The organism is Vallitaleaceae bacterium 9-2 (genome assembly GCA_038396585.1).
Taxonomy (GTDB): Bacteria; Bacillota; Clostridia; order Lachnospirales; family Vallitaleaceae; genus UBA1351.
On the sequence record CP121691.1, the window covers coordinates 519,044 to 576,714 of the forward strand.

51 protein-coding genes (2 of these 51 running past the window's edge) are annotated in these 57,671 nt (G+C 38.1%); 36 read left to right on the plus strand and 15 right to left on the minus strand.

Annotated features, from left to right (window positions below):
• Nucleotides 1-689 carry the 3' portion of an NYN domain-containing protein gene (locus tag QBE53_02485; protein WZL81992.1) on the plus strand. The gene continues 58 nt to the left of window position 1, outside the view, so the window shows 689 of its 747 coding nt (coding positions 59-747); its start codon lies off the left edge, out of view; the stop codon is at nucleotides 687-689.
• Between the two features lie 69 nt (nucleotides 690-758).
• Here QBE53_02485 and QBE53_02490 read toward each other — a convergent pair whose 3' ends face one another.
• Genes QBE53_02490 through QBE53_02500 form a run of 3 tightly spaced genes read right to left on the minus strand, consistent with a single transcriptional unit; the run spans nucleotide 759 to nucleotide 3,261 of the window.
• Nucleotides 759-1,571, minus strand: coding sequence for a MetQ/NlpA family ABC transporter substrate-binding protein (locus QBE53_02490; protein WZL81993.1), 813 nt, complete (start codon nucleotides 1,569-1,571; stop codon nucleotides 759-761).
• An 18-nt stretch (nucleotides 1,572-1,589) separates the two neighbouring features.
• Nucleotides 1,590-2,252 (minus strand): ABC transporter permease, encoded by a 663-nt coding sequence (locus QBE53_02495; protein ID WZL81994.1) that lies wholly within the window; start codon nucleotides 2,250-2,252, stop codon nucleotides 1,590-1,592.
• Nucleotides 2,242-3,261 (minus strand): ATP-binding cassette domain-containing protein, encoded by a 1,020-nt coding sequence (locus tag QBE53_02500; GenBank protein ID WZL81995.1) that lies wholly within the window; start codon nucleotides 3,259-3,261, stop codon nucleotides 2,242-2,244. The genes QBE53_02495 and QBE53_02500 overlap by 11 nt, the downstream gene beginning before the upstream one ends.
• A 252-nt stretch (nucleotides 3,262-3,513) precedes the next feature.
• Here QBE53_02500 and QBE53_02505 point away from each other — a divergent pair, with 252 nt between their 5' ends.
• The 11 genes from QBE53_02505 (at nucleotide 3,514) to QBE53_02555 (ending at nucleotide 19,865) form a co-directional block, all read left to right on the plus strand.
• Nucleotides 3,514-4,386: a hypothetical protein gene (locus QBE53_02505; protein WZL81996.1), complete on the plus strand. Its 873-nt coding sequence runs from the start codon at nucleotides 3,514-3,516 to the stop codon at nucleotides 4,384-4,386.
• A 96-nt stretch (nucleotides 4,387-4,482) separates the two neighbouring features.
• Complete coding sequence (locus QBE53_02510; protein ID WZL81997.1) at nucleotides 4,483-6,078, plus strand: S-layer homology domain-containing protein; 1,596 nt, start codon at nucleotides 4,483-4,485, stop codon at nucleotides 6,076-6,078.
• 34 nt (nucleotides 6,079-6,112) lie between these two features.
• The gene (locus QBE53_02515) at nucleotides 6,113-7,279 is read left to right on the plus strand and encodes an exonuclease SbcCD subunit D (GenBank protein WZL81998.1); all 1,167 of its coding nucleotides are present in this window, start codon (nucleotides 6,113-6,115) and stop codon (nucleotides 7,277-7,279) included.
• Nucleotides 7,279-10,401 carry an SMC family ATPase gene (locus QBE53_02520; GenBank protein ID WZL81999.1) on the plus strand — a complete coding sequence of 1,041 codons (3,123 nt, stop codon included), beginning with the start codon at nucleotides 7,279-7,281 and terminating at the stop codon, nucleotides 10,399-10,401. Before QBE53_02515 ends, QBE53_02520 begins: the two co-directional genes overlap by 1 nt.
• A 144-nt stretch (nucleotides 10,402-10,545) precedes the next feature.
• A complete protein-coding gene (locus QBE53_02525; protein ID WZL82000.1) occupies nucleotides 10,546-11,988 on the plus strand; it encodes a carbohydrate ABC transporter substrate-binding protein in 1,443 nt (480 codons plus the stop codon).
• An 86-nt stretch (nucleotides 11,989-12,074) separates the two neighbouring features.
• The gene (locus QBE53_02530; GenBank protein ID WZL83254.1) at nucleotides 12,075-13,004 is read left to right on the plus strand and encodes a sugar ABC transporter permease; all 930 of its coding nucleotides are present in this window, start codon (nucleotides 12,075-12,077) and stop codon (nucleotides 13,002-13,004) included.
• A complete protein-coding gene (locus tag QBE53_02535; protein WZL82001.1) occupies nucleotides 13,004-13,873 on the plus strand; it encodes a carbohydrate ABC transporter permease in 870 nt (289 codons plus the stop codon). The genes QBE53_02530 and QBE53_02535 overlap by 1 nt, the downstream gene beginning before the upstream one ends.
• A gap of 77 nt (nucleotides 13,874-13,950) precedes the next feature.
• Nucleotides 13,951-15,270 (plus strand): extracellular solute-binding protein, encoded by a 1,320-nt coding sequence (locus QBE53_02540; GenBank protein WZL82002.1) that lies wholly within the window; start codon nucleotides 13,951-13,953, stop codon nucleotides 15,268-15,270.
• Nucleotides 15,270-17,099 (plus strand): sensor histidine kinase, encoded by a 1,830-nt coding sequence (locus tag QBE53_02545; GenBank protein ID WZL82003.1) that lies wholly within the window; start codon nucleotides 15,270-15,272, stop codon nucleotides 17,097-17,099. The genes QBE53_02540 and QBE53_02545 overlap by 1 nt, the downstream gene beginning before the upstream one ends.
• Complete coding sequence (locus tag QBE53_02550; protein WZL82004.1) at nucleotides 17,092-18,714, plus strand: response regulator; 1,623 nt, start codon at nucleotides 17,092-17,094, stop codon at nucleotides 18,712-18,714. The genes QBE53_02545 and QBE53_02550 overlap by 8 nt, the downstream gene beginning before the upstream one ends.
• Before the next feature lie 62 nt (nucleotides 18,715-18,776).
• Nucleotides 18,777-19,865, plus strand: a complete 1,089-nt coding sequence (locus tag QBE53_02555) for a diguanylate cyclase (GenBank protein WZL82005.1) — start codon at nucleotides 18,777-18,779, stop codon at nucleotides 19,863-19,865.
• Here the strand turns inward: QBE53_02555 and QBE53_02560 are convergent.
• Nucleotides 19,831-20,862: an aminotransferase class I/II-fold pyridoxal phosphate-dependent enzyme gene (locus tag QBE53_02560; GenBank protein ID WZL82006.1), complete on the minus strand. Its 1,032-nt coding sequence runs from the start codon at nucleotides 20,860-20,862 to the stop codon at nucleotides 19,831-19,833. The two genes, QBE53_02555 and QBE53_02560, sit on opposite strands and share 35 nt — an antisense overlap.
• Nucleotides 20,863-21,017: 155 nt before the next feature.
• On the opposite strand from QBE53_02560, the gene sulP reads away from it, so the two are divergent.
• From sulP to QBE53_02600, 8 genes are all read left to right on the plus strand, one after another.
• Nucleotides 21,018-22,640, plus strand: coding sequence for a sulfate permease (gene sulP / locus QBE53_02565; GenBank protein WZL82007.1), 1,623 nt, complete (start codon nucleotides 21,018-21,020; stop codon nucleotides 22,638-22,640).
• Nucleotides 22,640-23,920 (plus strand): DUF1576 domain-containing protein, encoded by a 1,281-nt coding sequence (locus QBE53_02570; protein ID WZL82008.1) that lies wholly within the window; start codon nucleotides 22,640-22,642, stop codon nucleotides 23,918-23,920. Before sulP ends, QBE53_02570 begins: the two co-directional genes overlap by 1 nt.
• Nucleotides 23,921-23,925: 5 nt before the next feature.
• Nucleotides 23,926-24,270, plus strand: a complete 345-nt coding sequence (locus tag QBE53_02575) for a hypothetical protein (protein WZL82009.1) — start codon at nucleotides 23,926-23,928, stop codon at nucleotides 24,268-24,270.
• Nucleotides 24,271-24,405: 135 nt separating this feature from the next.
• Nucleotides 24,406-25,860, plus strand: coding sequence for an NAD(P)/FAD-dependent oxidoreductase (locus tag QBE53_02580; GenBank protein ID WZL82010.1), 1,455 nt, complete (start codon nucleotides 24,406-24,408; stop codon nucleotides 25,858-25,860).
• Between the two features lie 9 nt (nucleotides 25,861-25,869).
• Nucleotides 25,870-27,135 carry an FAD-dependent oxidoreductase gene (locus QBE53_02585; protein WZL82011.1) on the plus strand — a complete coding sequence of 422 codons (1,266 nt, stop codon included), beginning with the start codon at nucleotides 25,870-25,872 and terminating at the stop codon, nucleotides 27,133-27,135.
• Nucleotides 27,135-27,494, plus strand: a complete 360-nt coding sequence (locus QBE53_02590; protein ID WZL82012.1) for a DUF1667 domain-containing protein — start codon at nucleotides 27,135-27,137, stop codon at nucleotides 27,492-27,494. Before QBE53_02585 ends, QBE53_02590 begins: the two co-directional genes overlap by 1 nt.
• Before the next feature lie 70 nt (nucleotides 27,495-27,564).
• On the plus strand, nucleotides 27,565-28,191 hold the full coding sequence (locus QBE53_02595) for a GerMN domain-containing protein (GenBank protein WZL82013.1): 627 nt from the start codon (nucleotides 27,565-27,567) through the stop codon (nucleotides 28,189-28,191).
• 68 nt (nucleotides 28,192-28,259) lie between these two features.
• On the plus strand, nucleotides 28,260-30,374 hold the full coding sequence (locus tag QBE53_02600) for an EAL domain-containing protein (protein ID WZL82014.1): 2,115 nt from the start codon (nucleotides 28,260-28,262) through the stop codon (nucleotides 30,372-30,374).
• Nucleotides 30,375-30,382: 8 nt separating this feature from the next.
• On the opposite strand, the gene QBE53_02605 is transcribed toward QBE53_02600, so the two are convergent.
• Nucleotides 30,383-30,916 carry a permease gene (locus tag QBE53_02605; protein WZL82015.1) on the minus strand — a complete coding sequence of 178 codons (534 nt, stop codon included), beginning with the start codon at nucleotides 30,914-30,916 and terminating at the stop codon, nucleotides 30,383-30,385.
• Complete coding sequence (locus QBE53_02610; protein ID WZL82016.1) at nucleotides 30,916-31,392, minus strand: permease; 477 nt, start codon at nucleotides 31,390-31,392, stop codon at nucleotides 30,916-30,918. The genes QBE53_02605 and QBE53_02610 overlap by 1 nt, the downstream gene beginning before the upstream one ends.
• A gap of 71 nt (nucleotides 31,393-31,463) precedes the next feature.
• Between QBE53_02610 and QBE53_02615 the strand changes: the two genes are divergently transcribed.
• Nucleotides 31,464-32,102 carry a hypothetical protein gene (locus QBE53_02615; GenBank protein WZL82017.1) on the plus strand — a complete coding sequence of 213 codons (639 nt, stop codon included), beginning with the start codon at nucleotides 31,464-31,466 and terminating at the stop codon, nucleotides 32,100-32,102.
• A gap of 223 nt (nucleotides 32,103-32,325) precedes the next feature.
• On the opposite strand, the gene putP is transcribed toward QBE53_02615, so the two are convergent.
• Nucleotides 32,326-33,792 carry a sodium/proline symporter PutP gene (putP, locus tag QBE53_02620; protein ID WZL82018.1) on the minus strand — a complete coding sequence of 489 codons (1,467 nt, stop codon included), beginning with the start codon at nucleotides 33,790-33,792 and terminating at the stop codon, nucleotides 32,326-32,328.
• Between the two features lie 152 nt (nucleotides 33,793-33,944).
• Between putP and QBE53_02625 the strand changes: the two genes are divergently transcribed.
• The 6 genes from QBE53_02625 (at nucleotide 33,945) to QBE53_02650 (ending at nucleotide 40,707) form a co-directional block, all read left to right on the plus strand.
• Nucleotides 33,945-34,667: an ABC transporter ATP-binding protein gene (locus tag QBE53_02625; protein ID WZL82019.1), complete on the plus strand. Its 723-nt coding sequence runs from the start codon at nucleotides 33,945-33,947 to the stop codon at nucleotides 34,665-34,667.
• Nucleotides 34,664-37,021: an FtsX-like permease family protein gene (locus QBE53_02630; protein WZL82020.1), complete on the plus strand. Its 2,358-nt coding sequence runs from the start codon at nucleotides 34,664-34,666 to the stop codon at nucleotides 37,019-37,021. Before QBE53_02625 ends, QBE53_02630 begins: the two co-directional genes overlap by 4 nt.
• A complete protein-coding gene (locus QBE53_02635) occupies nucleotides 37,021-38,400 on the plus strand; it encodes an HlyD family efflux transporter periplasmic adaptor subunit (GenBank protein WZL82021.1) in 1,380 nt (459 codons plus the stop codon). Before QBE53_02630 ends, QBE53_02635 begins: the two co-directional genes overlap by 1 nt.
• A gap of 138 nt (nucleotides 38,401-38,538) precedes the next feature.
• A complete protein-coding gene (locus tag QBE53_02640; protein WZL83255.1) occupies nucleotides 38,539-39,267 on the plus strand; it encodes an amino acid ABC transporter substrate-binding protein in 729 nt (242 codons plus the stop codon).
• Nucleotides 39,268-39,309: 42 nt separating this feature from the next.
• Complete coding sequence (locus QBE53_02645) at nucleotides 39,310-39,960, plus strand: amino acid ABC transporter permease (protein ID WZL82022.1); 651 nt, start codon at nucleotides 39,310-39,312, stop codon at nucleotides 39,958-39,960.
• 12 nt (nucleotides 39,961-39,972) lie between these two features.
• Entirely contained in the window at nucleotides 39,973-40,707 is a 735-nt protein-coding gene (locus tag QBE53_02650) for an amino acid ABC transporter ATP-binding protein (GenBank protein ID WZL82023.1), read from the plus strand.
• Here the strand turns inward: QBE53_02650 and QBE53_02655 are convergent.
• Genes QBE53_02655 through selD form a run of 3 tightly spaced genes read right to left on the minus strand, consistent with a single transcriptional unit; the run spans nucleotide 40,685 to nucleotide 44,032 of the window.
• Nucleotides 40,685-41,851, minus strand: coding sequence for an MFS transporter (locus QBE53_02655; protein WZL82024.1), 1,167 nt, complete (start codon nucleotides 41,849-41,851; stop codon nucleotides 40,685-40,687). The genes QBE53_02650 and QBE53_02655 overlap by 23 nt on opposite strands.
• A gap of 16 nt (nucleotides 41,852-41,867) precedes the next feature.
• Nucleotides 41,868-42,989 carry a tRNA 2-selenouridine(34) synthase MnmH gene (gene mnmH, locus QBE53_02660; protein ID WZL82025.1) on the minus strand — a complete coding sequence of 374 codons (1,122 nt, stop codon included), beginning with the start codon at nucleotides 42,987-42,989 and terminating at the stop codon, nucleotides 41,868-41,870.
• An 11-nt stretch (nucleotides 42,990-43,000) separates the two neighbouring features.
• Nucleotides 43,001-44,032, minus strand: coding sequence for a selenide, water dikinase SelD (gene selD / locus QBE53_02665; GenBank protein WZL82026.1), 1,032 nt, complete (start codon nucleotides 44,030-44,032; stop codon nucleotides 43,001-43,003).
• A gap of 108 nt (nucleotides 44,033-44,140) precedes the next feature.
• Between selD and QBE53_02670 the strand changes: the two genes are divergently transcribed.
• From QBE53_02670 to QBE53_02680, 3 genes are all read left to right on the plus strand, one after another.
• Entirely contained in the window at nucleotides 44,141-44,788 is a 648-nt protein-coding gene (locus QBE53_02670; protein ID WZL82027.1) for a beta-phosphoglucomutase family hydrolase, read from the plus strand.
• 103 nt (nucleotides 44,789-44,891) lie between these two features.
• Nucleotides 44,892-46,079: a D-alanine--D-alanine ligase gene (locus tag QBE53_02675; protein WZL82028.1), complete on the plus strand. Its 1,188-nt coding sequence runs from the start codon at nucleotides 44,892-44,894 to the stop codon at nucleotides 46,077-46,079.
• The gene (locus QBE53_02680) at nucleotides 46,072-47,481 is read left to right on the plus strand and encodes a DEAD/DEAH box helicase (protein ID WZL82029.1); all 1,410 of its coding nucleotides are present in this window, start codon (nucleotides 46,072-46,074) and stop codon (nucleotides 47,479-47,481) included. Before QBE53_02675 ends, QBE53_02680 begins: the two co-directional genes overlap by 8 nt.
• A gap of 33 nt (nucleotides 47,482-47,514) precedes the next feature.
• On the opposite strand, the gene QBE53_02685 is transcribed toward QBE53_02680, so the two are convergent.
• Both QBE53_02685 and QBE53_02690 read right to left on the minus strand, forming a co-directional pair.
• On the minus strand, nucleotides 47,515-47,730 hold the full coding sequence (locus tag QBE53_02685) for a BhlA/UviB family holin-like peptide (protein WZL82030.1): 216 nt from the start codon (nucleotides 47,728-47,730) through the stop codon (nucleotides 47,515-47,517).
• Nucleotides 47,731-47,912: 182 nt separating this feature from the next.
• Nucleotides 47,913-48,446, minus strand: coding sequence for a sigma-70 family RNA polymerase sigma factor (locus tag QBE53_02690; GenBank protein WZL82031.1), 534 nt, complete (start codon nucleotides 48,444-48,446; stop codon nucleotides 47,913-47,915).
• A gap of 170 nt (nucleotides 48,447-48,616) precedes the next feature.
• On the opposite strand from QBE53_02690, the gene QBE53_02695 reads away from it, so the two are divergent.
• Nucleotides 48,617-49,702, plus strand: a complete 1,086-nt coding sequence (locus tag QBE53_02695) for a hypothetical protein (GenBank protein WZL82032.1) — start codon at nucleotides 48,617-48,619, stop codon at nucleotides 49,700-49,702.
• A 107-nt stretch (nucleotides 49,703-49,809) separates the two neighbouring features.
• Here QBE53_02695 and QBE53_02700 read toward each other — a convergent pair whose 3' ends face one another.
• A complete protein-coding gene (locus QBE53_02700) occupies nucleotides 49,810-50,355 on the minus strand; it encodes a hypothetical protein (protein ID WZL82033.1) in 546 nt (181 codons plus the stop codon).
• 733 nt (nucleotides 50,356-51,088) lie between these two features.
• Here QBE53_02700 and ablA point away from each other — a divergent pair.
• From ablA to QBE53_02725, 5 genes are read left to right on the plus strand one after another with little or no spacing between them, the layout of a single operon-like run.
• Complete coding sequence (gene ablA, locus QBE53_02705; GenBank protein WZL82034.1) at nucleotides 51,089-52,450, plus strand: lysine 2,3-aminomutase; 1,362 nt, start codon at nucleotides 51,089-51,091, stop codon at nucleotides 52,448-52,450.
• A complete protein-coding gene (gene ablB, locus QBE53_02710; GenBank protein ID WZL82035.1) occupies nucleotides 52,416-53,297 on the plus strand; it encodes a putative beta-lysine N-acetyltransferase in 882 nt (293 codons plus the stop codon). Before ablA ends, ablB begins: the two co-directional genes overlap by 35 nt.
• Nucleotides 53,298-53,321: 24 nt before the next feature.
• Nucleotides 53,322-54,113 carry a transporter substrate-binding domain-containing protein gene (locus QBE53_02715; protein ID WZL82036.1) on the plus strand — a complete coding sequence of 264 codons (792 nt, stop codon included), beginning with the start codon at nucleotides 53,322-53,324 and terminating at the stop codon, nucleotides 54,111-54,113.
• A gap of 12 nt (nucleotides 54,114-54,125) precedes the next feature.
• Nucleotides 54,126-54,806 (plus strand): amino acid ABC transporter permease, encoded by a 681-nt coding sequence (locus QBE53_02720; protein ID WZL82037.1) that lies wholly within the window; start codon nucleotides 54,126-54,128, stop codon nucleotides 54,804-54,806.
• A complete protein-coding gene (locus QBE53_02725) occupies nucleotides 54,796-55,539 on the plus strand; it encodes an amino acid ABC transporter ATP-binding protein (protein WZL82038.1) in 744 nt (247 codons plus the stop codon). Before QBE53_02720 ends, QBE53_02725 begins: the two co-directional genes overlap by 11 nt.
• Before the next feature lie 67 nt (nucleotides 55,540-55,606).
• Here QBE53_02725 and QBE53_02730 read toward each other — a convergent pair whose 3' ends face one another.
• Entirely contained in the window at nucleotides 55,607-56,965 is a 1,359-nt protein-coding gene (locus tag QBE53_02730) for a GntP family permease (protein ID WZL82039.1), read from the minus strand.
• A 25-nt stretch (nucleotides 56,966-56,990) separates the two neighbouring features.
• Nucleotides 56,991-57,671: the 3' portion of a glycerate kinase gene (locus QBE53_02735; GenBank protein ID WZL82040.1), read on the minus strand. It continues 447 nt past the right edge of the window; only the last 681 of its 1,128 coding nucleotides appear in the window; its start codon lies off the right edge, out of view — the gene reads right to left on this strand; it ends in the stop codon at nucleotides 56,991-56,993.

The following is a 57,671-nucleotide window of genomic DNA, read 5'->3' on the forward strand; positions in this document are numbered from 1 at the left end:
AATATATCAAATACATTTTTGACGAAATATCCAATCATGGGACCCCGACAATTAAACGCATATATGGCGATTGGACAAAACCGAATCTTGGATCATGGAAAACAATACTTCTAGACTATTCGATTACACCGATTCAACAATATAGTTATACTGTAGGGAAAAATTCAACAGATGCAGCACTTATCATTGATGCAATGGATATACTTTATTCAGGTAATGTGGATGGATTTTGCATTGTATCGAGCGATAGTGATTTTACACGATTAGCTTCAAGATTAAGAGAAGCAGCGATGTATGTAATCGGTATGGGCGAACGAAAAACGCCCAAGCCGTTTATATCGGCCTGTGAAAAGTTCAAATATCTTGAAGTCTTGGCGAAGGAGCCGGTTAGTTCAGAGGTGCATAATCACAAGCACAATCATTCGACAAAAGATAAAAGTGGTTTTGCGGATATTAAAGGGCTGACACGTACTGTGCGACAGATTGTCTCTGATTGTTCAGATGAAGAAGGCTGGGCGTATCTTGGAGAAGTAGGAACGCGGCTGAATAAACGTTACCCGGACTTTGACGTTCGAAACTATGGACATACAAAGTTAAAACCTTTAATTCAGTCACTTAACCGTTTTGAACTCCAGTCCCAAAAGACAAGCAATCCAAGAGTAACGCATTATTACCTTCGTAACAAATGATATAAAAAGAGCTGATGCATTTGCATCAGCTCTTTTTTCATGTGCTATTTTATTTTGGTATTAAGTTGCTTAGAATTTTGGAATAACAGCACCTTCATAAGTTGTTTCAATAAAATTCTTTACAGTATCGCTTTGAAGAGCCTTAACAAGGGCTTGAATTTTTTCGCTGTCTTGAGTCCCTTCTTTTACGGCAATAATATTTCCAAAAGTTTCTGCTGCAGTGGAATCTTTGTCCTCAACGGCAAGTGCATCCGTTCCAACGCTTAGACCTGCATCAATAGCATAGTTTCCATTAATGACAGCCATATCAACATCTTGGAGAGAACGGGTTAATTGTGCTGCTTCAATTTCAAGAATGTCAATATTTTTTGGATTATCAACAATATTATTAATTGTTGCGTTTAAGCCAACGCCTTCTGTTAAGGTGATAAGACCTTGATCTTGAAGTAAGAGTAAAGCACGAGCTTCGTTAGTTGCATCGTTAGGAACAGCGATTTGAGAACCATCAGCTAAAGCATCAATTGTATCTGTTTTTCCAGGATATAGACCAAAGGGCTCATAGTGAATAATAGCTGCTGAAATGAGTTGTGCTTCATTTTCTGCATTGTATTGATCTAGATAAGGTTGATGTTGGAAAAAGTTAGCGTCAAGATCGCCGGAATCAAGGGCAACATTTGGCTGTACATAGTCTGTATACTCTATAATTTCAAGAGTATATCCATCAGCTTCAAGTTGATCTTTCACTTGCTCAAGGATTTCAGCGTGGGGTTTTGGAGTTGCACCGATTTTGATGACTTTGTCAGAGCTGTCGCCTTGACCACATCCTGCTAGAATTAAGATAAATAGTGACAAAAATGCTGCAATGCTTAGTGTTTTTTTCATGTAATAACCTCCTAATATTTAATTACTGTGATCTATATGTTTTTTCCACTTGGCACCAATTTCTTGAATAACTTGAACAATGATGACAAGAATGACAACGGTAATAATCATAAGTTCTGTTTCATAGCGATAATATCCATAGCGAATGGCGATATCACCTAAGCCACCACCGCCGACAAATCCCGCCATAGCAGAATATGCTAAAATAGTTGTTACGGCAATGGCACTGCCTAAAGCAAGTGAGGGCAATGCTTCAGGAATTAAAACTTTAAAAATAATATGCTTTGTATTGGCGCCCATGGATTGAGCGGCTTCGATAACACCGGAGTCGACTTCTTTTAAGGAACTTTCAACAAGGCGAGCAATATATGGTGCAGAAGCAATGGTTAATGGAACAATAACTGCCGTAGGTCCGATGGTGGTCCCAACGATAAAACGTGTGACAGGCATGACCCAAATTAGTAGAATAATAAAAGGAATCGAACGTAATAAGTTGACAATCAGTCCGACCACTTTGTTTAACAAAGGCATAGGAACAATTCCGTCGGTATCGGTAATCACGAGTAAGATACCCGTTGGTAGTCCAATAGCATAAGCAATCAATGATGAGACAAACGTCATATATAATGTCTCGAAAATTCCCATAGCGAGCATTTCAAGAACAACGCGATCAAAGGACATGGTCTTTTACCTCCTCATAAGATATTTTATTGGAATCGAGATAGCTAAAAATGCGGTTTCGGTTACGTTCCTGGTCAGGAAGCTGAATAATCATTTGCCCGAAAGCTTTTCCATCAATATCTTTGGTATCAGCAAAAAGGATGTTGACGCTTGTTTTACATTCGAGAATCATATTTGAGATGATGGGTTCAAAGGAAGTGCGTCCGTCAAAGATAATTCGACACTTATGCTCACCTACGAATGTATCAATATGTGTTTCATCAGAGAAAATAAGCTGGCGTGCAACTTTGGACTTAGGCTTTATAAAAATATCTTCCACTTCGCCCATTTCAACAATACGGCTTTGATCCATAATGGCAACTCGATGACATATTTCTTCGATAACATTCATCTCGTGCGTGATAATAATGACAGTAATACCCAAGTCCTTATTAATCTTTTTAAGCAAAGCAAGGATGGACTTTGTTGTCGTAGGATCAAGAGCGCTTGTTGCTTCATCACACAACAGAACATCTGGGTTTGTAGCAAGTGCTCTTGCAATGGCAACCCGTTGTTTTTGTCCTCCGGATAATTGTGCGGGATATGCTTTGGCTTTATCACTAAGACCGACAATGTCTAAAAGTTCAAAGGCCCGCTTTTTTGCTTGCTTTCTATCAATACCTGCAATTTCCATTGGGAAGCAAATATTTTCAATGGTATTTCGCTGCATCAATAAGTTGAATTGCTGGAAAATCATCCCCATGGATTGACGAACTTTCAGTAGATTTTGCTTGGGCATGGTTTCTAAGTTAAGACCATTAAAAATTACAGAGCCGGAGGTTGGTTGTTCTAAAAGGTTAATGCATCGAACGAGTGTACTTTTTCCTGCGCCACTTAACCCGATAATTCCAAAAATCTCTCCTTTTGAAATAGAAACATTAATATCGTTTAACGCTTCAACAATACCATCCTTGGTTTCGAAAGTTTTTCGAAGGTCTTTGAGTTGAATAATAGGTGCACTTTGATTCAAAAAATCACCTCAATCTAAATTTATAGTTGATAGGCATCTCATGAGAAATTTTACAGTTAAACTATAAAATCATATTAAAAATATATGTGAGATAGGTTGGTAAGATAATATCAGATTATAGCAAAGATGTCAACGTAGTTTTTAAGGTTGCAAAGGATTGGGTATATTGTCGGATAATACTCCCAAAACCTTTGTGCTACAATAAAATAGGAGATATGGCTTAATGGGCGGTATAAGGAAGGGGAAAAAACCATGAAAAAAAATATAATAATTATGTTATGTGGGTTAGTATTTTTATTGACTGCGTGCAACATGTCGCAAAAATCGACAGATGAGACACCGGATGTAGATTCGACACAAACGGTGACAGATGCTTCACAAGAACAGCAAGAGCAGCAACAGCAAGAAGATCAGGCGATGGAGGATGACAATAATACCCAAGAAGTAGCGGATGAAGATGTAGAGATGGATTCAGGTCTTGATGCATCGCTTTCTGGATATGACTTACTTCAGTCCATCGATGTGACTCCGAATGAAAAATTGTATATTGAAGCAACAACACAGGTCGAAGGTATGGAGTACGTTACGAAGATGACATTGTATGAAGAGAGTATGCGCGTAGAAACAGAAGATGAACAAGGGCTAAACCTGATGATTTATAATAGTAGCGAAGGCGCCACATATATGTACAACACTCTAAGTGGACAAGGCATGGTGTATTATGATGATAATAGCGAGTTATTCGATACCGATGTATGGAATGATGATGAGCAGATGAATTTTGATGTTGATTTTGAGGCTTCGTATTTTGAAGATATCGAAGGGTTAACTAAAGCAGAGTTGACAACTTTAGACGGCATGGAAGTGTTATATATGGAGATTGTTATGGAGATGGGGGAAGAGGATTATGTAAGTAAGGAATGGATTTCAACAAAATATTGGTATCCTCTTAAAACAGAAGTTTATTTTGGAGATACACTGACTTCAACATATTATGTGACCACTATAACCGATGATTTTGTTGTAGATGAGACCACCTTTTCACCACCAAAAGACATAGAATTTATGGATGTAAATCAGCTCTATGAACAATACGATTTAGAGGAGATTGAAGGCGTAGGCTGAGAACTACCTATATTAAAAAAGTCGCTGTGAAGCGACTTTTTTTCTGAATGATGTTATAATGGAATCTATATCATGACACAACTTAAGGAGAAAATTATGAAGAAAAAGACCGTTATAGCAATTTTACTCTTGTTATTCATCAGTATAAATAGTTTGACATTACAAGCCCGGGAATATGGCGATTTGATAATGCCATCCAAAATCGAAGTGTTGTATCAGTACCATCACAATCCATTTCAAATACGCAGTCAGGCGTCGACACGTTATGTTATTGAGCCAACGGTAGGTTATATCTATACAATAGGACAACTTGAGCAGCAAGAGCTTTTAGAAGCGCACAATGTAATAAAAATGACGAGACGTTTAGTGGGGTTGCCGGGAGATGTCCAAATGGATGAACAACTGAACTTAACGGCGCAATATGCAAGCTATATTAACATGTTAAATGCAACGATCAGTCATTACCCGTCCAAACCGAATCTGGTATCGGACGAAGCCTATGCGATTGGAAAAGAAGGGTCTGCAAAATCAAACCTTGCGGCAGGTTTTCGGACGATTTCAGATAGTATTCTTTGGGGATATCTCCAAGATGATGATATATATAATTTGGCAGATGTTGGCCATCGACGATGGCTGTTGAATCCTCAATTACAAAACATAGGGTTTGGCTACGTAGATACGTTGGTCGATTCAAGTTACAATGGCTTTACTGCAACATATGTATTTGATCGCTCCAGAAAAGAAACCATTGATTATCCTTTTATTGCATGGCCCGCAGCCGGAAATATGCCTGTTGAATTCATGAAAACGTCTACGCCTTGGAGCATTAATTTGGGAGTGGAATATGAACAACCAATAAAAGAAAATATACGCATAGAGCTAACGCATGCACAAAGCGGCAAAGTCTATCGTTTTGATGCAGAGACCAACAGTGATCCAAGCGAAGCTTCCAACACGGATTTTTTTACGACAGAAAATAGTCGTTATGGTCTTGAAAAAACACTTATCTTTCGACCAAAATTGGATGAAGTTAAGTATGCACCAGGAGACCTGTTTTATGTAGAGGTCCTTGGAATAGACATAAAAGGTGAAGAGGTTCCTATATCCTATGAAGTAAAACTGTTTGAGTTAAATGACCAACCATCGGTTTGGGCGTTTGAAGAACTAGTTGAAGCGGATAAGGCGAATCTCATTCCAGAGATGTTGATGGAGGCCTATTCAGAAGATATTAGCCGCATTGACTTTACACGGTTACTGATTCATGGACTGATGCAATATACTGGACAGACGTATAATGAGCTTTATGAGACGGTTGATGTCGTGGATACGGAGTTTAAAGATACAACTGATCTAGATGTGCAGCTTGCAGCAAGACTTGGCATTGTCAATGGAGTAGGCGACAATCGCTTTAATCCGACAGGCGGTATTTTGCGTCAAGAGGCTGCGACCATGCTTTATCGTGCTGGACAGTATCTTGAGATTGAAGCGGTGCAGGACGTTCAGGAATTTAGTGATGCCGATAAAATTCCAGATTGGGCAAAGGCTTCGGTTGATTATGTTACAAATATCACAGATGCAACCCAGGGGAAAAAGGTGATGGAAGGGGTTGGCAATCAAATGTTTGCGCCCGACCGTTCTTACACCCGTGAACAAGCAATGATTACGGTAAAGCGATTACTTAACAGAAGTTAGGCGTAAAAGTAATGTAGATAAGAGAGGAAATATTATGCGGATTATTCATACAGGGGATTGGCACATCGGAAAATTAGTTCACGGGGTTCATATGACAAAAGATCAACGCCATATCCTAGAGCAATTTATACAATACGTCAAACAGCAACGACCGGATGTTATTATCATATCCGGTGATTTATATGATCGTTCAGTTCCTCCCACAGAAGCAGTGGAACTTCTTGATGATGTGCTAAGTACATTAGTGGTCACTTTGCAAATAAAAGTTATTGCTATTGCCGGTAATCATGATAGTCCGGATCGATTGAGCTTTGCCACGAAAATGTTGCAAAAAAATGGAGTGTATATCTGTGGAAAGCTAACCAAGGAGATTGAGCCTATTGTTTTAGAGGATGAAAGCGGCGAGGTCTTTTTTTATCCGATACCCTATGCAGAACCGGCAGTAGTGCGCGAGCTATATCAAGATAGTACTATTCGTACACATGATGATGCCATGTATCATATATTACATTCGATTAAAGAAGGATTAAGCGAAGAAAAAAGAACAGTCTGCATCGCCCATGGCTATGTTGCAGGGACACAGGCGCTATATACCTCTGAATCAGAACGACTATTAAGTATTGGCGGAAGTGAGTCTGTTGAGGTGGACTATTTTAAGTCGTTTAATTATGTGGCGCTTGGCCATCTTCATCAGCCTCAAAAGGTTAAGTATCCCCATATAAGGTATGCAGGTTCCTTAATGAAGTATTCTTTTTCAGAAGCCACCCAATCCAAATCGATAACGCTTGTCGAGATGGATGCAGATGGGCAGTGCAATACCCAGGAAGTTCATTTTGAACCGTTGAGGGATATGCGCTGTATACGTGGAGAATTAGCAAAGCTGATTCAACCGAGTGTGTATGAAGGAACCAATACCCACGACTATATTATGGCGGTATTGACAGATCGTGGTGAACTCATCGATGCTATGGAAAAACTGCGACAAGTGTATCCTAATACTTTACGTCTTGAACGTGAGATACTCCGTGAAGAAAATGAAAATCAGCGTACATCTGCAGGAGATCAATTTGTGCAAAAAAATCCTGTCGAGCTTTTTAAAGAGTTTTATACCAATGTGTCCGGTCAATTATTTGATGAACAAAGGAGCGCATGTATAGAGGATGTATTTAATGACGTTCTTGAGAAAGAGAGGCGAAAATAATGCGACCGATTCAATTGGTAATGCAAGCGTTTGGTCCGTATAGTAAAAGAGAGACGATTGATTTTGGGAAAATTGGGAAAAGCAGTTTATTCCTTATTACCGGTCCGACAGGATCCGGTAAGACAACTATCTTTGACGCCATATGCTTTGCGTTATATGGCGAGACGAGTGGCAATGTTCGGGCGCCGGAGCAGTTGCGCAGTCAGTTCGCAGATTCCGGGATGATGACAGAAGTTGAACTGGTCTTTGAACTAAAAAAGATCGTCTATCATATTCACCGGATTCCAAAGCAACCAAAGCCGAAAACTCGTGGGGATGGTTTTACAGAGCAAAAGTCAGAAGCCACTTTAATTGTCGATACGAAAGGTGAGCGAAAAGTATATACAGGCGTTATGAGCGTTAACGAGATGGTTGAGACCATTATCGGTATTAATGCAGAACAATTTCGTCAAATTATGATGATTCCCCAAGGGGAGTTTCAACGGCTGCTCATTGCAGATAGCCAAGAACGAGAAAAAGTGCTGCGTAAACTGTTTGATACCCATATGTATCGATTATTTCAGTTAAACATTGATGAACGTTCAAAAAATCTCTATGGGCAAGTCAAAACAATGCAACAACTTCGTGAACATGAGCTTAAACGCATAGAATGTGATAAAGAGAGCCGACTTTACGAATATTTGCAGCAAAAACCACTGGGGATAGCTACCATTATCCAAACAACCCAGCAAGTGATTCAAGAGGACAAGGAAGACATACACGCAGATCATCAAAGTATTCAAAACATCGATAAGACTATAGAGCAGACAATCCAAAAAAGAGAACATGCGAATAAAGTTAATGAAAAGTTATTGCAACTAGAGCGTGTATCCAAACAGTGGGAAGACCTTGATAAGCAACAAGAGGCGATACGTCTTCTTGAAGGTGACCTACAGCAGGGAAAAAAAGCCGCTGGCATAGAGCCATTAAAAAATCACTGGGAACAGCGAAAAGATGAAGTCAAGACGTTGGAGCAGATGAGAGAAAACCTAGCGGACCAAAAAAAGCAGGTGGATAAAACATTTAGTGGGATTGAGAATGCGTTAAAAGAACTACAGTCTGACCAAAGAAAAGAAAAAACAGAGCTCCTTAAACAAGAACAAAGACAGTTGCAAGAATACATGGAACGCATTGATCAATATCACAAGGTCAAAAATGAAGTGAGTGCAAGTGAACAAGCTCTTGTGCAATTGGAGAAGCAAAAAAAAGAAAGTGAAGCAATCTATTCGAAGAACAAGGAAAGCATCAAAACATTAAATATAGAAAAAGATAATGGCGCCAAAGCAAAACTCAAACTTTTGGAACATAAAGAAGTGCTTTTGGAGACAAGAACTTATACAAAAGGGTATTCAAAGGCCAAAAAATGGCTTTTATTAAAGGTAGAGGCCAAAGAGGCCTATACTAAAGTTTCGGAGCAATTTTCTCAGGTAACAAAGAACATGAAGCATGCACAGCATACGTATAAAAAAATCCGAATGGAATTTATGCTAAATCAAGCAGCACTTCTTGCCAGCGAGCTTGAAGAGGGCATGCCATGTCCTGTCTGCGGATCGACAGAGCATCCTAATATGGTGATGTCGACAACAAACCTAGTAACACAAGAGCAGCTTAATAGTGCTGAACAGGTATATGAAAAACTACGAGGGCAATGTCAGGAGCTTGAACAAACATGTACAACAAAAAAAGAGCAGTTAAAACAATGGCAAGAAAAACTACAGGCGCTTTTTGAAGAAGAGTTGCAGACCCAAATGATGGAGCTTAATCAAGTCGAGCATGAGCTTATATGCTTGGAAAAAAAGCAAAAACAATTGGAAGCAGAATGTGAAGTACAGGAAAAAGTGATTGAGCAAAGCGCTCTTCATGAAGAAAAAATCCAAGAGATTGAACAAAGCCAAGTACAATTAGAAGAAAAGCTAGAGCGCATTCAACAGCAGTGGATTGAGGCAGGACAAATCTATACAGAACGAAAAACGATTTTTAATGGGATCTGTGAACAGTTGCCTCAAGAGTATCGAGATAAAGCAAAACTAAATAAAGCCTTAGAATCAGTGACCGGACGTATAGAAAAGCAAGAACAGCAATTACGGACGTGTCTAGAGAGCTATGAACAGACAAAAGAGGAATTGAACCGTCTTCAAACAACAATAGTTGAACACGAAAAACGATTTATGGCTGCCTGCTCATATCAGGATAAGACGTATGAAGAACTTTTAGAAGCCCTGAATACGCAAGGATTTGAGACACTAGATGCTTTACAAGAGGCTAAACTATCCGCTCAAGAGATGGAGCAGATGCAACACCAACTTGATAGTTACATTCAGCAAAAACATGCTCTACATGTGCAAAAAAATAACCTTGAAGAGGAAATGAAAGGAATAAATATTATTGATTTAGCAGTGTTTGAAGAGCGATTGACTGAGCTAAAAGCCCAAAGGGATAAGGTCAATCAACACTTAAGTCAAAAAAAATATCGCTATGAACATAATCAAAAAATCATTGATGGTGTGTTAGAGTTGCAGGCACAGATGGAAACTCAAGAAGCACAATATGCAGTGCTGGGGGATTTGGCGCAAGTAGCCCAAGGTAACAATCCATTACGTATCTCTTTTGAGCGTTATGTATTGGCGGCGTTTTTGGAAGATGTACTTATCGCTGCAAATACGCGATTGGCAAAAATGACCTTTGGACGATATGTTCTTTATCGTTCAGATGACCTAGAACGTAAAAATCGACAAAGTGGTCTGGAACTACAAGTATTTGACAACTATACAGGCAAGATGCGCCATGTAAAAACGTTGTCCGGAGGTGAAAGCTTTAAAACGTCATTAGCCATGGCCTTAGGATTATCCGATGTAGTGCAATCCTATAGCGGAGGGATTCAACTTGATACAATGTTTGTTGATGAAGGGTTTGGAACGTTAGACCAAGAATCCTTAGATAGCGCAATTAATTGCCTGATAGATCTGCAAAAAAGTGGACGCTTGATTGGTATTATATCTCATGTACAAGAATTAAAAGAACGTATTGAACATCGTCTAGAAATCTATGCATCGCAAACGGGGAGCCATGCAGAATTTGTATAAAATTTTGTTGTTGTATATTGCGATACGAATTAAACAATATTGTAACCGAGAAGACAACTTTCTCTATTTTAAAGAATGTGTTGACTTCCTATAATAATAGATGTAAATCATTCATGTAAATCTATTTATTTAAGGAGGGGCAACATGTTAAGTTTGAAATGGAAGAAAGTTGTTACTTTATTACTCGTTATGTCAATGATTATTGCTATGACAGGATGTGGAAGTGACGGGGAGACTGAAGAAGCAACAAACAATGGAAGTGCGCAAACAGATAATACAGACGCATCGACAGACAATGAAGAAACTTCAGAAGAAAATGCAGCGACAGAGACTGCCAGTGAGGGAAATGTATTAAGAATATATGCGTGGAATGAAGAGTTTCAGAGTCGATTTAATGACTATTTTGCAGCGCAAGGTGGGGTGCCAGATGACATCAATGTAGAATGGGTCATTACACCTAATGCGGACAACGCCTATCAAAACAAGCTGGATCAAGACTTGTTGAACCAGGAAAATGCAGATGAACCCATTGATATTTTCTTGATTGAAGCCGATTATGCACTAAAATATGTAGATAGCGAATATACATTAGATGTTATTGAAGATATTGGGTTAACAAAAGAGGAGCTGGCTGATCAGTATACATATACTCAAGATATAGCAACCGATGCAGACGGAAAGCTAAAAGGTGTAACATGGCAGGCGACACCGGGGTTATTTGCCTATAGACGCTCCATAGCAAAAGAAGTTCTTGGAACAGATGAGGTACAAGCTGTACAACAGCATCTTAGCGATTGGGATAAATTTGATGAAGTGGCGCAAATGGCATCTGAAAAAGGATATAAAATGCTATCAGGCTATGATGATGCATATCGTACTTTTTCTAACAATGTTGTAGCTCCTTGGGTTGATACAGATGGAAAAATTGTTATTGATGACAATCTTATGCGTTGGGTTGATCAGACAAAAGAGTACACAGAAAAAGGCTACAATAATCAGACATCCTTATGGAGCGATGGATGGGCAGCAGACCAAGGTCCAGATGGTGATGTTTTTGGGTTCTTTTATTCAACATGGGGCATCAACTTTACATTACTAGGAAATGCTTTGGCAACACCTGAATCCGAAGGTGGAAAGCTTGAAGTGGGCAACGGGATCTTTGGCGACTGGGCTGTGACGGAAGGACCGGAAAGCTATTATTGGGGTGGTACATGGATTTGTGCGGCCAAAGGAACGGATAATGTGAGTTTGGTTCGAGAGGTTATGCGAACATTAACTGCAGATGCAGCAACGATGAAGCAAATCACTGAAGACACTCAAGATTATACCAATAATGAAGTGGCAATGATGGAACTTGCCAATAGCGATTTCCAATCGGATTTTCTTGGAGGACAAAATCATATCGCCTTGTTTGCCGCAGCAGCGCCAAGAATAGATATGAGTAATATCTCAAAATACGATCAAGGACTCAATGAAGAATTTCAGGAAGCGTTTAAAGATTATTTTGACGGTGCAGTAACAAAAGATGAAGCGTTAGATAATTTCTATACAGCAGCAATTGAAAAATATCCAAACCTTACACGATAAGCATTGTGTGGATGGGGGTATATGGGGCGCAGTATGTGCCCCATATTTATCGCAGGAAGGAACAAGGACAGAGGTGAAATATGAACATGATTAAGGCAACGTCAAAAAAAAGAAAAACATCCATAAGTTACGCAAAATGGGGATATTTATTTATTGCACCATTTTTCCTTACATTTGCTGTTTTTCAACTGTACCCATTAATGACGACTTTTTATAATAGTTTTTTTGAAAATTATCGTATCGGGCTCGAACATGTCGGACCGAATTTTGTTGGTCTGGATAATTATAAGCAAGTGCTCATAGAAGGTGATTTGCCAAAATATTTTGGCAATACGGCATATATTTGGATATTGGGGTTTATCCCTCAGATTGTTGTATCCTTGCTGTTGGCGTCTTGGTTTACCGATTTACGCTTGAAACTTAAAGCGCAAGGTTTTTTCAAAACGATTATTTATATGCCGAATCTGATTATGGCGGCGGCTTTTTCGATGTTGTTTTTTACGCTGTTTTCAGATAATGGACCCATTAATGATATTTTAATGCATCTTGGGCGTCATGAACCCTTTAGGTTTTTATCCTATGCAGGGAGTACTCGAGGACTTATCGCGTTGATGAATTTTCTCATGTGGTTTGGAAATACAACAATTTTATTGATGGCAGCCATTATGGGTATAGATACAGCAATGTTTGAATCTGCACAAATTGATGGGGCTAATTCATGGCAGATTTTTACAAAAATCACATTGCCATTAATTATGCCGATTCTTGTTTTTGTAATTATTACATCACTTATTGGTGGAATTCAGATGTTTGATGTACCACAAATCTTGACGGATGGATCAGGTGGTCCGAATCGAAGTACAATGACGTTAATCATGTACTTGAACAAACATCTTTATAGCAAGAATTTTGGATTGGCAGGTGCTGTGTCAGTGCTTCTTTTTGGTATTACTGCAGTGTTAAGTTTTGGTGTCTTTAAAGTATTGCTAAAAGATAAGCAAGGGGGGAGAGAATAATGGCAAAAACAAGAACTATAGGAGAAGAGACGATTTTACATTTGCGTATTCGACAAACCTTTGCATATATTTTTCTTGGAATACTGACTTTTGCTTGTTTGTTTCCATTTTATATTCTGATTGTGAATTCTACACGTGCGCATCCACAGATTCAAAAAGGGTTTTCTTTTTGGATAGGCCAGTCCTTTGTTAATAATTTGCGCAATGTGCTATCGAATGAAAATTTGCCTGTCATTCGCGGTGTTTTAAACAGCTTGTTTATCTCATCCATGAGCGCTTTGTTTTCAACTTATTTTTCAGCGCTGACAGCTTTTGGTATTCATGCATATGATTTTCGGTTTAAAAAGGCGCTATTTTCTTTTATCTTAATGATTATGATGGTACCGGTTCAAGTCAGTACATTAGGCTTTATTCAGCTTATGAATACTTTTCATTTGATGGACACCTATTTTCCTTTGATTGTTCCGACTATTGCAGCTCCCGCAGTATTTTTTTTCATGAAGCAATATATGGAAAGCATCTTGCCGGTGGCGATTGTTGAAGCGGCAAGAATCGATGGGGCGCATGAATTTTATACATTTAATAAAATTGTATTGCCCATTATGAAACCGGCAATGGCGGTTCAGGGTATATTTGCTTTTGTTACTGCGTGGAATAATTTTTTCTTACCCGCGCTGATTATTGAGACAAAGGAGAAAAAAACTTTGCCGATTTTAATTTCGCAGTTGCGAAGTGCAGATTTTTTAAGATTTGACATGGGACAAGTATATATTCTAATTACCATCGCGATTATACCGGTGGCGATTGTATACCTGTTTTTATCAAAATTTATTATTCAAGGGATTGCCATGGGAAGTGTCAAAGGATAATAGTTATGCTATAATTAAGATGATTTGCATAAGTGAATCATCTTATATTTTTAGAAAAATCAAGAGAGGATGACGGGATGAATAAGAAGAATTGGATGATTGTAAGCAGCATTTTTTTGTTATTCATGGTGATGCTTATTTTACTTTTATCAAGATACCAGCCTGAAGAGGCACACAATCCATTAGGAGAACCTTCGGAAGCCGTCACGCTTGATTTTACCAGCAGTTGGGCGGGGTATGATGCCAATGCACTTCCGTTACAAGAAGTATTGCAACGTTATGAAGAGAATAATAAGGCAATAGAAATTGTCAATAAATCAATGGTAGGAGAAGATTTTTTATTTACCTTAAAGACCGACTTTGCATCGGGCAATGAACCGGATGTGTTTGGTCTGTGGCCGGGGTCAGATTTTGATGTTTTGGTCGAACAAGGAAAAGTGGCGGATTTAACTGAACTTATGCAAGATAATCCGGAGTGGTTTAATCGCTTTCGAGAAGATACATGGAAATATGTAACCGTGAATGACCGAATATATGGATTACCTTTTGAAATCATATATGAAGGTCTATTTCTTAATCGGGATATGTTCGAAGAGTATAATGTCCCGATTCCAAGTACATATGAAGAACTTTTATTTGCTGTTGAAATATTTCGTCGTAATGACATTATTCCCATTGCCTACAACGCGACGCCTGAGGGCAGCTATATCTATCAAAATATTGTGATGAAACTTGGTGGTAAAGAAGAGGTGGAAGACCCTTTTGATAAGGAAGGAAAGCTTAAATCCAGCTTTTTAGAGGGACTTTATGTTATGAAGGAACTTTATGATGCAGGGGCATTTCCAGAACAAGCATTTTTGATGGATGATAAGACGCGTAATGATCTTTTTATACAGAAAAAGGCGGCGATGATTGTACAGGGGTCTTGGCTGATTGGGGAGGAAGGAATTGATGCCGATGACAAGTCGATTGAGATTATTCCCTTTCCTGCATTTGCCCATGGCAAGGCAGATCCAAGTGCGATTATCTATGGATGTGGCAATGGTATCTTTCATATTAGCCAAAATGCGTGGGAAGATGAACAACTTCGTGGTCATGCCATCGACTTACTAGATACATTGACATCGGTGGAGTCGGCAGTGATATTTAGTGCCTCCGGTGGATTCATTAGCAATGTAGAGATTCCTAAGCAACAGATGAATTCCTCAACGATTTATGGAAAAGGTGAGCGCTTGATAAAGGATGCTACGCAGCTTATAGGACCTACAGACAGCTTTATTGATCGTAATCTGTGGGAAAATATTTTGATTGATCAGTTTCCGGATATCTTGCAAGGCAATATCTCACCAGAATTTGTCTTAAAGCGTATTGAAGAGAAAATGAAAGGAAGACCATAATGCTCAAAATCATACCCAAAGGCATGCAATTGTTAAAAAGCTTTTCAATTCAGCAGCGCTTATTACTTCTTTTTTCAATACAAATATTAATTCCCTTGCTGTTTATGGGCACGATGCTTTATAGAACCAGTCGTAATATCATTCAGAATAAATCCATTGATTATACCCAAGATTTGCTGACAATGGTAGAACTTCGGCTCAACGATTTTTCTAACAACGTTAAAGTTGCGTCTCAAGATATGCTTTATGACCGAGTGATTTATAATATTTTGGCAGAAGACGCTTCAAATCAAGGGGAAAATAACGGAGCCGATATAACGCAATATGAAGAAATCAATAGTGTGAATAATATTTTGCGAAAGGCTTGCCTTTCGAGGGAAGAGATTCAGTCCATCGCACTGATTTCGAATCATCAAACGTATTATACCTATGACTCTAATATTGGGCGGGCAAGCATCGAACAGCTTCTTCCCTACGAAAAGATGAAAGCAGTTGCGTTAGAAGCTGGTGGCGAAGCGGTATGGTTTTTGGATTTAGATGCTAAAGGCGAAGTGAAAAATCTATATGTGACCCGCAGTATTTATGATATCTCGAATTATCAAGAAATTGGGCTTATGGCGATTCTTATTCGACGTGAAGCCCTTGAACGAGTGTATGGAGATTTGTCAACGGAGTTCATGCAAAGTATAGCGGTGGTTTCTAATACGGGGGAATGGATTACAGGTTCTGGTGTCGAAACGTTGGAGTTGCAACAGACATATACAGCATTGGAGTTTAAAGACTCTTCCCATGTAGTTGATGATAAGCGAGGAATTTTATTGTCGGTGAAAGAAATGAAAGAACCGAATTGGCGAATTTTAGCAGAGATATCTGTGGATAAACTTAATGAGGATTTATATGCTTTTCGCACATATTTTATTATTATTATGATTGCCACACTACTTATTTTGTCGGCACTTAGCATCTTTTTTGCCATGGATATTCTCACACCGATTAAGCGCTTAGTACATGGGATGAAAACCATGCAAGAGAGTAAAACACATGATGAGATTATTATAGATCGACAAGATGAATTGGGTTATCTTAGCCAGTGCTTTAATGACATGAGTCGGGAGATTGATATTTTGGTCAATCGTGTGTATAAAGAACAACTGACACGAAAAGAGGCAGAGATTAAAACGTTACAGGCGCAAATAAATCCACATTTTCTTTTTAATACACTCGAATCGATTAACTGGATGGCTCGATTAAATCATGTTGATGAGATTAGTGAGATGGTGACCGCTCTATCGGCACTAATGGAGGCGGGAATAGGCAAAGGAGAGGCGCTAGTCAGCCTTGAAGAAGAGATTTCTTTTGTGGATAGTTATATTTTAATTATGAAAAACCGTTATGGCGAACGGCTTGATTTTACAAAATCAATTGATGAGAGCTTGTTAAGTATTCTTGTGCCTAAACTTTTGCTACAACCTTTGGTGGAAAATGCCATCTATCATGGCGTGGATAAGTTTCGTAGACCCGGTAAGGTTGTATTGATTATTCGAAGAACGGACCAACACATTGAAATCGAGGTTTTGGATAATGGAAAGGGAATGACGGCACAAGAGATGGAAGAGTTAAATGCCAATCTTCGTGAACGCAATGATGCATATTTGTTCTCGGAAAAGTCGGGAATGGGTATTGGACTTGTCAATGTGAATCGACGTATTAAACTCTTTTATGGTGCCCAATACGGGATTCGTATTGAAAGCGTATATGAAGAGTATATGAAAGTGGTGCTGACTTTGCCGGTATCGGGGATTCAAAAAGGAGTGAAAGATTATGTTTAAGGTGCTGATTGTTGATGATGAACCTTATATCAGAAAAGGTCTTGCCAACATAATAAACTGGAAACAATATGACTGTGAAGTCTGTTCAGAAGCAGGAGATGGTGTAGAGGGTCTGGAAAAAATGCAAGAGGAACAACCCGATATTATCTTTGTGGATATTAATATGCCTGAAATCAATGGGCTTACAATGATTCGTCGTGCAAAGGAAATACTTCCTGAAAGTAAGTTTATCATTCTGACAGGATATAGAGAGTTTTCTTATTTGCAAGAGGCGATAAAGTTGGGAGCATTTGATTATATATTAAAGCCATCTAAAATCGAAGAAATTAGCGAAGTACTAAAAAAGGCTGTCATAGAGTTAAGATATGTTCGAGAAAGCGAAAAAGAACGTCAAAAACTCAAGCAAAACTTTGAAGAAAGTATTCCAATCTTAAAAGAAAAGTTGCTGTTTGATATTATCCATGGCACGCCTTTAAATTCAGGAGAACTAGAGGCGCAGCTTCAGATGTATGGTATGGATTTTTCAGAGTACGTGGTCATGATTGTTCAGATGGATGGCGAAGCAAAAAGCCAAGACCAGATTTATCAGCGACAGCTCTATCAATTTGGTATCGTCAATACAGTCGAAGATATTTTTTCGGACAGATATCGTGTCAACAAAGTCGTCCTAAATACAAAAGAGGTAGCCTTTATTGTGCAACCATTAAAAGGTGAGGGGCAGTTTATACAAAAGGTGAATGCCTATGTGGAAGATATGCAAAAGCTGATTCAAAGTTGTTTTGACTTTTCTGTCACCGTAGCCATCAGTAGTGTCGGAAAAGGTGCGAAAGCTTTAAAGGAAAAGGCAAAAGAGTGTTATGAAGGTCTTTCGTATACTTTCTATTTAGGGAAATCGTCAATTATTCTATATAAAGACTTGGACACATTTTATAAAAGCGATAATCCGTCTGAGCTAAACCAATTTGAAAAGAAGCTGATTCATGGCATCCGAACGGGTAATGAAGATAAGGTTTTTAAAATTCTAGAAGAGATTCGCCTTGAAGTAGAACAAAAACGTAATGAACCCGATCAAGTGAAGCTTTTTTATTGGAATTTAATTTATAGCATCAACCATATGCGTGTCTCCATTAAGCTTTTAGAAAAAGAACAAAAAAGTCAGGCGGACAAACTGACATCTTTGTATCATTTGATTGAGAAAAGTACCAATGTCAATGAACTCCAAGAATTACTGGAGCAAGTGGCAAAAACAATCGTAGGGCGCATTAATCAGTACAATATGAAAAATATTAATGTCATACTACAAAATGCAATAGAATACATTAACGAGAATTATCGTTTGCCCATTACGCTAAATGAATTGGCAGAACATACGTATGTCAGTACGTATTATCTAAGTCGTATGTTTTCCAAAGAGCTCGGAAAAACATTCATTGATTATCTCAATGAGGTACGTATTGAGCAAGCAAAGCAACTTCTCGTAGATGATGGCTTTAAAACCTATGAAGTCGCAGAACGTGTAGGTATTTCAGATGCCCATTATTTCTCCAAATTGTTTAAAAAATATACTGCGCTGACACCAACAGAATTCAAGCTTCAAGAAGAAAAAAAAGACTAGGCATAAAGTCCTATTGATGGTATAATTTAAGTATTAACATGCTGTTAATAGGGGGGGGAATTATGCGCGTTCATGAGAGGAAAAAGAAGTGGAATCGAAGGCTAATTAATTTTTTATGGATGGCTCTCATTTTTAACATTATAGTGACGATGATTAACATACGGCTTAATGACATCGACTTTGTACATACATTGATACTTCAAGTGGGAATACCGATTACAGTTTTTTTGATATGCATTCTATTGTTTGAATGGAATCTAAAGCAAAAGGGTGTCATTAATGACTATCTGTTGATAGTTGGCATGATGATCATCATTGCATCGTTTATGTTCTTTTATGATTCAGTCATGTCGGTCATAATTATTTTGTTTGTCTTTCCGATTTTCTTTGCTGTCTTCACCATGAAAAAACGCTTGATTTTCTTTGCTTTTGCTGCGGATATGATTACTTTTTGGGGACTCAATCTTTTATGCCCGCACTTTGACTATCTCTTACTGGATCAGATAACTTTTACATTTCTACTTATTGTTGCCTATTTCTTAGGTATCATGTTAACCAATCACTACCAAGAATTAAATAATGAGCTTCTAGAAGCTGTAAAAAATGAAAAAGAACTATTGTATAAAAAAGTATTTATGGAAAAATTGGCAAAAATTGATTTGGCAACGAATTTATATAATCATAAAACGTTACATGAATATTTGGAAAAAATCATGGAGCAGTTTAGTCGACGACCTTTTCCTCTACATGTAGCGCTTCTAGATTTAGATGACTTTAAAAAGGTTAATGACACCTATGGACATTCAGCTGGGGACCTAGTGATTGAAACGACAGCCCAGATCATTCTAGAACATATTAGTGATCATGACTTTGCATCACGTTATGGAGGCGAAGAGTTTGCTATTGTTTTTCTTGAAAAGACCCAGGAAGAATGTCTTGATATACTCGAAAAAATTAGAGCTTCCTTAGAAGCTCAAAAGTTTGATGAAATGAACAATGAAGTGATGACCTTAAGTATTGGTCTTGCAACGGAAGCGGGAGCTTTAGATAAAGACCGATTATTTAACAAAGCAGATGAATATCTTTATCACTCCAAGCGCAAAGGGAAAAACCAAATTACCTATGGCATAAGTTGTTTAAACGCTGAATAAAGGCGTCTATAGCTTCTGCGGGAGTAGCCCAAGAAGTGACTAAACGAATAGCTGAGTGATTTTGATCTATAGTTGCCCATACATAAAAATCAAAATCTTTCTTTAAAGCTTCAATGATAGTATTTGGAAGAATTGGAAAGATTTGGTTTGTAGTTGAGTTCATGAGAAAATCATATCCGCACTGTTGGATTCCATGTACAAGTTTGCCGGCCATGGTATTTGCATGTGTAGCTAAATCAAAATATAACTGGTTTTCAAACAGTGTGATAAATTGAATACCAAGTAGGCGTCCTTTGGCGAGAAGGGCGCCTTTTTGCTTAATGTGATAACGAAAATAAGCTTTGAGTTCTTGACGGGAGATAACAAGCGCTTCACCAAGTAAAGCGCCGTTTTTGGTAGCACCGATATAAAAAGCGTCAAAAAGGTAGGCAAGCGCCTCAAAAGGAACATCATTATCAACAGCCATACAGGCTGAACCTAGACGGGCACCATCCATATAAAAGAACAAGTCATGTTCGTCGCATACCCTACGAATTGCTTGAAGTTCTTGATGCGTGTAGATCGTTCCAATCTCTGTAGAATTTGAGATGTACACAAGTTTTGGATAAACCATATGTTCATCTTCATGGATGTGGATTACTTCTTCGATTTGTTTAGCAGTGAGTTTTCCGTTTTTGGTCGCTACAGTGATGACCTTATGGCCGGTAGCTTCGATTGCTCCGGTTTCATGGGTGCATACATGTCCTGTTGCAGGGGCGATAACGGCTTCGTGGGGACGCAAAAATGCAGAAATAGCCGTAAGGTTTGTCACCGTTCCACCTGCAAAGTAGTGTATATCAATAGCATCATTTTTTAAAAGTTTTTTTAGATGGGCTGTAGCCTGGGCGCAAAGTCGATCCTCGCTGTATCCATCCATTTGTTCAGCGTTAGTATGGATAAGTGCATTAAGAATTGAAGGATGGGCACCTTCACTATAATCATTTTTAAAACTATACATAATGCCTCCGTTCGATATTTTATTTTTTCAATGGTTCGTTATTAGTATATCGGTAAGTTTTAAAATATTCAAGAAAAAGCATTGATTTGTCACTTGTTTCAGCGTATACTTATTTCGGTTTAAAATATAAATATAGAAAGAAGCGAAGAAGTAAAATGTCAAAATTAAAACCAAAATTATTTTCTGTCATCAAAGGATATACGAAAAAAAATCTTGTTGATGATGTTGTTGCGGGAGTTATTGTTGCGATTATTGCCTTACCCTTATCAATAGCTCTAGGAATTGCGTCGGGTGTAAGCCCTGAAAAAGGATTGATAACTGCGATTATTGCCGGTTTTTTAATTTCCTTTTTTGGTGGGAGCCGTGTGCAAATTGGAGGACCGACAGGGGCCTTTATGGTCATTGTCTATGGGATTGTTGTAGAACATGGTGTTGAAGGATTAATTATGGCGACCATAATGGCCGGTGTAATATTAATCATTTTTGGATTAGCGCGATTTGGAAGTGTTATTAAGTTTATTCCCTATCCTATTACGACCGGTTTTACGACAGGTATTGCAGTAACAATTTTTTCCTCCCAAATGAACGATTTTTTTGGGTTAAATATTGAGGCATTGCCGGCAGAGTTTCTAGAAAAATGGCATGTTTATTTTAGCAATATACATCGTGTGGATATAACGACACTGGGTATAGGCCTTTTGGCACTACTGATTATTATCTTTTGGCCAAAAGTCACTAAAAAGGTTCCGGGAGCTTTGATTGCCATTATTATCACTGCGGCAGTCGTTCAATTTTTTGCATTGGATGTAGCGACGATTGGAACCAAGTTTGGTAATATCTCAGGAAAAATTCCACCGATTCAGATACCGCATTTTTCCTATGAGACGATGCGAGCACTTATTGCACCAGCGTTTACGATTGCAGTGCTTGGCGCTATTGAATCCCTGCTTTCAGCAGTGGTATCGGATGCAATGATTGGAAGTAAGCATCGGTCCAATATGGAACTTGTGGCACAGGGAATTGCAAACATTGGGTCTGGACTATTTGGTGGTATTCCTGCTACAGGCGCGATTGCGCGAACGGTGGCAAATATTAAAAATGGTGGACGAACACCGATTGCAGGAATGGTACATGCAATCACCTTATTGTTAATTATGCTTTTATTTATGCCGCTGGCAAAACTTATTCCGCTGTCAACACTTGCAGCGATACTCATTATTGTTGCATATAATATGAGTGAGTGGAGAGACTTTATTGGACTATTTAAAGCACCTAAAAGTGATGTATTGGTTCTTGTCCTTACCTTCATCATTACGGTAGTATTTGATTTGGTCTTAGCTATTGAAATTGGAATTGTGCTTGCTGCGTTTTTGTTTATGAAACGTATGGCAGATGTGACCAATGTCTCCGTTAATCAGCTAGATGCATCGGAGGAAAATGATCATGAGTCCAATGTGATGTTACATGAGTTTGAAGAACATTTTCCAAATAATTTGGGACGGGTTCAAATCTATGATATCAATGGACCGTTTTTCTTTGGAGCTGTTGACAAGTTTTTGGATACAATGCGCCATATCCATGCGGACGTTGACATGCTAATTATACGCATGCATCATGTACCTGCAATGGATGCGACGGCAATGCATGCACTAAAACGCGTAATACATTTATGCAATCAAATGGACATAAAAATTATTATAGAAGGAGTTAATGAGCAACCTGAAAAATTGATAGAAAAAGCTGGGTTTTCCCAATATCTAAAAAAAGGAAGTGTTTGATGTATATTAAAGAAAAAATATATGAAAGAGATGTTCACAAAGACGTTGTGCTTAAAATACTTGCAATCATACCAAGTCTGTTTTTGATATACGGTGTGGCAGTTACTCTCTTTACATATCCGAATCTACGAAGTTTTTTAGGTGGATTTAGAGATATTTTATTATCACCAACAGTGTTGTTAACGGATTTTATTAAAGTTGGAGGCCTTGGCGTAGCCTTTATACATACAGCGATTATTGGGTTTATGATGCTATTGCTTTTTTGGCATTATAAGTTAAGAATTAACGGCTTATTAATCGCAGCGTTTTTTACCGTAATCGGATTTTCTTTTTTTGGCAAGAACTGGGTTAATATACCTCCTGTGTTTTTAGGAGGGATTCTTTATAGTCGGTATCAAAAGATATCATTTAAAAATGTGGTTCTTGTGATTATGTTTGGTACGGCTCTCTCGCCGATTGTTAGTGAGTTAATGTTTTCTGGAGTGATTCCAGATAGGTATAATATCCCAGCAGGGATTGTTATTGGCGTATTTATCGGTTTTATTATTGTTCCCTTATCTTCCCATATGCTAAGATTTCATGATGGTTTTAATCTTTATAATATTGGCTTTACTGCAGGTATTATCGGAACCGTTATTACGAGCCTATTGCGCAATATGGACATAGAAATACAGTCGGCATATATCCTCTATGAAGAGCAGACGCTCTCACTTTGGATACTTATGATCATAGGCTTTGTTTCTTTGATTGTTATTGGTGCGCATATCAAGTATAATGGGGTTCTAGAGTATTCAAAGATTTTAAGGCATAAGGGACGAACGATTACAGATTTCACATCATTGGATGGATATGGAATTACGTTTATGAATATGGGAATTATGGGAATGCTAAGCTTAGTTCTGGTTTTCCTTTTAGGAGGCGTACTTAACGGTCCGATTCTTGCAGGCATCTTAACGATTGTAGGATTTTCTGCATTCGGAAAACATCCAAAAAACGCAACCCCAATTGTTCTAGGCGTTATTATTGCAGCGATGTTATTTGGCGCGGACTTATCATCAACCTCTGTTATTATAGCGGTTCTGTTTTCTACGACCATTGCACCCATTGCCGGTACATTTGGACCTTTTATCGGTATTATTGCCGGAATTCTTCATTTTATTCTAGTGACAAAAGTTGGGGATATTCATGGTGGGATGAATTTGTATAATAACGGATTTTCCGGAGGGATTGTTGCCGGGTTTTTAGTTCCCATTGTGGATGCGTTTAAAAAAGGAGAGTAAGCGACATGCGACATGAAATGAAAAAGATAGGCCGGATTATTGATGAATTTATTACGACGTTATTGATTGAAGATACAAATGAGTTGGATATCAAAATCAAAACCAGTGCTGAAGAAACCTATATCCATATTGTGGATTACAACACCCATTATACTGAAGGGGAAGTTCAGCGATTAGATCAATTGTTAAATGAACAGCGCCAACATGAGATTGAAGAGTATTATTGGCAACTTGCCGGAGAGACAGATGAAGGCGATGAGCTGGTGTTGCTTAGTGCCATGGTGGACCGAGCCATCGTAGAGATTATTGATGGCAATTTGGATATTGAGCTTTTTAGGAAGCACAACTAGCTTTACAAGAAGAAAAATCAATGTTACAATGTTGATAAATAATAAAGTGGCATGAGATGATGAGAGCCACACAAACCAATCGCACATGTGCGATTGGTTTGTGTGGCTTTTTTGTGCGCCAGAGGAGGTAATTTTATGGAAGATAAGAAGATAAAGGACGTCATTGTTGTGGGGGCAGGAATTGCCGGAACGTATGTAGCAAGAGAATTGGCACGGTATGCCCTAGACATTGTGGTACTTGATCAAGAAAGCGATGTGGCTAATGCAACAACAATGGCCAATAGTGCAATTGTTCATGCCGGATATGATGCAAAGCCGGGGACACAAAAAAGTCGATTCAATATTGAAGGTAATGCAATGTTTGACCAGGTATGTGAGGAGCTGGATGTTCCGTTTAAGCGGATTGGATCTTTGGTGGTAGGGTTTGATGAAGAAGATCGAAAAACCATTGAAAAAATGTATGCGGATGGTATGAAGAATAATATACCGGGGATGTCCATACTTGATCAAGGACAAGTTAAAGCATTGGAACCCAACATCAGTGAAAAGGTTCAAGTGGCATTATATGCAAAAACGGCAGGGATTGTCTCACCGTTTGAACTGGCGATAGCTCTTGCAGAAAATGGGATTGACAATGGGGTGCACTACGAGTTAAACACTCAGGTCACAGGGATTGACAAAGAAGATACGTGTTATGCAGTGCACACAAATAGAGGAACATTATATGCAAAAGTGATTGTCAACTGTGCTGGGGTATATGCAGATTACATCAGCCGAATGGTGGGAGATCAGAGCTATACGATTCAACCAAGAAAAGGTGAATATTACTTATTGGATAAGAAAGCTGGAAAACTATTTGAACATGTTATTTTCCAGACACCAACGGCAAAAGGAAAAGGGGTGCTTATAACACCTACCGTTCATGGGAATGTTCTTGTTGGACCGGATTCGAACTTTGTTGGAGAAAAAGACGATGTCTCAACAGAGGCGATGAGCTTGGAAGATATACGCCGTGTAGCAACAAAGTCGTCAGACAAAATTCCGTTTCATCAGGTGATACGTACCTTTGCAGGTCTACGCGCATCATCAACAACCGGAGATTTTATTATTGGAGAATCTCAGGTTGCAAAGGGATTTGTCCATGTGGGTGGATTTGAGTCTCCGGGGTTATCAGCAGCTCCGGCTGTAGCAACTTATGTGGCTAATCTTATCGGTGAAACCCTTCTAAAAAGTGCGAAGAATCCTGAGTTTAAGCCTAGACGACGTCCGGTTGTTCGATTTGCAGAGTTATCGCTTCAGGATAAACAAAAATATGTAGAAAAAGACCCAAACTATGGCAATATCATTTGTCGATGTGAACAAGTGACAGAAGCAGAGATTGTTGACTGTATTCACCGTAATATGGGGGCAACAACAGTAAAAGGTGTTAAAAAAAGAACGCGTCCGGGGATGGGAAGGTGCCAAGGTGGCTTTTGCGGTCCACGTGTAGTTGAGATTTTAGCAAGAGAACTAAAGTGTCCGGTTGAAGCGGTTTCATATAATGGAGAAAAAGCATACATCGTTACAGAAGAAACAAAAAAAAACAATTGAGGTGAAAACATGGAAAAATATGATTTGGTAGTCATTGGGGGCGGTCCTGCAGGACTTGCAGCAGCAATTGAAGCAAAAGATAATGGTGTAGAATCAATTCTTGTCTTAGAAAGAGATCAAGAATTAGGGGGGATTTTGCAACAATGTATTCACAACGGATTTGGATTACATGTATTTAAAGAAGAATTGACAGGACCTGAATATGCAGAACGCTTTATTGACAAATTAAAACAAGCCGGCATTGATTATTGGCTAAATACAATGGTTGTTGACTTAAATAATGAACGGATTTTACACTGCGTTAGCAAAGAGTATGGATTTAAGACGATTAAAGCGGAAGCCGTCATATTAGCTATGGGGTGTAGAGAACGAACACGTGGAGCGATTAATATACCAGGAACACGTCCATCGGGTGTATTTACTGCCGGAACTGCACAGCGTTATTTAAATATTGAAGGCTATTTGGTTGGCAAAAAAGTAGTTATCTTAGGTTCTGGAGATATTGGATTGATTATGGCCCGTAGAATGACCCTTGAAGGGGCTAAAGTATTGGCCGTGGTTGAATTGATGCCGTTTTCAGGAGGGCTAAACCGTAATATTGTCCAATGTCTTAATGACTTTGATATTCCATTATATTTAAGTCATACCTTAACACAAATTAAAGGAAAAGACCGAGTTGAACAGGTGGTCGTCTCAGAAGTTGACAGCCAACGTCGACCAATACCTGGAACTGAGATTGTCTATGACTGTGATACGGTATTGCTATCGGTGGGATTGATTCCTGAAAATGAACTGTCTGAAGAAGCAGGTGTCCTTATTGACCCACGTACAAGCGGACCGGTTGTTAACGAAGCGATGGAGACGAACTTGGAAGGAATATTTGCCTGTGGTAATGTTGTGCATGTTCATGACCTTGTCGACTTTGTAACCCAAGAGAGTCAACGTGCCGGGCGTTTTGCAGCAAAATACATTCAAAAGCAGCTAGATACGAAGCAAACTGAAATACAGACAATTGCAGGCGAAGGTATAGGTTATATAGTGCCACAAAAAGTCCGCATCAGTAATATAGAAGACAAGTTGGAGCTTTTTATGCGTGTTAAGCAGGTCTATAACCAAGTGGAAGTTGTCGTTAAGACGAACCAGGGCATATTAAAAAAGGTGAAAAAGCGACATATGGCTCCTGGAGAGATGGAACATATGAGTATACCTAAAAAAGATATTGAGGCAATGGATATTCATGAAATTCATGTAGAAATACAGGAGGTGCAGGCATAATGCGTCAAGAAAATTTGATTTGTATAAGCTGTCCGGTGGGATGTCATTTAGATATTGAGATTCCAAGTGAAGGTGAGTGGAAGATTACAGGAAACAAATGCAAGAGAGGAATAACCTATGCCAAAGCAGAGCTTACTAATCCAGTACGTATCTTGACATCAACGGTTAAAATAGAAAACGCCCATTTAAAACGTTTACCGGTAAGGTCAAACGACCCAATACCCAAAAAATTAATGTTTCAAGCGATGGAACTTATCAACACCACAGTCGTGCAAGGACCGGTAGCCATGGGGGATATATTGATTGAAAACATCCTTGATACAGGCGTGAATATTATAGCATCCCGCTCAATGGATTAATCTTATCATTGTATATACGTAGTAGATATATTATAATAGAATTAAAAGAAGACAAACTAGGAGGACTAATATGTTTACTATAGATAAGAAAAAAATCATATATACTATAATTATGAGTGTACTGCTTTTAAGCTTTTTGAGTGGATGCAAACCCAAAGAAGAGATACCAGATGATGGAAAAGATAATGAGGTTGTTACAGACGCGACAGATAATAATCAGACAGATGAAGAGGCGTCAGATGATCAAGGGGATGTAGATGTAGATGAAGAGCCGGACACAGATACACCGGATAATGAAGAGACAGATAAAGTGCTTGAACTGATGGTCTATTATGGTGACGAAAATGCAGAGCATATTATTTCTAAACCAATAGAGGTTGAAAGTATTTCACCAGAGGTTATTACAGAGCAATTGATTGCAGTTAAAGTGCTCCCAGAAGGCGTGGAAGTCATAAAATTTGAGGAGCAAAAAGAAAATGGCGCATATGCGCTTCATATTGATTTTTCAGAAGCTTTTCAAACCCAGATTTTTCAGATGGGAACAGCTGGCGAATACATAATGATTAACAGTGTTGTTAATACGTTTTTAGATGCATATGATGCGGACAAAGTACGTATTACGGTAGAAGGCATGGTTTTAGAAAGTGGTCATGCGATTTATGATGACTACTTATTTTTCCAATCGCAAGACGAATAGGAGGAAACGAGGAAGCGGGTAATAGATAGAGATTTGCATTTAAGCAATGTTTGAATGAGGGTGATTCAATGCGAAAATCAAAAAATCTAGAAGGAATAAATGAACAATTGCAAAAGATCGATAAGGAATACAAAGAATTTGTCGATTTTAGAAAAACGATTCAGCCAAAAAGGGAAGCGATTCGTTTTTCTTTTATTTATCTATTGGTTGGATGCTTTTGGATTTTATTTTCAGACCAATTAGCTTTAGCCTTTTCTCCAACACAAGAATTTTTTCAACGGGTTCAGTTATTTAAGGGCTGGTTCTATGTGGTTCTAACCGGTGTGTTATTCGGGAGCATTATCTTTAAACGGATGCGCCTATTTGAGCTTGCCATCACAGAGTTGGTAAAAGAATATGAGATGCTTAGCCTGGCTGATGAAGAGCTTCTATCGATGGATGAGGCAATTCAAGCCCAATACAAAGAAATCGAACAGCAAAAAAATGCCCTTTTGGTTAGTGATGAACGGTATCAATTGGCAGTTGAGGGGGCTAATGACGGAATTTGGGAATGGGATATTGAAAAAGATCGTTTTTTTATTTCACCCAAAGTGTCTGAGATTTTGGGAATTGAAGACCAAGATATTGAAAATGCCTTTGAACCTTGGTTAGAACGTGTTCATCCCCAAGAGTGGGAGCAGGTAAAAGAGCGGATGGCTAAATATTTAGAAAGTCAATCAGGGATATATGAAGATACCTATCGAATACGTAATAGTGAAGGGGACTATATATGGATATTAAGTCACGGTAAGGCAATATGGAATCATATAGGTAAGCCAATCCGTGTGGCAGGTTCATATACAAATGTTACTGAGCAAATGCAGAATCAGGAAAAATTGCATCAGTTAGCTTTTTATGACCAGCTGACAGGATTACCCAATCGTTCTATGCTTATTGAACGTATTGAGCAAGAAATCCAAAAAGATACTTATCAAGAACAAAAAATCGGTTTTTTATATTTGGATATTGATGATTTCAAACAGATTAATGATACGATTGGACATGACTTTGGCGATGAATTTATTTGTAAAATCGCACGGTTTTTAGAAGATGAAGTTAATGAAAATGCCATGGTAGCTCGCCTAGGTGGAGATGAGTTTGGTATCGCTTTTTTTCGACTTCAAGATAAGCGTGAGGTCGAAACGGTGGCTCAAAGGCTTCTTGAAAGAATTAAACAACCATGGATACTTCAAAATAATGAGTTTTATGTTGGCGTCAGTATAGGGATAACCTATTATCCGGAATTTGGAGTGAATGCTTCAGCATTATTACAAAATAGTGATATTGCAATGTTTGTCGTAAAAGAAAATGGAAAAGATGGGTATAGGATCTATGACCCTAAGATGCATCAGCGAACATGGAATTATATTAAGATGAATAGCCAATTGCGAACGGCAATTGAAAATAATGAATTTTCGCTGTATTACCAACCACAAGTTGATCTAAAAACCCATAAGGTCATCGGTGTTGAAGCGTTGATTCGATGGAATCATCCTCAAAATGGCTTTATACCTCCGATGAAATTTATCCCTTTTGCTGAAGAAACGGGGCAAATTTATGCCATCGGTGAATGGGTCGTTAATACAGCATGCGCAAAGAGATTATATTGGGAACAACATGGATTGGGAACAATGAAAATGTCGATTAATATTTCAAGCAAGCGTTTAGCTCAAGATGATGTGGTCGACAAGATTAAGCATGAAATCGCAACCCACAAAATCAAGGGGAATTGTATTGAACTTGAGATAACTGAGACAGCCATTATGGACAATATAGAGCGAGCGATTGAGGTTATACATGAACTCAAGGCGTTAGGTGTTACCATTGCATTAGATGATTTTGGAACGGGGTATTCTTCCCTAACCTATCTCCAAAGACTCCCTATTGATGTGTTAAAAGTTGATCGCATGTTTATTAAAGATATTATGCGTGAAAAAGAGGTTGGACATATCTTTAAATTTATAACACAACTTGCCCATGAATTAGGTTTAAAAATTGTTGCTGAAGGGGTAGAGACAAAAGAACAGCTTGAATTTTTAAAAGACAATGGATGTGATATTATTCAAGGCTATTATTATAGTAAGCCTGTGCCAAGTGATGCGATTGAAAAGGTTATTGAGCAAATCAATAACCTCGATAGATGAGTCGACGTTTAGATTGTATTTAAACGAAGGAGTATAGCTTTTTTCTCATGAGGCTGAAGAGCTTTTTCAATAAGCACAGATCCAATAAAATACATTACAAGCATTGAGCTGACGTGAATTAATGTAAAATGAACGCCAAGAGATGTCATCTCAAAGAGTAAGAGAGGGATTTTTGCGGATGTCCATGTTCCAAGGAAAAAAAGAACATAGGCAAAACGTGCCCCTTTTTTTAATAAGATAGCGGCAACAGGAAAAGCAGCATACAAAGGTCCGGCAGCCAGAGCGCCAAGTAAGAAGGCGAAAAACAGACCGACCAAACCAGAAGAGTCACCCATATAGCGTATCATCGTTTCTTTTGGAACCCACACGTCAAGTAGCCCAATGAGTATGAAAATAGGGGGAATAACGCCTAACATCGTAAGTATATTGTCAAAAGCAATGCCAAGAGCATTTGTGGCCAGGGATAGGTTAATCAATGCCATAAAAAGTATAATCATCAAAAAAACAAGGGAAAATCGATACGTTTTAATAAAAGACTTCATTATAATATCACTCCAATCAAAAAAGCAAAAATAAATGAGGCAACAAGTGCGAAAATATTTCGAAGTAGTGTAAACTTTCGACCAAAGTATTTAACTTCAATGGATAATGTAGAAATACCAACGGCCATGAGTGTAGCAATAAAAACGGCAACTTGTGGATAAGCAGCACCATTATTGAGTAGGTTTTGACCCAGTGGAAAGGCAACAAAGCTGGGCATCATTGCAATAGAACCTAGGGTTGCACCAGCAAATATACCCAGTAGACCTGAACTTTCTCCGAGTAAGCGACTGATAATTTCGGGAGAGACGAGGGTTAATGCAATACCAACAAAAAGAACCATGGGAACAATAGCCGGAATGAGTTTGAGAAAAGAGTTCCATGCTTTTTTTAGTGCTTTTTGAGTTTTTGCACGATCCTTAAAAAATGATATAATAAGTAATAGAACAGCAGAACTATAAAAAATTGTTGTAGTCATAATAATATTCCTCCTTTAGGATATTATTATATTTGCATAATCAAATATTGTCAAGAGAATAGGAGGCTTTTATGTTTTTAGGAATTCCTTGGGTAGAATGGGTCGGATATTTGGCATCAACATTAGTTTTGGTTTCATTATTAATGGGATCGATTATTAAACTGCGTTGGATTAATTTAATCGGTTCGAGCGTTTTTTCGGTGTACGGTTTTTTGATTGGAGCACTTCCAGTTGGATTTATGAATTTATTTATTGCAGGAATAAATATTTATTACCTGATTAAAATCTATCGACTGAAAGAGTATTTTCAATTAATGCCGGTTGAAAAAGAGACGACATATTTAGAGTATTTTTTGAAGTTTCATGCAAAGGGGATTGAGAGATATTCCGATGGTTACTCCAAAGAAGGTGTGCCTATCGATGTCGGTTTTTTTGTCTTAAGAAACATGGTTCCAGCTGGGATTTTCTTAGCATCCCATTATTCGGAGCAAACCCTTAAAGTGAATCTGGATTTTGTTATTCCTGAATATCGGGACTTTAAGATTGGACAGTTTATTTTTCGGGATAAAAAATCGTATTTTCATGAGAAGGGATATACGAAACTGATTTGCTTTGCATCGAATGAAAAGCATGTGGAGTATTTGGAGAAGATGGGTTTTACAAAGGATACAACACAAGAGCAAACGCGCTATTTGCTCGAACTAAAATAAAAAAGGAGGCTGTTGCACTAATTTTTAGTTAGTGTGCAAGCTTTATTTATAAAAGGTACGAACAATAGTTCAAATATAGAGATAGTCCCTCTGCCCTTAGACACTTACGTGAAGTCGGGCAGAGGGACTACCTTTATATTTCTGCTTTTCAGAATGCATATAAAAAGTATGCAACACCGAAAGAACTTTTGAAAGGTGTCCGTTTTCTCATAGACGATAATCTTTAATTCATCAAGGTAATATGTTCAAATTCTTTTTCAATCATGGATGTAGGTTTTTTGGTTAGTAGGCTAACGAGTATAATTGCAACGGTTGCCACAATAAATCCAGGAACAATCTCATACAGAGGATGATGGGCGAATTTCCATAAAACGGTTGTTAATCCACCAAAGATAAGACCGGCAAAAGCTCCCCATTTGTTCATACGTTTCCAATATAATGAAAAGAGGATAACCGGACCAAAAGTTGCGCCAAATCCTGCCCAAGCATAAGAGACAAGCCCCATAACTGAATTTTCGGGATTAAGGGCAATCATATATGCAATAATAGCAACAATGACGACAGTGCAACGACTAACCCAAAGCAACTCTTTATCGGAGGCATTTTTACGGAAAAGGACTTTGTAAAAATCTTCCGAAATCGATGATGCCGTAACCAAAAGTTGAGAGTCAGCAGTACTCATAACAGCGGCAAGGATAGCCGCGAGTAATAGCCCGGCCACTACCGGATGAAATAATGTAGCGATAAGCTCCATAAAGACAGTCTCAGAGTTTGCAAGCGTTGTTGCAAAATATGCGCGTCCAACAATACCTACAAGGACGGAAGCACCAAGAGAGAGAAAAACCCATATCATGGCAATACGTCGGGACTGCTTGATGGCATTGGCGTCACGGATTCCCATAAAACGGACAAGGATATGGGGTTGTCCAAAATAACCAAGCCCCCAAGCTAATAGAGAAATGACACCAATGGCGGTCACAGGGTTACCGGATGCATCAATAAAAAAACTGAGCATGTTGGGGTCAATAGCCTGGATTTGACTTATCGTTGGGGAAAACCCTCCAAGATGAATAATGGCGATTGTTGGGACGATAAGAATAGCAATAAACATCAGTAATCCTTGGAAAAAATCAGTCCAACATACAGCCATAAACCCTCCGAGGAAGGTATATGAGATGACAATGACTGCTCCAATCGTTAAGGCAGCATAATAATTGAAGCCAAAGACGGATTCAAATAATGTGGCGCTTGCGACGAAACCGGAGGCGGTGTAGATTAGGAAAAAGACAAGAATAATTGTAGCAGCAATGATTCGAAGCACTTTCGAAGTATCTTTAAATCGATGTTCAAGATAGTCTGGAATAGTTAATGCGTCACCGGAATGTTCTGTGTATTGACGTAATCGTTTGGCGACAAATTTCCAGTTCAAATAGGTACCGATAAGTAAGCCGATGGCAATCCAACTAGCTTCAAATCCACTAAGATAGGCGGCGCCTGGAAGCCCTAAGAGTAACCACCCGCTCATGTCAGAAGCTTGAGCACTTAGCGCAGTAACCCAGCTGTTAAGATTACGTCCGCCTAAAATATAATCCGATAAGTCTTTTGACTTCGTGTAATAGTAAATACCAATACTTAACATAAAAATAAAATACAAAATAAAGGTGATATATGTTCCAATGCTAACTGTCATGCTGTTCCTCCTATAAGGTAGTGTAGTAAAGTGCTAAACACATTATACAAGAAGATGCACTATAATGCAAAAAAAAATAGCGAAGGCTATAATGTTACGATGTGATGTGATAAAATATAATATATGCTAAGGTCAAGAGGAGAAGGAGTGGTATGTCCGTGAAAGAAAGAGGCCAAAAGATTTTAGAGGTCAAAGACTTGAAAAAAGAGTACCAGATGGGTGAAGTTAAGGTACATGCACTGCGAGGGGTCAATCTTGAATTATATGATGGCGAGTTTGTAGTTATACTTGGACCGAGTGGTTCGGGTAAAAGTACTATCCTTAATATAGTAGGCGGTATTGATACACCCACAAGCGGAAGTGTCAACTATAAAGGTAAAGAAATAGGAGAACTATCTGAGAAGGCACTAACCAAATATCGTAGAGAAGCGATTGGATTTATTTTTCAATTCTATAATCTTGTTCCAAATTTGACAGCGAGAGAAAATATTATGCTGGCTTCAGAGCTTTCTGAAGATGCTCTTGATATTAATAAGTTGCTAGAAGAGATTGAGCTTGCTGATCGTTCAGATCACTTCCCTTCCCAACTATCGGGTGGACAGCAACAGCGTGTGGCTATTGCTAGAGCGGTTGCCAAAAATCCGGATATTCTACTTTGCGACGAACCTACAGGAGCGTTAGACGTGACGACGGGAATCGGGGCACTTAAGGTGCTCAAATCGTTTAATGAGACGTATAAAAAGACGGTTGCCATAATTACCCATAATCGATCTATTGGTGATATGGCAGATCGTGTCTTTTACGTTAAGGATGGTCTTATTGAAAAGGTGGTGGAAAATCCACATCCGATGAAACCGGAGGAGGTTAACTGGTGATACTTCTAAAAAAAGCAATTCGTTCAATGCTTCATCATAAAAAAGCATATCTGTCATGTATATTATTAATGGCACTTGGTGTTTGGACATATGCCACGATGAACTCTGCGTTGCTTGAAGTTGAAAAAGGAAAGAACCGATATTACGCCCAACAGCGGTTAGGAGATGCGTTTGCAACAGTGACCCAAATTCCTAAAACAGCGTTAGACGCCCTCGAGTCGATTGAAGGTATAAAGCAGGTAGACGGGCGTATTGTAGGGACTTTTCGCGTGCTTATGCCAAATAATCAGACGGATGTTATTCGCCTAAAAGGAATATCAACTGTCGTCGGGAAAAATAATGAACGCTTAAATGCCTATGTTCAAGAAGGTAATGATTTGCGTGAGCGACGCGACATTTTAATTGGACATGATTTTTATCAAGCCTATGGATATGTACCGGGAGATTCAATTACATTAGTGATGAACCAGGCGGAGCATAGCTTTACAGTTCAAGGTTCAATCTATTCGCCGGAATATGTATACATTGTTGAAAATATCAATGAACTTTTCTCAGATACCACCAAATATAATATTGCATACTTTGATGAAGAGATGATGATGTCTATTCTAGATATGGAAGGCGTATATAATGATCTCTCCTTTTTATTTGATGAAGGCGTCACTTATGATGATGTCAAAGACGAACTACGCGATGCCCTTGAAAAATATGGGCTCATTCAATTATATGAAAAAGATGATTTGTTCAGCTATTTGATGATGGAAGAAGAAATCTCTGGTGGACGTTCAATGTCGACTACACTGCCGATGACTTTTATTGCTATGGCAGCCGTCGTTTTATATTTAATGCTTAAACGAATTATTGAGCAAGACCGAACACAGATAGGTACACTAAAAGCATTTGGATATTCCAATCGAACGATTTTGTTTCATTATATCTTCTATGGTTTAGTTACAGGTTTTTTGGGAATGCTTGTGGGCGTAGGGACAAGCCTATTAAGTATTGGACCCTATATTCAGTTTTATCTTGAATATTATAAAGTGCCGATGGAAAATGTAGTGACAGATTATATATATTATTATGTAGGAAGTGTGATGGCTGTTGTTGGTGGTGTTATAGGTGCGTACTTTGGTGCGAAAAAAATGGTGCATTTAAAACCAGTTGATGCCATGCGTCCGCCGGCGCCTAAACCTGTCAAAAGTGATATTACACAAGTGATTCCTTTTCTTCGTTGGATTTTAAATAGTCGTGGCTTTATGGCAGTACGCAATATTGCAAGAAATAAAGTTCGATCTAGTTTTGTTGTGATTGGAATTATGTTTTCGTATAGTATGATGGCAATGATTGGCATGATGAATACCCTGATGGACTCCATGTTCTATAATCAATTTACACATGTAATGAAGTATGATGCTTCTATTGTTCTAGAAGAACCTGTGGATTATAATGCCGGTGTCGCATCGGCTATGGAGATTGAGGGAATTGATTATGCAGAGGGAGTGTTAGACTTACCTGTCCTACTTAAAAATGGGTATAAGCAGACAGGGACAAAAATCATTGGTATTCGACAAGGAAACTACCTATATAAAGCATACGATGACTTTCGCAGAATAAACTTACCCATCACACGTGAAGGGATGATCCTTGGAAGTATTTTGGCCAATACACTGGATGTAGATGTGGGGGACTTGGTGGTTATCTCAGGACCACAGTTTTCAGATGATATAGAAGTGCCCATTGTCGATATCGTCAATCAAAATATCGGGTCGAGTGCATACATGGATTTAACATTGTTGTCGGAGTTGATGGGACAAAAAGAACAAGTCAACACACTGATTTTTAATACAGATGCGATGGATAGTATACGTGAGACACTTCTATATAGCGAAGAAGTTCAAAAAATAGAGGATAAGGCAAAGACGCTTGAACTCTATGAATCACTACTAGGATCCTATGATTTTCTTCTTGTCGTTATGCAGATTGTAGCCATCACCATTGGATTTACAATCATCTATAATACAGCAGTGATCTCTATGTCAGAGCGTAGTCGAGAATATGCAACATTAAGGGTATTAGGACTACATATCAAGGAAGTCAAGGAAATCATGAGTTTTGAATATTGGATGCTATGCTTTATTGGTATTTTACTAGGTATTCCTTTTACAAAACTGTTAAATTATGGATTGGTCAACTCAATTAATGTGGATGCATTCTCATGGCCAACAACGATATCGATGGACGCCTATATTATTGGGGGGATAGGTTGCGTAATAGCCGTTGCCATTGCAAATTTTACTTCAGTAAAATCCATAAAAAAACTAGACCTGGTTGAAGTCTTAAAGGAGAGAGAATAATGAAGAAAAAAGTAAAAATCATTGGAATTCTTATTGTTGTTTTGTTAGGGGTAGCTTATGGAATTTATGCGTATTTTCAGCCGATGGCTATAGAAGCTAAAGTAATAGAACCGAGAGAGTCAGAGATATATTTTTTAGAAACAGGTGTTGTTGTCAATAAACAACAGCAATATATCTACCCATCTGTTACAGGAGAGATTGATGAGATTATGGTTGAAGAAGGGATGCATGTTAAACAGGGCGATGTCTTAATGACCTTCGACACAACAGCAGTAGAACAAGAACGTCTAGCCCAGCAAATCATGCTAGCTGGCTACGAAGCCCAGATGGCCAATGCAGAAGTTGAGATACAGATGCAGATGGATACATTACGCGGAACGCGTCAAAACTTAGTGGGTCAGATTAACTCATTGACAGCACAGATGAACACAAAGGAGCAAAAAGAACTTGAAGACTTGCTAGTAAATCAAAGCCAATCGCAGTATGAACAAAGTATAGAGGATCTTAAAAAGCATCAGCAGCTTTATGAAGAAGGATATATTTCACAAAGTGAATTGGAAGCATTTGAAGATGTTGTGGAAGGTTATGAAGCGGCTTATAAAGAAGCGAAGGCGGCTAATCAGTCTTCGGATGATTACTATACAAGTATGCGTAACGCCCTTTATGGACAAATCGATAGCATTGATCAAACCCTTGGCAGAGATATGCTTACACCAACAAAAAAGTACTATCAGTCTATGATTGACAGTACCAAGACAACCCTTGAAACAATCACTACACAGCTGGAAAAGCATACAATTAAAGCACCTTTTGATGGGGTGATTAGTGAGGTTATGATTGAAGATGTTAACCGAGTGCAAGGGATGGACTACTTGTTTTTAATTCTTGGAGAAGCGGATAATCATGTTGAAGTAACGGTTAACACACGTGATATAGAGTCTATTCATGTAGGGGACCAAGTGCGTCTTAAGCACCATCTACGCTCAGGGGATGTAGAGATTAACGCAACGATTGCATATATAGGTGATAGTGCGACGGTTGAACGTTCACCTTTAGGTATTGAGGAGAGAAAAGTTCTTGTCAAAGTTCATCCGGAAGCCAATAATTACCTAAAATCAGGTTTTGAAGTGGATGTCAAATTTATTTTGTTTAGCGAGGGTAACCAGCTGATTGTACCCATGAGTTCAATTTATCAAGTGGGAGACAAAGATATGGTGATGGTTATTCGTGATGGTATCGCCGTTGAACAAGAAGTCGTTCTAGGGTATGAACTTACTGGAGAGCAAATTGTTACCCAAGGACTCCGTGAAAAAGATGTAGTCATTACGGATTTAGATGCCAAAGGCTTAAAACCAGGAATCCGTGTAAAAAAATCTTAAAATCTATTTTACTTTATCTTGCTAATGTGGTATCATAGCCGAGTGAAGAGAGAATGGTTGATGACCATAAAACATTAAAAGATAAAGTGAGGTAAAAACATGAAAAAAATAGGTGGGTTAATTAGTGTATTAATTTTAATGGTAGTACTTGTTACAGGTTGTGGAGAAAAAGAGGCAGATACCTTTACTGTTGGGTTTGATCAGAACTTTCCACCGATGGGATTTGTTGGTGATGATGGAGAGTTTACAGGCTTTGACTTGGAATTAGCAGCAGAGGTTGCAACGCGATTGGATAGAGAACTTGTTTTGCAACCAATCTCATGGGATGCTAAAGATATGGAGCTTAAGTCAGAGAATATAGACTGTGTATGGAATGGATTTACCATTAATGGACGTGAAGAGTTATATACATGGACAGATCCCTATATGGAAAATGCCCAAGTGTTTGTTGTAAGAAACGATTCAGGAATCAAAAGCATGGCTGATCTAAAAGACAAAACAGTGGTTGTCCAAAAAGATTCAAGTGCGGAAAAAGCAATTCAAGACAATACCTTATTGCTTGAAACATTTGGCGAACTTATTAAAGCAGCAGATTATAACATGGCTTTAATGGATTTAGAATCCGGTGCAGTCGATGCTGTTGCCATGGATGAAATTGTTGCAAGATATCAATTAGGAAAAAGAGAAGGCGTATTTGAAGTGATGGATGAAGACATCTCGGCTGAAGAATACGGAGTAGGATTTTTGTTAGGCAATGAAAGTTTACGTGATGACGTTCAAGAACAGCTTGTTGCTATGGCAAAAGATGGAACACTAAAAACAATATCTGAAAAATGGTTTGGAAGTGACGTTACAACCATTAAATAATGGTTGAACTTCAGATACTAGTTTCAAGATAAGGAGAACGCTGTGAATTTATATGTATTATTGTCCGAGCTCGGACGTGGAATGCTAATATCAATTGAGATATTCGTATTAACTTTGATTATTTCGTTACCATTAGGTTTAGTGATTGCCTTTGGACGGATGGCAAAACAACCTGTTCTACGAATTTTCTTTAAAATATATATATCGATTATGCGTGGGACACCACTTATGCTTCAGTTGATGGTTGTATACTTTGGACCCTATTATTTGTTTGGTATCTCCTTATCAAGAGACTATAGGTTTTGGGCTGTAATTATTGGTTTTGGATTAAACTATGCAGCATACTTTGCGGAGATATACAGAGGAGGAATCGAGTCCATGCCCATTGGACAATATGAAGCGGCGAAGCTTCTTGGCTACGGCAAGGCGCAGACTTTCTTTCGTATTATCCTTCCACAAGTGATTAAGCGTATCATCCCTGCAATTACTAATGAGGTGATTACCTTGGTCAAGGATACATCCCTTGCCTTTGTCATCTCAGTAACAGAGATGTTTACAGTGGCAAAAGCTATCGCATCGGCCCAGGCGAATATGATGCCCTATGTGGCAGCAGGAATTTTCTACTATATCTTTAATTTTGTCGTAGCGACAACAATGGAAAAAATCGAAAAGAAATTAAGCTACTATCGATAGGAGGTTGACAAAATGATTTTACTTGAAATGAAGAATATAAAAAAGCAGTTTGGTGACCTTCGTGTTATTCAAGATATTTCTTTGACCGTAAATGAAGGAGAAGTTGTTGCAATTATCGGTCCATCGGGATCTGGAAAGTCAACGTTATTACGATGTGCGACATTACTGGAAACGGTGGATGATGGAACGATTACTTATCTTGGTGAGCAGGTTGATTATTCGAACCAGGAAAAGCTAAGAAGCATTCATCAATATTTTGGACTTGTGTTTCAGAACTTTAACCTATTTCCACATTTTTCGGTATTAAAAAATGTAGTGGACCCTTTGATTCATGTACAAAAAATAGAAAAAACAAAAGCCCATGCAATTGCTGGGCAAGTTCTTGATAAGATGGGCTTAAAAGATAAGGAAGATGCATATCCGTATCAATTATCAGGAGGTCAGCAACAACGTGTAAGTATCTCAAGAGCACTGGCGCTAAATCCCAAAATTCTTTTTTTTGATGAGCCAACCTCAGCACTTGACCCAGAACTTACAGGTGAAGTGTTGCGTGTTATTAAGGATTTGGCCAAAGACAAGATGACCATGGTAATTGTAACCCATGAAATGAATTTTGCAAAAGAAGTCGCCGATCGGATTATCTTTATGGATGAAGGCGTTATTGTGGAAGAGGGAACTCCCGAAGAAGTCTTTGAAAATACCAAAGCGGTTCGAACCAAAGCGTTTATTCGTCAAGTTGGGCAATAATAAAAATGGACATTAGTCCAACTCCACCTGTAAAGATGAATCCAGTAACAAGACCAAAGGTATCGCCTATAAAACCTAAGAGAACAGGTCCTAAAACCATACCGATACCATAGATAGCCTGAAATAGGCCCATGGCACTGGCACGATGATCTCTAGCTACATTTTGGATGCCGAGCCCCATAAGTAGAGGAAAGACCATGCTTCGCCCGATTCCGCTGATAAACTGGGCAATGTATAGCCCGGTGAGCGTAGGAATAAAAGGCATAAGAATACATAAAAAAGCACTGATGAGAGAACCAATCGTGAGTGTTTTTTTTATGCCCCAAAGTCGAGGAAACAAATCGCCGGCTAGGCGAGATATAAAAATCGCCGGAATAATAGCGAGAATGGTTAAAAAGCTTAGTTGAAGATTAACAGCACCCATTTTTTTGGCAAGTACCGGAACAAAGCCAAAAGCAGAAGCGAAGGTGATAAGTTGAGAAAGAATGGCTAAGCTAGACACACGTACAAGTGTTGGATTTTTAGCAACATCAAGATAATCCTTCAAGTGAAAAGCACGCTTTGTATGATTAACTTCAGTAATGAATAAGGCAATCAAAAAACCAATACATGCTCCAATAAGTGCAAGTAAGAACAAGTATCTTGGACCAAAACGCCAGGAGATAAATCCACCGATGATCATGGAAATCATTTGTCCCAAGGCATTATAGGAATTAATATATCCTACAGATTTTGTGGCTTCCTTTTCGTGAAAATAGCTGGAAAAAAGTACAGTGAACACCACCCATGTTGCAGCGGAGACACCAGCAAGTAGTCGTGTGATAAGTAAGCTCATGGCACTAGGATGGATAAAGGTGATAAGTGAGCTTATGATAGCGACAAGTAATCCCAAGAGGATAAAGGGCTTACGGCGCCCCAATAGGTCAGAAAAAATGCCCAAAGGAATACGCAGCAAAAGTTGGGTTAAACCATAAGAACCGGTAATGATTCCGATAAACTTATAGGAAGCACCGAGTGCGTCGGCGTAGGTGGATAACTCCGGCACATATGCATAGAGAGAAAACCAAAAAAAACCGGTTGATAAGGCGAAGATGGTAATCATAGTTTGCGAAGATTTTGTGTGTGGGGTTGTCGATGAATGCATGTGTCCTTTCCTCCGATTAATGTAAGCTTTTTAGTAAATACTCTTTGACTTCAGAAGCATTGCCTCTAAAGATGATTTTATCTACATTATTATCCATTTGATAATTGTACATAGGATCATAATAATCAGCCAGTAGGATATGAATCCATGCAGTATGAGCCTGTGTAAAACCGCTATGCAGTTGTTCATCATATGCTTGTTGGACCAAGGCGACTAAGTTTTGATAGGCGAGTCCTCCAAGGCGTTTTTTCATTTTAGTTAGACTAGTGATTACATATTCAAACCATTTTTGAAGCCCGACGTCTTGACCAAAGGCTTGAATATAGTGTGATTGAGCTTCGATAACATACTCTTGATAGGTTATGTTTACACGTTCTTCCAGTGGGGCTTCCAAGATAACCAGGTTTTTTTGATTCCAAAATGTGACAAGTGGCTTTGGCAAAAAACATCGTCCGACGTTGCGCCCTTCATCTTCTAGTATAAGATGGTTAAGCCCACGTTCTTGCATTTGAATAAGCTGATAGGCTAAGTGGTTTTCAAAATTGATTTGTGTGGGTTGAGGTTCAATATGGTTGCCAAAGGAGCTTCCTCTGTGGTGAGCGATGCCCTCTAAATCTAAAAAGCGAACGGTTTGAGGAAAACGCTGGTCAAGCTCTTTGAGGAGGATGGTTTTTCCGGAGCCGGTATGCCCCCCAAGGCGTATGGGGCTATACGTATGTGTGTCAGGATTTAAGGCATCAATGAGATAGTTTCGAAAAGCTTTATAGCCTCCTTCAAGACGAACAATAGGCTTTCCTGTAGCTTCCTGTATCCATTCCTGACTGATGCGCGAGCGTTGACCACCGCGAAAGCAATAAAGCATCGCGGTAGGATGTGCATGAATAAACTCGCTCCAAGCTTTTATTTTTTTTGCTTTATTTTCACCTGAAACCAATTGATAACCAAGGTCAACGGCTTCGTCGTGACCTTTTTTCTTGTACTCTATTCCAATAACATGCCGCTCCTGATTATCCATAAGCGGAAGGTTTGTAGCGCCTAAAAAAGCGCCTTTTTCGTATTCTATTGGTGCCCGTACATCAATTAACGGAGTCTCATTGAGGACAATCTGTTTAAAATCTTTTGTTGTTTGAAAATTCATAGTGGACCTTTCTACTTGACATATACGAGCTTGTCTTTGGCTTCGTGTGTATATCCGATAGGATTTAAGTCAAGACCATGTTTTTGCGTAAGTTCTTTAAATGCAGCTACAGCGTCTTTGCGCACAATTGTCAGTAAGCCGCCGGATGTCTGTGCATCACAGAGGATGATTTCTTGCTCTTTTGTCATCGGTGCAAGATGGTGACCATAGCTCTTAAAGTTGTTGCGCGTACCTCCAGGAATACAGTCTAGGTGATAGTATTTTAAGGTGTTAGGTAAAAGAGGGACTTGATCGTAGAGAATAGTTGCTGATATATGGCTACCTTCACAAATCTCAGTAAGATGACCCATTAATCCAAATCCGGTAACATCCGTTAAGGCAACGACTCCATCAAGTTGTGCGATTTCATAGCCGATTTTATTTAGAGTACGCATTGCTTCGATAGCAGGATCGATATGGCCTTCTTCGATTTTTTTGCGTTTTTGAGCTGTCGATAGGATTCCGATACCCAAAGGTTTTGTTAAAAATATCTCGCAGTCGGGAGTTGCCGTGTTATTTTGTTTTAGGTATTGATTTTCAACTAAGCCAGTAACAGCGAGCCCAAAGATGGGTTCAGGTGAGTCAATAGAATGCCCTCCGGCCAAAGGGATACCTGCAGCTTCACAAATATTACGGCCACCATCGATTACTTTTTTTGCAATATCCGGGTCAATGGTATGAATAGGCCATCCTAAAATCGCAATAGCCATGAGTGGTTTTCCGCCCATAGCATAGACATCACTAATAGCATTGGTTGCGGCAATTTGCCCAAAGGTAAAAGGATCATCAACAATCGGCATGAAAAAATCGGTAGTGCTTAAAATAGATGTACCATTTCCAAGGTCAAATGCAGCAGCATCATCCTTTGAACTGTTTCCGACTAAAAGCTGTGGAAAGTGGCTGGTTTCCATTTCGGTTTTTAAGATTTTATCTAATATTGCCGGAGCAATTTTGCAGCCACAACCTGCACCATGACTGTATTCGGTTAGTTTAATTTCTGACATTTTTTTCCTCCTAAAGTATGTTTTTACATTTACTCTTTGCTTTACTCTCCATTATATCATATTATTGAAGGAGGCGAAAAAAGATTTGAACAAAGAGGAGAAAAGTCAATGTATAAAGGAATAATATTTGATATGGATGGTGTCTTGCTTGAGACGGAACAGTATCACCTAGAAGCTTGGCGCCAAGTATTTAGTCATTATGATGTGTCTTTAACCCTTGAACAATATCAAGATAAGTGCCAATCGCAAGGGCGTGAACAAGCAATAAAAAATATCTTAGGAACGGTAAGTGCATCAACGATTGATCAGATTTCCATGGAAAAAAAAGAGGCATATGAACAAATAATTAATACTCAAGGAGTAACGCTTTTTAAAGATGCACAAAAACTATTGGAGCGATTAAAAAAGCAGGATATTAAACTTGCCATTGCGTCATCATCGAAAAGTGCTCGTATGGTCATTGAAAAGACAAAATATGCGCATATGTTTATGCATATAGTCACCGGAGCGGATGTTGCCAAGAATAAACCCAGTCCACAAATTTTTGAAAAAGCACAGCATCTGTTGGGTTTAGACCCAAAAGAGGTTGTTGTCATTGAAGACTCTATTGTAGGTATTTATGGAGCGCTGGATGCTCAGATGGATGTTATCGGGATTAATCGTCACGACTCGCTAGCATCTTTAGACAAGCAGATACAAGAAAATGAAGGAAGATTAAAAGTCATACAATCCCTTGATGAAATATTTAATTCTTAATAGCTTGACTATTGTTATGAAATCTGGGCTATGATATAATTCAAATGTTAAGCATTCCTATGGATGCCAATTCATAAGTTCATTAGAAAAGGAAGGAGAAAGCATGAAACTACATGTGGGTGTTTTTTTCGGTGGTAAAGCGACAGAACATGAAGTGTCGGTGATTTCAGCAATACAAGCAATAGAAAATATGGATAAGGATAAATATGAAATTATTCCAATATATATAGCTAAGGATGAGACGTTCTATACAGGCGATGCCTTATTAGACATTAAAAATTATAAAGATATGACAGCGCTATTAAATAGCTGTTCACAATGTGGATTTGAAAAATGTAAGGGTGAAGAAAAGGTGGAACTTTTAAAGGTTCCTAGTAAGCTCTTTAGTAAAAAACTGGGGTATTTTGAGCTGGCTTTTCCAATTTTACATGGGAATAAAGGGGAAAATGGAGGTGTACAAGGATTGTTAGAAATGCTTTCAATCCCTTATGTAGGCTCCAATGTTTTAGCATCCGGAATTAGTATGGATAAAGATATATCCAAAATTGTTGCGACATCAGTAGGTATTCCAGTGATTGATTTTGTCGCAGTGGATAAATACGCATATTATAAAAAAAGCGAAGATGTATTGACGCAGATTTTGCAAAAGTTAGTTTTTCCAATGATTATAAAGCCTGCAGGTGGTGGATCAAGTATTGGAATTGAAGTTGCCAAAAACTCGCAACAATTAAGAGCTGCTATAGAGCAAGCCTTTAACTACGATGTAAAACTTATTATTGAAAACAAGGTAGACAATATACGGGAGGTCAACTGTTCAGTGCTTGGAGATATTGAACAGGCAAAAGCATCTGTTATTGAAGAACCAAGTACAGCAGATGAGATTTTATCCTTTAATGATAAGTATATGCAAAACAGTACAAAAGGCATGAGTAGTGCAAAACGACAAATTCCCGCCGATATTGATGCTAAGATGCAAAAGGATATTGAAGACTATTCAATTGCTATTTTTCAAAAGTACGGGTGTTCAGGTGTTGTTAGAATTGACTATATTATTGATACCGATAAAAACCAAGTCTATTTTAATGAGATTAATCCGATCCCAGGCTCCTTATCCTTTTATTTATGGGAACCTAGTGGGTTAAAATACAAGCAATTACTCGATGAGTTGATTCGTCTTGGGATTAAGCGCCATCAGCGTAATAATGAATTTAATTATTCTTTTGAAAATAATTTATTTGCTTCAAACAGTCTTGGAATGAAAGGGAAATTAAAAGGCGGTTCCAATGGGTGAGCGTTTTAAAGATAGATATGACTTGAATGCTTCGATTATCAAAAGTTTGAATATGCTAGGCTATTATCAACCAACAGAAGTTCAAAAACGAGTAATTGTTGATGCCTTAGATGGACAAGACCTTGTAGTTCAAGCGGATACAGGAAGTGGGAAAACAGCAGGATTTGGCATTCCTATTGTTGAAAATGTTCAGGTTCTAAATAACTGTGTTCAAGTGTTAATATTGACCCCTACCCGGGAATTAGCTGTTCAAGTGAGTGAAGAAATACAAAAGATAGGAAAATATAAACGTATACGAACATTGCCTGTTTATGGAAGACAAAATATTGACATTCAAATACATCAATTAAAACAAAGAGTACATATTGTTGTAGGGACACCAGGTCGTGTAATCGACCTGTTTGATAAGGGGCACTTGGTATTAGATCAGCTTAAGGTATTAGTCTTAGATGAGGCGGATGAGCTTTTACGACGAGGGTTTTTAGATAGTGTCACAGGTCTTATGAACCAATTACCTTCTAATCGACAGACTTTGCTTTTTTCCGCGACGATGCCAGAGCGCGTGGTGACATTGGCAAAAGAGTACATGAACGATCCGACGCATATTGAAGTGGATTCTATTATTGATGAAAAAGAGCTTATTGAATCCTTTTCTAAAACAACCCAGTCCTTGGATAAGACAAAGACACTCTTTGAGATTATTAAGCAGTTAGAACCAGACCAGTGTCTGGTTTTTTGTAATACCAAGCTAGATGTAGAACGGGTGTATCAATCCATGTGCAGAAAGTATAAAAATGTTCACATGCTTCATGGAGATATGCCTCAAAAACAAAGGCTTAAGCAGATCCAGTGGTTTAAAGAAGGAAAAACGACCTATCTGGTAGCCACTGACTTGGCAGCGCGCGGTCTGCATATACATCAGTTACCTTTGGTTATTAACTATGACTTACCTGTGGATGTGCAAAACTATACCCACCGGATCGGACGAACAGGACGTGAGGGCAATAAAGGGGTTGCAATCAGTATTATCGGTCCGGCTGACGAATATAAAGTGCAAGATATTGAAGGGTATTTACGGACAACTTTTAACGAATTGCCAACAAGCTATGCTTTGCCAACGAGAGCAAAAAAAGAGAGAGATACACAAAAACGTGATGAGGGATTTAAAGATATTACACTACTTCGTATTTCAGCCGGCAAGCAAAAGAAAATACGGGCAGGTGATGTCGTCGGTGCTCTTTGCAATTTGGATGGTATCGATCAGCAAGATATTGGCGTGATTGATATACGTGACCGATTTACGTATGTTGAGATTTTTAACCATAAAGGGGATAAAGTAGTAAAACAATTGAATGGAATGACAATAAAAAACAAAGTAGTTAATGTTAGCAAAATGAAATAATAGAGCTCATGTTAACGTATAACTTTGAATAGATTATTCTCTTTTTAGTGATTTTAATTCTTCTTTTATTTCATTTACAACTTTCAAACTATCTGATAAATTGAAAATTGTAGATTGATATTTTTCTTCACGTTCATTTTGTTTTAAATCACGTCTTTCTTGATATTTTATAGTATATAAAATTAATCCAACAGCTAACGTAGCCCACATGCCTTGTGTTACTGCGACTTGTAAAAGTTCTGATTCCATATTGTTATTTTATCCTTTCTTAATATTACGTACTTAAGCATAAAGAAAAAGCTGGGGATATAAAGCTTTTTCATTTTATGAGAGGTTTTATTACGCAGATACTTCAGATATACTACTTTGCAATCGTATTTATTCTTTTATTATTTATTCAATGATTGATATTATTTTATTACCTGATAAAATCAAAATTTTTGTGAAGGGGATATCTGATTTTTTAGAATATTTAATGCACATTTTTCATTTTTGTATACAGATTGCCTAGTAATATTTAATTTTGAAGCAATTTCATTTGTGGTATAACCGTAATAATATTTGTATTTTATAATTACTTGTTGCCGAGGTTTCAAGTCATTTATTAATTCAAAAAAGTGAATTTTTGAAAATTCATTTTGAGCTTTGGTACATTCAAAAAAAGAATCGTCATAAAAAGTAAGCCTTTGGTTGAATGATGTGTTTCTTTTTGAAAGTTTTATATATTCATGTATAATTGATTTGTGAATATATGAAATGATTTTTTTTTCGTTTTCTATTTTAGGCATTTGTAATACTATTGTCAGCAACTTTTCTATCAATTCACTTTTAGCATCTTCATAGTTTAGCTTTCTAGAATATTTGTGTATAAGCGGGGTGAATTGATCTATTATAGTTAATAAGCTTTTTTTGTTTCCTTTCTTGCTAGAATATACTAAATAAACTAATGTTTTTTCCTTATCCATATATTTACCTCCTATATCTATTAAGGAGTAAATAGATTGAAAAAGGTAATTGCAATTTGTCTATTTAATCAAACATTAATAAAAAGTCCTTGATGTGTCTTGTCTTTTAGTATATCATTAATTAATGATGAGTAGTGGTGTATCAACTTTGTGAAATAAGGGGGATGAAAATGAAAGTACTAACAAATAGGTTAATAAAATGGGTAATGGTATTTTGTTTTTTGTTTTTATTTTTAGGGTGTACCAATAGAGACCAGGTAGTGAGAGAACAACAAAATGATTATAAGATAAGTGAAAATAAAATAGAAACTTTTCAAAATGACTACAAAGAAAAAGTTGCTACGGTCGTTTTGGATTTATCTGATGATTTTACAGAGGAAGACTTTAAAGTAACACAGATTCAAAATACTAGCTATTACTTGATTTCTTGGCCTGGGAGTGGTGGACCATTATATTGTTTATATAATGAAAAAAAGGATGAGACCATATTGTTTAACATACAGTCGCAATACCCTCACCAGTATGGGGATAATATTTACTCAAATGACAATATAAATGAAAAAAAAATAGAACTTATTGGGACTTTAGTGGAGGAAGAAGTTTATTTTATTGATCAAGAAAAAAACAAACTTCGCATGTTGGAAACAGGAGAACGTTTTTTTACTTATCCAGATAATTTTCCGACAATAATAACGTATTTTCTTGAAGAAAATGTATTTTCTACGGAGCGAGTAGTTCTTAATGAGGATTATACACAAGTTCCGGGAATACAGAAGCCTTATATAAAGGTAGGACAAAATTCTTTCAATACAATTAAATTGCGTTCTGAGGTTCTAGATGAAAGAGTGTATATTAATTTTGAGGTTGTACAAGAAAATAACAATGATGATTTCTCGCCAGAAATTTATTATTACTATAATGTGGAAAAGAAAGAAGCTTCTATACTTTTTGTTAATGTGATTCAGGAAAAGATGATGATTCGGGAAGATTTTGAAAAAATTCGAGGAATTTCAAATGTTAGAGTAGAAGCTATTAATAATGAAAAAAATAATGGGGGCTTTTTTGATGATATTCAGATGAATTCTCCAACGCGAATTCTTTTTGAAGACGTATTGAAAGAAAATGCAAAAAAATCTTGTTTATACATTAATTTTTCAATTAATCAAAATGTTAAATTATATGGGGAAATGATAATGACAAATGCTTTAGAAACAGAAGATCAATGTTCAATGGTACTCTATACTGTGGATAAGTAGTTTGCTTTAAAGTTGTTGTTCTTAATAAAGAAACAGAGAAAATAGCAGTAGCTTAATCGAAGAGCAAATCGGATATAATTAAGCTACTGCTACTATATTTTATAAAGTTATCTTATAACTCTACGAATACTTTTTACGTTTCCGCCTCTGTAGTCTAAAACTTTTTCTAAAGTATCTTGCTTTGTATGATATGGGTCAGCAACCAATATCATGCTTGAAAGGATAGAATTGTAGTAGGGATTTCCATCAGGATCGAGTGGTAGATAACCTCTTATTCCATATGCTACTACAAAATGACCAGGAACTTCAACTACAACAGGATAACCATTAATTATAATGTCCTGTGCAATTTTTGATAAACAATTTGATGTTTCTTTTGATATATCAAACTTTCTTGATGCGTTGTCCCAGTTTCTTACAGTCGGATCATTTCTATTGATAACACCTCGCTTGGCTAATGTTACTGGTAGCATTGTGAATTTGTTTTCTAAATATGCAGTTACCATTGTTAAAGAACAAAGAGCACAACCAGTGTTTTTGAAATGACTTAAGTTGAAATCAGACCACAATTCTTTAAAACCGTCCCAGGTAGATGAACTTGTTTGTTTGATATAAGGAGCTTCAAGTGATACATTGTAATATTTCTTACTCATTTTTTTCCTTTCGATATTAATGTAATTCAATTATTTAATGTAATCTGCAGCTTATATAAAAAAATTGATTTACATAATGAAACTTGTTATTGGGTTACATAATATATAAAGTAGAATTGCTATAAAATGTAAACTTTTTTATTAAAAATAAAAAAACAGAAATCAAATAATATTCAAAAAGATGAATAATAATTCTTTGTTTTTTTTGAGAAGAAACTTTAAGGATATATAATGACAACAAATAGACAAGAGTAATAAATATGAAGGGTTATCACAAACCTTGACAAAACGGCATTTGGTTGATATAATAGTAGAGGTTCAAAGTTATTAGAACGTTTTTAAGACAAAAAATTATTGAAAATATAGAATTATGTATGAAAAGTTTTTTTCATATAGCTTATAAAAATGCAAAAGTGAAGTACATATGTTGAGTAGATAGATTGGTGAGTTCATTTACGTATCGTTTTAATTAACGAAGTGATGTGGAGGGGGATTAACCCATCTGTAGAGTTGAAAGGCATAATGGAAAAACTTCGTATTGAGCTGGGGCTTGTATAGGATCAAGTGGTCATATACTATACTATGTGTGTTGACATGGTATAAAGTGAGTTAAATAAATGTATTTAGCGAAACTTAGGCACTCTAACTCTGGAAATCCAGAGTTAGAGTGCCTAAGTTTTTTTAAATTCACATCTAAACGATTATTGATTGACCTTAGTTGGAAGGAGAGTTCATGCAAGAAACAATACAAATGACACAGTTTAAGATGGATAAAAAAAAGGTGACCAAGGATTATTATGCCAAGTGGCGAGATTGGAAATGGCAAATTAAGAACACGATTCGTAAAGTTGAAACGGTTGAAACGATTCTTGGGGTACATTTTGATGGGAAGAGACGCCAAGTCATTCAGGAGACGATAGATAAGTTTCCCATGGCTATAACACCTTACTATCTATCCCTTGTGGATAGGGAGGATTATGAAAATGATCCGGTGTTTAAACAGTGTTTTCCTGATCCCCAGGAGTTACAGCTTACTAGTTGTGATATGCAAGATCCTTTGCACGAAGATAAGGATAGTCCTGTGCCGGGAATCACCCATCGATATCCAGATCGCGTTTTATTCCATACAAGCAATGTATGTGCCATGTATTGCCGTCACTGTACACGTAAAAGAAAAGTGGGGGATCAAGACTCCATCCCTTCGAAAGAACAAATACGTATGGGGATAGAGTATATCAAAAATACTCCAAAAGTCAGAGATGTTCTGCTTTCAGGTGGTGATCCTTTTATGCTCTCGGATAGTTATCTAGAATGGATCCTTGATGAGATTTCGGCTATCGAGCATGTAGAAGTCATTCGTATCGGAACAAGAACGCCTGTGGTTCTTCCTTTTCGAATTACCGACGGATTGATTAATGTCCTAGAAAAATATGATAATATCTGGGTTAACACACATTTTAATCATTCCAGAGAGTTAACAAGTTCTTCAAAAACTGCCTTAAAAAAGCTTGCAAAAGCAGGTATTCCTTTAGGGAATCAATCGGTTCTTTTACGAGGAATTAATGATTGTCCGCGAATTATGAAAAAACTTGTGCATACATTGGTGGCTAATCGGGTGCGCCCATACTACATATATCAATGTGATCTTTCACAAGGGCTTGAACACTTTAGAACCAATGTCGGTAAAGGAATTGAAATCATGGAAAGTCTCCGTGGACATACCAGTGGATTTGCTGTTCCGACATATGTTATTGATGCACCGGGCGGTGGAGGAAAAATTCCTGTGATGCCAAATTACCTGATTTCTTGGTCGGTTAATAAAGTGGTGCTTAGAAACTATGAAGGTGTAATTACTACATATACGATGCCGGATAATTATGAGGCGATTGAATGTGATCGACAATGCGAACAATGCGACTTGCATTTGAAGCTTAACAACGAAGACGAAGATGAGGTTGTTGTAGGAATTTCTAAATTGTTGTGCGACTATGAAGAAGAGATTACATTGACACCGGAAAACCTAGAGAGAGACCGACGCAATCAAGGAGTGGAAGAAGCAGATGAAAGAGCAAATCAAGAAAACGCTTATCTATAACGCATCTGAAGCTATTGGAAAATCTGCTATCAATCACGGGAAAAGTAGTGACCGTGTATATATAATGCAATGCGCTAGAGACGATAGTGATGCAGTGTTTTTAAGGGCGCACCAATTATTAGATCAGTGCGGCTATTCAAAAATTATTGCCAAAGTTCCACAGGAGATGAAAAAAGAGTTGGAGAAAAAAGACTACCAAGCAGAAGCTTGGATTCCGAAATTATTTCATGGAAGAACCGATGGATATTTTATGGCCTATTATTCAAATACAAAACGAGGCATACTTAGAGATCGTCAGCAGATAGATGATGTGCTCAACATAGCAAAGCAAAAGACCACGGCATCTTTAAGAAAGCCACATCTAAGGGCTGAAGAGGAGATTCGCCTGTTGGAAAAAGAAGATAGCCAAGAAATGGCTAAGGTCTATAAACAAGTGTTTGCAACGTATCCATTCCCGATTTTTGATGCTGGCTACATAGAACAAACCATGGATGAGCATATTATTTACTATGGCGTTTTTTGCAAAGGAAAACTTGTGGCTATTGCGTCCGGAGAGACGGATTATGCACATCGTAACGTCGAGATGACAGATTTTGCAACATTAGCTGAATATCGAGGTCGTGGATATGGACAGGCGCTTTTAGAAGTTCTTGAGAAAGTGTTAGAGGAAAAGGGCTACCTTACATTTTACACTATCGCACGAGCAGTGTCGTATGGTATGAATATTACATTTTCCAAGATGGGCTACACTTACGGTGGACGACTCATCAATAACACAAATATTGGCGGACAAATAGAAACGATGAATGTTTGGTATAAGCATATCGAAGATGTATCAATTAAATAGATGATTAAAAAAAGGAGAATTATTATGAAAAAAAATCAAGTAAATATAATTTTATCAATGATCCTAGTACTTTCTTTGGTTTTGATAGCTGGGTGTGCAAAGTCCTCACAGACAACCCTAGAAAAAATTCAAGAAGATTCAACGATGACCTTTGCCATGACAGGCGCATATCCGCCGTTTAACTTTATTAATGAGGACGGTGAACTTGATGGTTTTGATATAGAGATTGCCAAAGCGATTGCAAAGGAAATGGGTGTTGAAGCAGAACCGGTAACAACAGCATGGGATGGTATTATTGGCGGACTTGAAAGTAAGCGCTTTGATATGATTATCGGAAGTATGGCTGTTACCGAAGAACGTCTTGAAAAAGTTAACTTTACCGATCCATATTACTATGATGGAGCACAGTTTTTTGTACCGGTAGGATCAGATATTCAAAGCATCGAGCAAGTTGAAGCCGGAACGGTTGGAGTTGTCACAGGGACAACATTTCATGATGCCTTAAGTTCTATGGATAATATAGGTGAAATCATGCAGTTTGAATCGGATGTCGATAACTTTATGGCGTTGGAACAAGGACGTATGGAAGGACTTGTTACAGGAAAGTTCGTTGGGCTCTTAGCACCGGAAAAATATGATGTCCAAATTGAACCAGCAGGTAGTCTGCTCTACGATGAAAAGATAGCTATTGCTATTCGAAAAGAAGATGAAGCGCTATTAAAAGAAGTCAATGAAGCATTGGCAACGCTTGTGGAAAATGGAACTTATGAAGAGATAAGCCATAAGTGGTTTGGCGTCAATATACTTGAAAAATAGGAGGCATAACCTTTGGAATTAATTTTAGAATCAATACAAAACTTTTTTGGAACCATGATTCAATATGCGCCAAAATTTTTACCGGCAGTCGGTTTAACATTGCAGTTGTCCTTTTTTTCTATTTTATTAGGAACGTTATTTGGACTCGTGGTCACCTCGTTAAAGCTTGTTAAACTAAAAATTCTTCAAGTGATTGCCAATGTATATGTATCGATTGTACGAGGGACACCTTTATTGCTCCAGTTGTATTTTATCTTTTATGGATTGCCAAAACTGGGGCTTGAGTTTGATGCCTTTACATCGGCAGTTATTGGATTAGCCTTTCATAGTGGCGCTTATATCAGTGAAATCTTTAGAGGAGCAATTGAATCGATTGATTTTGGTCAAAATGAGGCGGCAAGAGCGCTTGGAATGACAAAGATACAGGCTTTTCGCTATGTGGTGCTTCCGCAAGCATTTAAGCGTTCGGTCCCATCTTTAGGTAACCAGTTTATTATAGCAGTTAAAGATTCCTCGCTTGCCAGTGTTATAACAATTACGGAAACCATTCTTATGGCACGTCAGTTAGTTGCAGCAACCTATGATCCGTTTCCGATTTTGCTAACGGCGGGAATATATTATTATGTGATTATTGCAATATTAAGTTACCTTTTGAGACGACTAGAAGGGAGGCTCAAAGTCAATGAAAGATAAACCAATGATTCGCGTTGCCGGATTACATAAATATTTTGATGATTTAGAAGTATTAAAAGGTGTGGACTTAAGTGTCTACCCAGGAGAAGTGGTAAGTATTATTGGAGGTAGCGGTTCAGGAAAGAGTACCTTACTTCGTTGCATCAATTTTTTGGAAAAGAAAAATAAAGGAGATATCTACATCGGAGCAAAAAAAATTGTATCGGAAAAACATGATGTAAATCAACTAAGAGAACGGGTAGGTATGGTCTTTCAACGTTTTAATCTTTTTCCACATAAAACGGCATTGCAAAATGTTATGATGGGACCACGAGTGATAAAAAAAGAAGAGAAGGCACAGGCCAAAGAAAAAGCGATGGCCTTATTACATAAAGTCGGATTGGACGATAAGGCAGATGTCTATCCGGCCATGTTATCAGGAGGTCAGCAGCAGCGGGTAGCTATTGCCAGAGCTTTAGCGATGGAGCCGGATGTGATGCTCTTTGATGAACCGACATCAGCCCTTGACCCGGAGCTTGTAGGTGAGGTTCTACAAGTTATTAAACAGCTGGCAGATGAGGGAATGACCATGGTTATAGTTACACATGAGATGGCCTTTGCAAAAGAAGTATCGGATAAAATTGTCTATCTATATGAAGGTGTCATAGCTGAAGTAGGAACACCAGAAGAGGTATTTGATAATCCCAAGGATGAAACCCTTCAGCGCTTTTTGGCAGGATTTTCCGGAGAATAGTGTGTTTTACCATGATAGAAGGATAGAAAAAAGCGAGCATTTTGACAATGCTCGCTTTAGTCATGGGTTATATAAAGATAAGGGCTAAGATGAAGACAACGATAATTGTTGCGATTCCTTGGATAAATGTAGCAACGGTCTGAGACTTATAAGCGGTTGAAACGTCCATGCCACTAAACTCTGCAACAACCCAGAAGAAGCTGTCATTGGCATGAGACACTGTCATGGCACCTGCACCAATTGCCATAACCGTCAGTACTTTTCCTAAAACGGTTGCCAATCCAAGAGCAGGAAGCAATGGAGCAACAAGTGCTGAAGTGGTTACGAGTGCAACGGTTGAGGAACCTTGGGCGGTCTTAAGAGACGCTGCGATGATAAATGGAACGAAGATACCGATATTTAAAGTAGCTAGAGAAGAACCTAGATAATCGCCAATGGGGGTAGCTTTTAATACAGTACCAAAAGCACCGCCGGCACCGGTAATCATAATTATGATTGCGGCATCTTTTAATCCTTCGCCAATCCAACCGGATAATGTTTCTTTATTAAAGTGTGGAAGTAGAGCAAAGGCGAAAAATAAGCCAATCATAAGAGCATTAATCGGTTTTCCAAGGAAAGCAAAAAGAGTAAACACACCACCTTCACCAAAAGGAAGGGTTGGGAAGTTAGCAATAGATCCTAAGGTAATTAACAAGATAGGAACGAGAATAGGAGCAAAAGCTTTAAATGCACTAGGAAGTTTACCAAATTCTTTATGGATAACATCATAATCCATTTCAAGTGTCTCATGGTCTTCAGCAGAGGTATATTTTTTTCCGGCAATTTTTGCCCACATATGTCCGGCAAGCATTGTAACGATAGAGACGCCAATACCAACGAGAATAACTAGGCCAAGTTGATCGTCTAATCCGAGGTTACCTGCAGCGGCAATTGGACCCGGAGTAGGAGGAACAAGTGTGTGTGTTGCATATAGCCCTGTTGCAAGAGATACAGACATCATAACGCCGGAGACTTTGGATTTTTGGACTAATGATTTTTTGAGAGAGTTCAAAATAACAAAACCAGAGTCGCAAAATACTGGGATGGATACAATATAGCCAATGATGCTCATCGCAAGCCCGGGACGCTTTTCGCCAACGATTTTTAGTACTGTATCTGCCATAACAATTGCTGCACCGGATTTTTCGAGTATTTTTCCAATGATGGTTCCTAGAATAATCACAATCCCTATGTAGGTAAGAATACCTCCAAATCCTGAACGTATTGTTGCGCCGATTTCAAGAACATCCATTCCCGAAGCGAAGGCGACACCGTATGAAGCTATCAGCAGGGCTAAAAATGGGTGAAGCTTTAACTTTGCTGTTGCGACCACGATAAAAACAATGGATAAAACTAAAATAACGAGTAGCATAGGTCCTTGTACCATAATAAATCCTCCTCTAACATATAGTTTATAGTAGTTTTGCTATATTCTGATAGGTTTGATAGGCAAGCTCTCTAGCGTTTATAATGGCCTCATCTAGGCTCATCGGATAACTTATAATGCTAAAAGCTGCGGTTAAACCTTCATCATACATTTGTTCATAGCCGCTATTTAAGGAGCCGACAACGGCAATCACGGGAACACCATATTTTTTACCCAAGCGAGCGATTCCGTGAGGTAATTTTCCATGTAGGGTTTGGTAGTTTAATTGCCCTTCTCCGGTGAAAATATAATCAAATGCTTCTTGCTTAATAATGTTTTCTAAGGCAATGGTTTCGCTGATAATTTGAAAACCTGACCCTGTGGTAGCATCTAAAAATGCCATGAGTCCGGCACCCATTCCGCCAGCAGCGCCTGAACCGGGAAGGTCATTGACATCTTTACCTAAAAAGTCGATCATACGTTGGCGATAAATAAGCATGCCTTCTTCAAGACGCTTAAGCTTATCAGGAGTGCCTCCTTTTTGCGGACCATAAACATAGGTGGCGCCAGTAGGTCCTGTTAGTGGATTATCCACATCGCATGCAACAACAAACTCGATATCTTTTAAATCTGTACAAACATCTTCAAAGGTAATGGAAGCAATCTGATGAAGGGATTGACCGCCATATTCGATTTCCTTGCCTTGATGATCTAAAAAATGATAACC

What these genes read in the sequence shown, in the direction of transcription:
- QBE53_02535 (WZL82001.1), top strand. Translation starts at nt 13,004, where the DNA reads ATGGCAAAAACAAGAACTATAGGAGAAGAGACGATTTTACATTTGCGT.
- ablA (WZL82034.1), top strand. Translation starts at nt 51,089, where the DNA reads ATGCAAGAAACAATACAAATGACACAGTTTAAGATGGATAAAAAAAAG.
- sulP (WZL82007.1), top strand. Translation starts at nt 21,018, where the DNA reads ATGTCAAAATTAAAACCAAAATTATTTTCTGTCATCAAAGGATATACG.
- QBE53_02690 (WZL82031.1), bottom strand. Translation starts at nt 48,446, where the DNA reads ATGGATAAGGAAAAAACATTAGTTTATTTAGTATATTCTAGCAAGAAA.
- QBE53_02525 (WZL82000.1), top strand. Translation starts at nt 10,546, where the DNA reads ATGTTAAGTTTGAAATGGAAGAAAGTTGTTACTTTATTACTCGTTATG.
- putP (WZL82018.1), bottom strand. Translation starts at nt 33,792, where the DNA reads ATGACAGTTAGCATTGGAACATATATCACCTTTATTTTGTATTTTATT.
- QBE53_02595 (WZL82013.1), top strand. Translation starts at nt 27,565, where the DNA reads ATGTTTACTATAGATAAGAAAAAAATCATATATACTATAATTATGAGT.
- QBE53_02580 (WZL82010.1), top strand. Translation starts at nt 24,406, where the DNA reads ATGGAAGATAAGAAGATAAAGGACGTCATTGTTGTGGGGGCAGGAATT.
- QBE53_02550 (WZL82004.1), top strand. Translation starts at nt 17,092, where the DNA reads ATGTTTAAGGTGCTGATTGTTGATGATGAACCTTATATCAGAAAAGGT.
- QBE53_02655 (WZL82024.1), bottom strand. Translation starts at nt 41,851, where the DNA reads ATGCATTCATCGACAACCCCACACACAAAATCTTCGCAAACTATGATT.
- QBE53_02670 (WZL82027.1), top strand. Translation starts at nt 44,141, where the DNA reads ATGTATAAAGGAATAATATTTGATATGGATGGTGTCTTGCTTGAGACG.
- QBE53_02680 (WZL82029.1), top strand. Translation starts at nt 46,072, where the DNA reads ATGGGTGAGCGTTTTAAAGATAGATATGACTTGAATGCTTCGATTATC.
- QBE53_02490 (WZL81993.1), bottom strand. Translation starts at nt 1,571, where the DNA reads ATGAAAAAAACACTAAGCATTGCAGCATTTTTGTCACTATTTATCTTA.
- QBE53_02540 (WZL82002.1), top strand. Translation starts at nt 13,951, where the DNA reads ATGAATAAGAAGAATTGGATGATTGTAAGCAGCATTTTTTTGTTATTC.
- mnmH (WZL82025.1), bottom strand. Translation starts at nt 42,989, where the DNA reads ATGAATTTTCAAACAACAAAAGATTTTAAACAGATTGTCCTCAATGAG.
- QBE53_02605 (WZL82015.1), bottom strand. Translation starts at nt 30,916, where the DNA reads ATGAAGTCTTTTATTAAAACGTATCGATTTTCCCTTGTTTTTTTGATG.
- QBE53_02650 (WZL82023.1), top strand. Translation starts at nt 39,973, where the DNA reads ATGATTTTACTTGAAATGAAGAATATAAAAAAGCAGTTTGGTGACCTT.
- QBE53_02730 (WZL82039.1), bottom strand. Translation starts at nt 56,965, where the DNA reads ATGGTACAAGGACCTATGCTACTCGTTATTTTAGTTTTATCCATTGTT.
- QBE53_02570 (WZL82008.1), top strand. Translation starts at nt 22,640, where the DNA reads ATGTATATTAAAGAAAAAATATATGAAAGAGATGTTCACAAAGACGTT.
- QBE53_02600 (WZL82014.1), top strand. Translation starts at nt 28,260, where the DNA reads ATGCGAAAATCAAAAAATCTAGAAGGAATAAATGAACAATTGCAAAAG.
- ablB (WZL82035.1), top strand. Translation starts at nt 52,416, where the DNA reads ATGAAAGAGCAAATCAAGAAAACGCTTATCTATAACGCATCTGAAGCT.
- QBE53_02715 (WZL82036.1), top strand. Translation starts at nt 53,322, where the DNA reads ATGAAAAAAAATCAAGTAAATATAATTTTATCAATGATCCTAGTACTT.
- QBE53_02625 (WZL82019.1), top strand. Translation starts at nt 33,945, where the DNA reads ATGTCCGTGAAAGAAAGAGGCCAAAAGATTTTAGAGGTCAAAGACTTG.
- QBE53_02560 (WZL82006.1), bottom strand. Translation starts at nt 20,862, where the DNA reads ATGTATAGTTTTAAAAATGATTATAGTGAAGGTGCCCATCCTTCAATT.
- QBE53_02495 (WZL81994.1), bottom strand. Translation starts at nt 2,252, where the DNA reads ATGTCCTTTGATCGCGTTGTTCTTGAAATGCTCGCTATGGGAATTTTC.
- QBE53_02530 (WZL83254.1), top strand. Translation starts at nt 12,075, where the DNA reads ATGATTAAGGCAACGTCAAAAAAAAGAAAAACATCCATAAGTTACGCA.
- selD (WZL82026.1), bottom strand. Translation starts at nt 44,032, where the DNA reads ATGTCAGAAATTAAACTAACCGAATACAGTCATGGTGCAGGTTGTGGC.
- QBE53_02590 (WZL82012.1), top strand. Translation starts at nt 27,135, where the DNA reads ATGCGTCAAGAAAATTTGATTTGTATAAGCTGTCCGGTGGGATGTCAT.
- QBE53_02505 (WZL81996.1), top strand. Translation starts at nt 3,514, where the DNA reads ATGAAAAAAAATATAATAATTATGTTATGTGGGTTAGTATTTTTATTG.
- QBE53_02510 (WZL81997.1), top strand. Translation starts at nt 4,483, where the DNA reads ATGAAGAAAAAGACCGTTATAGCAATTTTACTCTTGTTATTCATCAGT.
- QBE53_02675 (WZL82028.1), top strand. Translation starts at nt 44,892, where the DNA reads ATGAAACTACATGTGGGTGTTTTTTTCGGTGGTAAAGCGACAGAACAT.
- QBE53_02615 (WZL82017.1), top strand. Translation starts at nt 31,464, where the DNA reads ATGTTTTTAGGAATTCCTTGGGTAGAATGGGTCGGATATTTGGCATCA.
- QBE53_02515 (WZL81998.1), top strand. Translation starts at nt 6,113, where the DNA reads ATGCGGATTATTCATACAGGGGATTGGCACATCGGAAAATTAGTTCAC.
- QBE53_02610 (WZL82016.1), bottom strand. Translation starts at nt 31,392, where the DNA reads ATGACTACAACAATTTTTTATAGTTCTGCTGTTCTATTACTTATTATA.
- QBE53_02725 (WZL82038.1), top strand. Translation starts at nt 54,796, where the DNA reads ATGAAAGATAAACCAATGATTCGCGTTGCCGGATTACATAAATATTTT.
- QBE53_02695 (WZL82032.1), top strand. Translation starts at nt 48,617, where the DNA reads ATGAAAGTACTAACAAATAGGTTAATAAAATGGGTAATGGTATTTTGT.
- QBE53_02555 (WZL82005.1), top strand. Translation starts at nt 18,777, where the DNA reads ATGCGCGTTCATGAGAGGAAAAAGAAGTGGAATCGAAGGCTAATTAAT.
- QBE53_02700 (WZL82033.1), bottom strand. Translation starts at nt 50,355, where the DNA reads ATGAGTAAGAAATATTACAATGTATCACTTGAAGCTCCTTATATCAAA.
- QBE53_02585 (WZL82011.1), top strand. Translation starts at nt 25,870, where the DNA reads ATGGAAAAATATGATTTGGTAGTCATTGGGGGCGGTCCTGCAGGACTT.
- QBE53_02685 (WZL82030.1), bottom strand. Translation starts at nt 47,730, where the DNA reads ATGGAATCAGAACTTTTACAAGTCGCAGTAACACAAGGCATGTGGGCT.
- QBE53_02575 (WZL82009.1), top strand. Translation starts at nt 23,926, where the DNA reads ATGCGACATGAAATGAAAAAGATAGGCCGGATTATTGATGAATTTATT.
- QBE53_02640 (WZL83255.1), top strand. Translation starts at nt 38,539, where the DNA reads ATGGTAGTACTTGTTACAGGTTGTGGAGAAAAAGAGGCAGATACCTTT.
- QBE53_02635 (WZL82021.1), top strand. Translation starts at nt 37,021, where the DNA reads ATGAAGAAAAAAGTAAAAATCATTGGAATTCTTATTGTTGTTTTGTTA.
- QBE53_02520 (WZL81999.1), top strand. Translation starts at nt 7,279, where the DNA reads ATGCGACCGATTCAATTGGTAATGCAAGCGTTTGGTCCGTATAGTAAA.
- QBE53_02545 (WZL82003.1), top strand. Translation starts at nt 15,270, where the DNA reads ATGCTCAAAATCATACCCAAAGGCATGCAATTGTTAAAAAGCTTTTCA.